Raw genomic sequence first — 57,671 nt, 5'->3', positions numbered from 1 at the left:
AATATCTCTCTTACTTTAAGTGTTCTTGCGCACTAACAACGTCACTGCCTCCACATGACTCGTCTGCGGGAACATATCTACCGGCTGTACCCACTGAACCTCATATCCGCCATCCAGTAGCACCTTACAATCCTTCGCCAGTGTCGATGGATTACACGATACATATACCATACGATCTGGCTTCGTCTTGAGTACGGTATTTAGAAATTCCTGCTCCAAGCCGGTACGCGGCGGATCGGCGATGATCACATCGGGGCTCATGCCTTTTTTCACCCAGCGTGGTAATAATTCCTCTGCCTTCCCTACATGGAATGTCGCATTTGTCCGTCCATTACGTGCTGCATTCCGAGTGGCATCCTCCGCTGCCTCTGCGATCGTCTCGATACCATGTACCTCCTTCGCATACGGCGCGAGCCACAGACCGATCGTACCTGTTCCACAATAAGCATCGATCACCGTTTCTTTACCTGTTAATGCGGCAGCCGCACGAACCGATTCGTATAGCTTGATCGTCTGCTGCGGATTCAGCTGGAAGAACGCTCTTGGGGACAGGGCAAATTCCAGATCACCCAGCGACTCGACCATAGCTTCTTTTCCCCATAGCGTAGTCGTATGCTCGCCGAAAATAAGCGAGGTGCGCTTGGTATTGATATTCATCGCAATGCCGGACAGATCTGGCAGTGCGGCACGCAGACGTTCGATCAATTCTTCCTGACGTGGAAGCTGGCTTGATGTGGTGATCAGCGTGATTTGTAGCTCGTTCGACTGGAAGCCGTAACGTACAACGACCGTTTTCACACCATCGCGAGCTTCTTTATCCGTATAGAGAGGAATGTTCAGCTCTTGAAGCACGGTTTTAACCGTTTCGATGGTGCTATTCACCTGTGGATGCTGGATGGGGCAGCCGCTAATATCGACGATCCGATGGCTGTTCATCTCATACAGTCCAGCGATCACAGCACCGTTTCCTTCACGATCTAGCTGTAACTGGGCTTTATTCCGATATGCCCATGGGTGCTCCATACCGAGCATCGGCTTGATCTTCACCGCATCCAGCTCCGTATAGCGTGCAAAGGCTTCGCGTACGATATCTGTTTTCGCCTGTAGCTGTCCTTCATAGGAAATATGCTGAATCTGACAGCCACCACACACGTCGAATACCGGACAAGGCGGCTCAATACGCTGTGGTGATTTCTTTTCAAGCTCGCGAATTGTGGCTTTGATAAATTTGTGCTGAACCTCAGTTACATTAGCCTTGATCACTTCACCAGGTAATGCACCGTCGATGAAGACGGCTTTGCGGCGATAATAGCCTACACCTTCTCCGTTAATCCCCAGACGCTTGATCGTTACGATAATCGGATCGCCCACTTGCAGTTCTTCCGCATGATCGCGTGCAGGAGCAGACTTTGTGGGACGCTTGGATGGGGAGGATTGACGTGCTTTGTAGTTATTGGGCTTATGGCTTGCCGAATGTCCAGACTTTGGTTGTGACGATTGGAAGTCTGTTTTATGACGTGACGTACTTGCATTGGTAGACTTCTGCTGCGTTGTGCCAGATTGTGTTCGTTTCGCTTCGGCAGAACGGTTAGATGGCGCTCCAGCATGGGATGCACCTTTAGCGTGCTGTTTTTTAGACGTATAGGAATCCGACTTGCTCTGAGAGCCTGCGGAACGATGAGTGGATGAATGTTCTTGGCGTGAGCCGGACTTTGCAGTACGAGGCTTTGCATGTGACGATGTCGCTTGATCGCGCCCTCGCTTACGGCCTGGTTGAGAGCTCCCCGAATTGGAGCTGGATTTATGTGTCATGATATAGTCTCCGTTTTCCTTGATTTGTGGTCGTGTCCCATCTTACCACAAACGGAGGGCAGGGTTAACCGTGTTTTTGTCAGAAGTGTTACGTAGCATAGCGATGTATATCGTTCTTTTAGACGATTGTGTGTCAAATTGTTATTCGTACCAAATAAAAAGCAGCTGTTGCCACAGACGGTCTATGTCTGCGCAACATACTGCTTTTGGTGATATTTTCTAAGTCGGGCTTGATTCGTATTGTCTATCATTCGTACTACTACAGCTTGAATAACGGTTCGTCATACGCTTGATAGGAATAGAATAGTGGTCGAAGCGTATAATTGACAACGAGCTGAACGGCAACAGCAATTAGTACACCGATGGTAGCCAGCGTTCCTCCATTCCACAGGCAGATCGTAAGCACTAGCAACCCTACAGCCAGAGATATACCGGAAACGATAGCACGTGAGCCTCTCGTCGGATACAGCTCTGCATAGCATGCTGGACAAAAGCCATCGTCACGAGCACTTGCTTTGGTGAGCATACGGGCTTCCTGCTTGGTGAATACATGCTGACAGCAAGGACAAACGGGAGCGTATAATGCCATACATTCACCTCCTGCATTACTTTCTAACGTGTTGCTTCTATGATTATTGTGATTGATCGAAGATCATTGTTATTGGTCAAAAATCATTGCGACCGATCAAAAGTAACGATTAATTACTTGTTGTTGGATACGTCGTAATCCATTCTGTTTTCTCAGCAAATGGTGTACGTTTGCTCGTCTGATCGGTACGTTCAGGAACACCTAGATAGATAAAGCCGAGCATTTTGCCTTTTTCGCTAAGACCGAAGGCTTTGTTCATTTCTACATGGTAGCAAGGCTCACCACTTCTCCAGACTGCGCCAAGCCCGAGCTCATGAATCTCTAACAGCATATTTTGAATCGCTGCGAATACAGCACCGTATTCTTCAAGCTCAATCACCTTCGAGTTATCGACAGGCTCGACAGCGACGGCAATAATGACAGGCGCACGCTCCACTTTACTGCGCGCGGAGGCTGCTTTGTCTTCATCTGCGCCTTCGGCACGTGCAACATTAGCCAGTGCATCGCCCAGCTTATAGCGTCCATCGCCTTCCAGCACAAAAAATTTCCACGGCTCTGTCAGGCGATGGTTAGGCGCCCAGATGCCTGCTTCTAGAATTTGTTCGATATGCGTACGAGAAATCGGATCGGGCTTCACTTTACCGATCGAACGGCGATTGCGAATCGTTTCGGATATTGACATAAATAAACCTCCTGATAATCGTTCTCAATGAATCTTACTATGTATTGTACACTACTTGCTAGCAAATCTCTAATACTCCCCAATCTTTCATCCACTTACTCTCTGTCAAACCCCAAACCCGCCCTCATGATCATATGACCAGCACACGGTAGTAAATCGTTATGTGTAAGATGTACATTTGTCACTTTACAAGGCAAAATTGTACATGAGGAATTGAACCTCAGGATGGCCCCTCATCCTTACCGCAAGTCCAACTTAACCAGTTGGCGGTTCGTGCTCGCTTCATGAGATCATTACCTGCTGACAGAGAGTATAGAGTTGCTCGTTCAGTTTTTGGTTTAATGGATCATATGCAATCCGTCTATCTAATCGATCATGATCCTGTAGCTCATGATCATAATCAATCCACTAATTCGGTACTCCAATTCAGCTCCTGCAAACGAATATCCAGTTCACGGTATTCTTTTGCCAGCTGATCCGCTTGGCGCTGGAGTGTGGCGATATCAACAGTAGATACATAACGAAGCTCTGTGCGTGTGAATCGATCCTGACGTACACTTGCGGATTCAATCAGCTCGGTCAGTGCATGGCGATGCTGCGCCAGTATATCTCGATCAGCGAGTGCATCGGCAATCGTACGTTTCTCATCAAATGCCACTGCACAGTTAGTACGATTAATACGGCGTACGAGTGAGCCCTGCTCCTTCAGTAGCTGTTCCAGTTCACGCAGCAGCTCCTCTGGCTTCTCGGGTGGCGTATCGCCCTCCTGCACTTTGGCATTTGCAGTTAATCTTGATTTGACCTGATTGTAACGCTTCTGAACATCTGCACGTAAAATTAATGCTTCTGCTAATCTCATGGGATCACCTCATCTATGTATAGGTTTCAGCGGTTAATAGTATCGGTACGATCTGCAAATCTACGATATGTATAGTATTATAGGAGTAATCACAATAGTATTGCAAATTAGCAAGCAAGCTTGATACTCAATCGTGCTGTCATTCGCTGATATTCTTCCTATTCTAAAATTACAGCAGGAGAGGTGTAACAAGCGACGATTGCTGATTGGCTATATCCCATCATTCAGGAGGCTCCACCATTATGGCTAAAGAAATCGAATGTAAATATCTGCTCTCTCACCTTCCTGACGATCTGGTCATTACTCGCACACAGGAGATTGATCAGACCTATCTCGCCTCTACCGATCATGAATCATTACGTGTACGCCGCTTGCTGAGCAATGGTGAGGAAAGCTTTACAATGACTCACAAGGCTGGAAAAGGAATTTCTCGCGATGAGACTGAATTTCAGATTGGGCGCGAGCTGTACGAGCAATTAACTGAACGTCTGCATGTGATTCCACTGCGCAAAACGCGCCATAAGGTTCAGCTGGATGGTCGTAGCTACGATCTGGACATTTACCATAATACGGTACAGCACGGATTGATCACGATTGAAATTGAGTTTGACAGTGAAGCCGATTACCACGCGTACCAAGCACCTTCATGGTTTGGTGAAGATGTCACAGAACAGGGCACGTATGTGAATAGCCAGCTCTGGCAGGATATTCAGGAGCAGGCAAAGCAAGGATAAGTAGTGTTGATGCGATGGACTATTTACAGGTTCATCACAGTTAACTTATACGTTTAATTTAAGTTTAGTTAAATAGTTACTATGTATTTTATCCAATACGTATATCGCAATACGCCTCTATCGGTCACACGTCTGCTAAAGACATGATCGATAGAGGCATACGTTTATTTTATGTCTATATATCGATCTATGAACTGAAATGTATATTAGAGCTTGTATACGAGGACTACCGATGATTCATTGCTATCAAGCAACTATTAAGCTCTTCCATTAAACTGCTGCAAGCTACGAATCTCTTCCATTACCGATTCGGGATGGGTAAATGGACATTCGCCTGTAAAATACCAGTCTCCTAGTATATGCAGTAGCTCATACACCTCATTATAATATTCATCTGGATACGGATTGGCGCGGCGGAATGCTTCATGAGAAGACCAATTTCGAATAAATTGAATGACAAACCAGATATCGCCAGCTACTTTCCGATGAAGCACCTGTGCGCCAACAGTCGAATGGATATAAGAGTACATTAGCGTGAGCAGAGCTACCGCATGATCTGGCTCCCAGCACAGATCAACTCGTAGCTTGAGTATAAAGGATTCCGCTTCTCCATCCAGCTCACGACGCAATGATTCCGAAGGGTCGGGTGCAATCGATGATTCGTTATCATCCGAGGATGCGTAGTCAGATGGTTCAAATGGTGGTGAAAACATATAATACCCTCCAATCACTCAATTATTTATTGTCGTAACATGTAACGAGCAAGCCAGTCCAACGCAGCAGCAAGCCCTACACCTACGGTATATCGAATTAGATCAACAACTAGAAAGCCATGCCCAAGCACCAGCCCTCCAATCGTTGTATCACGAAGCTGGCGAATCCATTCTGCCTGATACAGCTGACTGAACTCGATTCCATAGCAAAATAGCAATGCAGCAAGTATCGCTATCCCATAACGGCGATATAGTAGCATTCTACATCCCCAGTACACCATCATCGCCCACAGCATATCTCCTGCATGGTCAGCAACGAATGGCGGCAACGCATTTGCATAGCGGCGTGAAGCTAACCCCAGCACAATCGTCACAAGAACAGCAAGCCCATAACCTAATCGTTGCTTGCTAAAAACCGTTTTTCTAAAGGTCGTTTCAGTATACGTTGCAGAAGTACCAGCCCGACTAATAACAACTTCATCTGCTGTAAGCGCAGCAGCATCATACCGCTCCCTCTCCTCCGCATGTACAGCAGAGGCACTTTGCTTACGATGATGCCAACTAAATTTGTCTCCCTGCTTCATAATTTGCCTATTTCTCCTATATCAAAGATAAAATGCAGATGATCACGCTTTCCAAATCCATTCGTGTATTCCCCGTATACCTCTCTAATCGAGCCAAATATTTCATAAAATACGACTCACAAGTCTCTATCACTAATACGCATTAAAAATCTTCATTTCCCACTAAAGCCTACTCACAGATAAGCTCATAAACAAATCTCTCTAACCTGAAATTCAACCTGAAAACGAGCTTCAAATGACTATAACTATACACCTTTTCCATGCGATAATGGTTGATATTCTGTAAACTATGTATATCATAATCCGGTCTTCTACTCTAAATTCATGCTATTATTGCGCACTAATATCATCACTTCTACTATATTTCTAATGTACTCGTTTCACTAACAGCGAATGATCAACATCTAAGCCAAAGCATCCGAGTTCAAGGCAAAGCTTTACATCTAAAAAGTATAAAAATATACTTCACTTGTTACTAGCATCCCATCACTTTTACTCTCCCCTCCAATCACCTCCACTTCTTTGATTGAAATCCTTGTACTGCTTACTTGTAAAAAGCCTCAGAGATGCATTTAAAACCCGTGAGATTAGAGTAAATCCTACCTTCATCGTGCAAGGTTTTACCCTTTTTCCATTATATCAGCTTGATAAACTAGATACGAATATGGAGATTTATAGGCTCTGTAACTAGTAAATTATCTGTATTTCTATTATGAATTTTTCATATAATGAAATAATTATTTCGAGAGGTATAAAGTAGTAAGTATAGGGTTTACGGGGTTTACGGGGTTTACGGGGTTTACGGGGTTTACGGGGTTTACGGGGTTTACGGGGTTTACGGGGTTTACGGGGTTTACGGGGTTTACGGGGTTTACGGGGTTTACGGGGTTTACGAAGTTCAGGAGGTATATGAGGTTCTTGAGGTTCTTGAGGTTCTTGGGATTCATAGGGTCTACGGGATTTGCAGAGCTTATCAAATTCGCAAACCCCCTTATTCTATAGCATCGCTCCACCCTCCTATCTTAAGCTTCAATAAATTCATCGCATAAAATCATACACCTCATAAACCTACAATCCATCATAAATTACCTCCACCACCTATCTTTTCACCTAAATCCAGCCCCATACACTCCCAGCACCTAACGGAAAAAAGCAAATAAGGGCGACGGACGACTTTGGAGTAGGAAATCTACATTTCTTCCACATTCGTAGATTTGCTACTCCACCCGAGTCCGTGCCCTTATTGCTTTTTGGAGTGGATGCCACCAGATACCCCAGATACCACCAGAACACCACAATGTAAACGTTATAACCGTTCAGCTCACCAGCTGTCTATAAAGCTCCCCGTACAGTACATACAAGGAGATTATTTCAACGCAGCCGTGCCACCTTTCGACTCACGCCCAGCCCCTGTAAGCTTCTTGCCAAACTCACGAAACTTCTGCTCCACCTGCTCCAGTGTAAGCCCTCTCGTCTCCGGCAAGAACTTCAGTACAAACACCAGCGCAACCACGCCAAGTGCCACAAATACATAAAAGGTCATCGACAAGCCAATGCTACCTGTCATAATTGGGAACAATAGTCCAACCGAGAAATTGACCATCCAGCTACAAAATACACTGATTCCCATCCCAAATCCACGTAGTCGCAGCGGGAAAATTTCAGATAGCATCAACCACGTTACTGGCGATACGGCCCCCTGCTGGAAGGCAAGGAAGGTAACAGTCAAGCCCAGAATCACATACGGCAATGCCGCTGTCCCAGCTAGCATATTCGAGAAAATAGCAATCAGCAGCAATACTGTTGTCGTTCCTGCCAGCCCTGTAATCAGCATAGGGCGGCGACCAACACGACCGACCAACCACATACCGAAGAATGTCGCTGCCACCGAAATGACACCATTGGCAATATTACCGATCAGTGCCGCATTCGTACCAAAACCGGATTGACGCAAGATTTCTGTACCGTAATACATAATCGAGTTCACACCAGTAATCTGCTGCACAACACCAATTCCGATTCCGATCAAAACGATACGACGAATCCATGGTGTTGCCATATCGCGGAAGCTTGCCTGTTCGACTTCCTCCTCGGTTTCCGTGTTTTCCTTAATTTCCTCCAGCTCGCGCGTAGCCTGCTTTTTACTGCGCATACGTTGCAATACACGAAAAGCACGTTTATTTTCTTGATTCGCTACGAGCCAACGCGGACTTTCCGGTACACGGAACATACCGATAAACAGAAATACTGCCGGGATCGCTGCCATCGCTAACATATAGCGCCAGATATGACCATTATGACCTAGCGTTGTACCCAGAATCGCATTGAATACAAAAGCGAGCAGCTGACCACTTACGATCATAAGCTCATTACGTGTGACGATACCGCCGCGCTTCTGTGCTGGCGCAATCTCTGCGAGATAAGAAGGTACGGTAACCGATGCACCACCTACTGCCAGACCTAGAACAAAGCGACAAGCGACCATAAACGGTACATTAGGCGCGAGCGCCGAACCAATTGTCGCACAAAAGAATAAAATCGATAGGTAGCGAATACTTTGTCTTCGACCGATCCGGTCAGATAGACGTCCACCGAGCACCGCACCAAATGCTGCACCAAGCAGCAGCGAGCTGGTAACCATACCTTCAGTCAACGAATTCAGATTGAGCTGATCTGCTGCCGACATGAATGGCAACGCCCCGTTGATCACTCCGGTATCATAACCGAATAACAAGCCACCCAGCGTCGATATGAGAATGACTTTGCGTAAAAAAGCCCGCCGACTTGCTTCATCATTTTGAATTGTACTCATTGCCTTCACTCCTATCATTAGTCCAAGCCTTCTTGCTTGATTAGGGTAAATCACACGAGCAAATCTGTAACAAGCTGGATCAAATAGTGACCTTCTATTACGAATCGCATCGTCCAGTCTCATTTATTTGCTAGCCGATTCATGTGTATCGATTTACACCTGTGTCTATTTTCATATACCCCGCTTGCTTGCCATCTAATCGCAGTTACCAGTCCGCTCATTATCACCCAAACTGGAGCAGAATGGATCTCAACACAAAAAATCCGCCTGTTATGCGAAGAGCATACAGACGGATTCATGAAGTGATAACCGCTTACAAACTGCCAAGAAAGATTTAAAATCAACACAAAATTATTAACATCCAGCAAAGATTGTCAATCTCATCAACAGATTATTTCGCATTTGAAAGCAATTGTGAACACCTGGCATACAAGCACAATAATACATCCGAGACTGTATCGTTTACTGACATCAAAAGACTGCCCTTATCCAAAATGTACAAATCGCATTCCCATTTATATATCCAAATTTGCAAGATATCTTATCCTAATCTTATCGGCACGGGATCATTCGACTACAGCTCAATTCCCGTACAGGTAGAATCCACAGCCTAATTTTTAATTAGAAATTACAGTTAGAAATTACAGACGGAAGCGTCCCATCACAATCGTATTATAATAATTGCCATCAGCAAGCAGGCGGTCACGCTTGAGCACACCTTCAATCTCAAAGCCTACCTTTTTATACATATCGATCGCTTTGATGTTCGTCTCGATCACCTGGAGCGTCATTTTCTGAATGCCTGTCTCATCTGCCCAGGCAACTGAATGATCTAGCAGCTGACGACCGATGCCATGTCCCCAGTAATCCTTAATAATACCAACGCTGAATTCAACCTTATGCGCCATCCGACTTAGCGGACTGCCCTCGCAGCGTGAATAGCCAACAATGCGATCATTCGCTTCTGCTACGAGAAATAGATTCGTTTCCTTTTCTGTATCCGCTTTAATCAGCGCTTCAAAGCCTTCTGGCTCCAAATATGCCTCTCCACGGCGACGATCCAGATTCTCAGTCTCTCCATCAATTTGCAGGCGTACTTCTGCCAGGCTATGTGCATCTTCTGGTTTGGCACAACGAATTGTATATTCCAGTCCTTTAATATTGTAGCTTCTTTCTTCGATTAGCATGTATGTAGCCTCCTCACTGGTTGGTATGCAAGTATATGATCCATTTTAATGTAAAACATTTCATAGCATGTTTATTATAACGCATAGCAGCTTATTTAATAGTATCGCTTTTTATTGCTTCTGGAAACAACAGGTAAAAGTCGCTTTAATTCATATTATATTATATTCTATAATTTCATATTTATACCAAAAATACTTATTGTATCATTATTTTTGCAATCATTTGCTGATTTCGTTATACTGGAACCCGCGCCTTTAAGCATCGATTCAGCATTATATTTACCTATGAACAGTATACTTGAGAACAGACACTCATCCAACTTTATATGTATCTGTATGACTAACACTAGACCTACATGCAGTTAGCTGTCTGACTATGTACTGCATGACAATCAAGACAAGGAGCTGTTTATAGCCTATGAAGCAAACAACAAGTGTATTTTATGTATCTGCAATTATTTTGCTACTATTTGTTATCGTTGGTGTCGTCGCACCGCAATCTTTTGAGAATGTAACTGCCAATACCGAAGGTTTTATTACGAATACATTTGGCTGGTATTACCTGATTATTGTCACCGCTTTTGTGGCAATCTGTCTGTATCTAATGGTTAGCCCGGTCGGTAAGATCAAGCTGGGCAAACCAGAGGATAAACCGGAGTTTTCTCGCCCAACCTGGGTTGCTATGCTGTTCAGTGCGGGTGTCGGTATTGGTCTGGTCTTCTACGGAACTGCCGAGCCAATCAGCCACTATGCACTACAATCGCCTACTGGTGAAACGGGCACAAGTGCAGCGGTTCGTGACGCGATGCAGTATACCTTTTTCCACTGGGGCATTCATGCATGGGCGGTATATGGTTTAGTGGGATTATCACTCGCCTATTTTATGTTCCGACATGGTAATCCCGGCTTGATCAGCGCTACACTCAAACCTATTTTAGGCAAATATGCTACAGGTAAATTCGGCAAAGCGATTGATATTGTCGCGGTTCTTGCTACTGTTATCGGGGTATCGACCTCACTCGGCTTTGGTGCTGTACAAATTAATGGAGGCTTGTCATTCCTGTATGGTATGCCATCCAGCTTTGTAAGTCAGTTCATTATTATTATTATCGTAACCGTTCTTTTCCTCGGCTCCGCACTCAGTGGTCTGGACAAAGGGATTCGTATTCTCAGTAATGTGAATATGATTCTAGCAGGCGCGTTGCTGTTGCTGGTATTTATTTTAGGGCCTACATTGTTTACACTAAATCTGTTCACGGATACAATCGGTAAATATCTGCAAAACTTCATTAATATGAGCTTCCGTCTAGCTCCACTCAATTCGGAAAATCGTGAATGGATTAATACGTGGACGATCTTTTACTGGGCCTGGTGGATTGCGTGGTCGCCGTTTGTCGGCATCTTTATCGCTCGTGTATCCAAAGGTCGTACCATTCGTGAATTCGTCGCCTATGTACTGCTAGCGCCTTCAATTATTAGCTTTATCTGGTTCGCTGTATTTGGTGGCTCGGCAATTGCCTTGGAGCGTAGCGGCACTAAGCTGATCTCTGCGCTCACAACAGAGCAATCGCTGTTCGGGATGCTATCGACCTTCCCATTTGCTTCTGCCATTTCACTACTGGCAATTGGATTGATTGCTATTTTCTTCATCACCTCAGCCGATTCCGGTACCTTCGTACTTGGTATGATGACGACAAATGGTTCGCAAAATCCAAGTAACCTGCTGAAAGTGATCTGGGGTTTATTGCTAACTGCTATTGCGCTTGTTCTACTCTATTCCGGTGGATTACAGGCTCTACAAAATACGATGATTGTCGCCGCTCTCCCATTCTCATTTGTTATTATCATGATGGCGGTCAGTCTGCTTAAATCACTAAATCAAGAATCGAATCAACTAGCACGACAAAGACGAGCCAATCAACAGCAACAGCCGCCTGTCAACAAAAAGTAACTTAACGCTCTAATCATTCATATCGTTAAGATACAGATGAACCTAATGCTACACATTCTGTTCGCTATTTCTTGATAGGCATATTGATGCAGTGAACATTCATAAATATGGCCTGCAAAAGTCGCCATGCATTATTTCCCTGTCTTTACACGCATGGTAGACGATCCAATCAAATGTAAAAGTAATTCCATCCACTTATATCAAAAAGAGCCTCTCCTTCAAATAGGAGAGGCTCTTTTGTGATGTTATGCCCTTGATTGTAGAATCCAAGGCTTGGGTACCAAGCGATTAGCCCTCGATCAGCAGTGTTTCTGGATCTTCGAGCAATTCTTTTACTTTTACCAGGAAGCTTACCGCTTCGCTGCCATCAATAATACGGTGATCGTAGGACAGTGCAATGTACATCATCGGACGGTTTTCCATACGTACATCGTCGATCGCTACGGGGCGAACCTGGATTTTGTGCATACCCAGGATACCGACCTGTGGTGCGTTCAGGATTGGTGTGGACAGCAGGGAACCAAATACACCACCGTTAGTGATTGTAAATGTACCCCCTTGCAGTTCCGACAGAGCAAGACTGTTGTTGCGAGCTTTAGATGCCAGGCTGGCGATCTCTTTTTCAATACCGGCAAAACCAAGGCGATCTGCATCGCGTACGACTGGTACAACCAGACCTTCCTTCGCAGATACAGCGATACCGATATCATAGTATTTTTTGATGATTACATCATCGCCATCGATTTCAGCGTTGACCATCGGATACGCTTTGAGTGCACCGACAACAGCTTTCGTAAAGAAGGACATAAAGCCGAGACCTACATCATGCTTCTCTTTGAATTTATCCTTACGGCGTTTACGCACGTCGAGGATCGCTGTCATATCCACTTCATTGAATGTAGTCAGCATCGCTGCATTGTGTTGCGCCTCAACGAGACGATTCGCAATCGTACGACGACGACGGGACATCGGTACACGATCAGCCGGCTTCGCAGGGTTGCTATCAGCAGCTGGCGCTTTTGGCGGAGCTGGCTTGCTTGGAGCTGCACCCAGATTAGTTGGCTTATCGTCATGCTTGCGCACATCATCATGCTTCACACGACCGATTGGATCGTTACCCTGTACCGCAGTCAGATCGATACCACGCTCGCGAGCTAGCTTGCGTGCTGCTGGCGTAGCAATCGTGTCACCTGTTTCTGGCTTGCTCACAGCTACTGCTGTAGCCAGATCCGTTTTTGGCTCACGCGCTTGCTCATTAGCAGGTGCTGGAGGAGCTGGCTTATCTTCTTTAGCAGGTGGAGCTGGAGGTGCTTTCGGAGCGCCATTACCTGCGCCGATCACGCCAACGGATTCACCCACCTGTACAGTTTCGCCTTCTTGACGGGTGATCGATTCGATCACACCGTCTTCCTCAGCACTGATTTCCAGGTTGACCTTGTCAGTTTCCAGTTCCAGCAGAACGTCACCCTGACTAACGGTATCTCCTTCTTTAACTACCCATTTTGATACGGTTCCTTCAGTAATCGATTCGCCCATTTCCGGTACTTTGATTTCGCTCACAGCTGCTTACCTCCCCAGGGATATGTTGTTTTTCAACGAATTTGGTTTGAGTGCTGATGTCAGGATACGCTGTTGCTCAATAGCATGAACATGCTGGTAACCACTTGCCGGGCTGGAACGCTCCGGACGGCCGATGTAGCTCACTTCGATTCCGCCTGAGAGTGCACGCAGTCTTGGCTCCGTATATGTCCAGTAGCCCATATTCTGTGGCTCCTCCTGCAACCAGATCACCTGTTGCAGATTTTTGAAGCCAGCTAGAACATTACTGATTTCTTCTTTCGGGAACGGATACAGCTGCTCTACACGAATGATGTGCAGCCATGAGAAATCCGTATCTTTTTCTTTCTCAAGTGCCTCTTCCAGATCGATCGCCACTTTACCTGTGCAAAGGATTACGCGTTCAACCGCATCCTTGTTACCGCCCAGACCAGCTTGCTCCAAAATTGGACGGAAGCTACCTTCACTTAGCTCCGAAGCTGGTGCCGTAACACGTGGATTACGGATCAAGCTCTTCGGCGACATCACTACGAGTGGACGCGCTTCTTCCGTTTCCGTGCTCAGCGCCTGACGACGCAGCAGGTGGAAATATTGAGAAGCAGAGGTCAGGTTAGCGATCGTGAAGTTGTCTTCACCAGCCAGTTGCAGGAAGCGCTCTGGACGTGCACTGGAGTGCTCCGGTCCCATACCTTCATAGCCGTGTGGCAGAAGCATCACGAGACTGGATTTTTGTGTCCATTTGCTACGACCCGCAGAGATGAACTGGTCAATCAGCACCTGTCCAGCATTTACGAAGTCGCCGTACTGTGCTTCCCAGATCACAAGCGTTTCCGGTGCATACACATTGTAGCCATATTCAAAGCCGATAACCGCTGCCTCAGAGAGCGGACTGTTATGGATGGCAAACGATGCTTTGGCTTCTGGCAGTCGATGCAGTGGGCAGAATGCCTCGCCTGTTTTCGCATCATGCAGAACCAGGTTACGGTGTGCAAATGTAGCACGCTCTGCGTCCTGACCTGTGATACGGATTGGTTTGCCTTCTGCAAGAATACTTGCAAATGCAAGCGTCTCCGCATGACCCCAATCCACGCGACCTTCTGGCTCCAGCGCACCACGGCGACGCTCCAGAATACGTTGCAGCTTCGGATATACATTGAAGTTCTCCGGCCATGCCAGCAATCCTTCATTGATCTTGTTCAGCAGGCTTGCCGAAACAGCAGTCTGATTAGAAGCATGTGCTGCTCCTTCACCAGCAGGATTCACTGGACCAAATGTCGATTGCGTCTCATCACGTTTCACTTCGTCATAGGTCGTTTTCATCTGATCCTGTATTTCATTTTTGTATTTCTCATACTGATCCGTAGGAGCGATATTACGCTCTGCCAGACGGTTGCCGTATATAGAAGCAACACGCAGATGATTTTTCACTTTGCCGTACATGAGCGGCTGTGTTGTTTCTGGATCATCGGCTTCGTTGTGACCGTAACGGCGATAACCGATCAGGTCGATCAGGAAGTCTTTTTTGAACAGATTACGATATTGCATTGCCATTTCTGCTGCACGTATACATGCTTCTGGATCATCCGCATTAACGTGGATAACCGGAATCTCATAGCCCTTCGCCAGGTCACTGGCATAATGGGTGGAACGGGAGTCCTTGCTGTCTGTCGTGAAGCCAAGACGGTTGTTAACGATAATATGAATGGTACCGCCGTTTTGGAAGCCCGGCAGCTGGTTAAAGTTCAATGTTTCGGCTACGATACCTTCGCCCGCAAATGCTGCGTCACCGTGCATGATGATCGCTGCTGCCTTGTCCTTATCCTGACGCGGATAACCTTTTTCACTACGATCATCCTGTGCCGCGCGTGTAAAGCCTTCGACAACCGGGTTAACGTATTCAAGGTGACTCGGGTTGTTCGCCAGAGTCAGACGAGTTTCATAGCTTTGTCCTTCATCTGTCAGCGAGTAACGCGCACCTAAGTGGTACTTTACATCGCCTGTCCAACCGAAGTTAATGCCCATAGAGCCTTCAGATGGCATCATGTCCTTGTTCGGAGAATGATGGAATTCAGAGAAGATTTTCGCGTACGGCTTGTTGAGTACATGTGCCAGTACGTTCAGACGACCACGGTGAGCCATGCCCATCAGAACGTGGCGAGCTCCGCCGCGCGCAGCAATACGCACGATCGTGTCCAGCATCGGAACGAGCGCGTCATTTCCTTCAATGGAGAAACGTTTTTGTCCGACAAATGTTTTGTGCAAAAATTCTTCGAATTGCTCTACTTCAACCAGACGGTGTAGCAGATCAAGGCGTTCCTCGTCTGTCAGCGTCTGAGAAGCCGAATTCGTTTCGACCTGGCGGTTCAGCCAGTTGCGCTCCTGCTCGTCATGAACATGAGCAAATTCGTAAGCGAGCGGCCCAGTGTACTTTTTACGTAGAATCTGGATCGCTTCCCAGCCGTCACGTGCTTCATCCGGCGCATTTTCCCAGATCAGAGATGCTGGAAGCTGCGATAGATCGCGCTGACTGAGTCCATACTGTTCAGGGTCAAGCAAACGCACATCAGATGGCGCGCTCAGACCAAGCGGGTCAATATCTGCTGCAAGATGTCCGTATGTACGGATATTCCATACCAGTCGTTCTGCTGCAACCGCTTTCTTCAATAGATTGGTGTCTACTTTCCCCGGAGTGCTAGTCCCATGCTCACTTGCCGTGCCGGAAACAGGCGCAGCCGGAGCTACAGGTTCCCCATTACGTTCAAAGAGTTCACGGTAACCCTCGTCTACCGAGTTCGGGTCTTGTTTGTACTTTTCATACTGCTCCTGTAGGTACCCCAAATTGGGCCCGTAATAGGATTGCCATAGCGATGGTCTGTTCGATTCGTCGATTGTCATCGAGGATTCCCTCCGTCTTGAATTTTTTGTGAATATTTTTGTGACGGAATTGCAACACTTTCAATTATACCTCTATCTGTTTAATCACAAAATAGTCTAAAATAAGACTATGGAAGAGGAAACGGGATGTTGCTTTAAGAAAACGTTTTCTTTGGCCTGCATACAGAATAATTTAGGTTTTTTAGCCCGATTATCACGAAATTTGGGTGATGCACTCAAAAAGCGAGCTCATATCCAGTTTTCGTCATTCACTTGTCCGTAACATTGAGCACATGTGGAAGTCATACCGAGCTGGTCATGCCCCCTTACTTTGTCTGTGATCCGCTTTACATTTTCCATTCTACACCAGCCAGTTACGAATTTCCAATTTTAATTTTTAGCTATTTTGTCCAAATCTCACCAGCCCAATCTGTATGTTTACATTTACAGATGTGACGATATCGAAAACGTTATATTTAACATGGCAAAAAGGTGTCCAGCTGAAATGCGCGGACACCTTTTTTTAATATTTATGCAGCTGTCATTGTTAGCGGTCGTGCCATCAAGATACACCGAGCGGCTCTAAACGTTGGTTCAGCAGCATGTCAACGTGTGGAATGCCATCCTCCAGATAAGATTCGGAGATCGCTTCAAAACCGTATGAGCCGTAAAATGGACACAGATATTCCTGCGCTTGAATCTTGATTTCGGTTTCTCCTAGCTCCTGCTGGATAAAGTTGATTGCACGCGCAAATAGCTCGCCAGCATAACCTTTGCCACGATGTGTCGCAGGCACAATCACTCTACCGATCGATGCCTGTGTGTAGGCGATACCCGCAGGCAGAAGGCGCGCGTATGCTGTGATTTGCTCATTTTCCAACCGATACAGATGATAGCAGTTCAGGTCTTTGCCATCGACTTCAGGGTAGGGACAATTTTGCTCTACGACAAAAATGTTGGTGCGTTCTTGTAAAATGCGGTATAGCTCAATTGTGGTCAATTCGTTAAAGTGCTTAATGTGCCAGGTCATGAATGGTCAGTCTCCTTTGTTATCTAATCCATGGTGATACTGTAGTTGAACGAGCGATATAAGTACGCTATATACTGCGATGGAGCAGACAAATGATCTTCACTCACTCCTTACAACGAGTGCCGATGGATATTTATCTGATCCTTAATCACATTGCATAAACATGAGATTCATTAAATAATTATGAATGATTATACAACTTTATAAATGAATAAACTAGATGCTTATTGGCATTTTGTTAGCAATGCCAAATTTACATAAGCCATGCCGATTAAGTAACAATGTTAGAAAAAATGAATAGAATGAGCTCATCCGTTTTGATCGATTATCGCTCCTGGATAAGGACAACCTGTAGCACATGGGAAAAGTATATGTATGTAGTATGTTGTATGTAGTGCGTTATTGTTCAAGTCGCTATTAGGATTATCAAGCCTTCTACTTTATTTATCAAAATAAAAAAAGAAAAAACCTCTCTATTGGCTACTATGCCAAGCGAACAGAGAGGCTGTATAGTTTATATGCATTTCATCGGATGTTATTATTTTAATCCAGCTGCATCCAATTTTATTAAAAGGTCATTCGCTTTTTCAGCTTTTTCAGCTTTTTCAGCTTTTTTTACTTTTTTCGCTTTTATCGCTTCTTCTATCTTTATCTATCGTTCTCAATAACGATATTATTGTCCCTGCCAGATAATATTCACTTCATTATATCCCTGTCTATCTTCTGTTCCAGGCTGTCCGGTTGCGGTGACAGAGAAGGTTGATCCTGAATCAATGATCGTAAACGCATCCGAGCGAATCTCTTCAGATTGCTTGGTCGCTCCTTTGGAAACAAAGTATTGCTTATAACTATTGCCAAGCTGATCCAGGCTTTGTTTGGTCAAATAGCTAAATACGACGGATTTCACGCCATCCTTAGAGCTTTCAATCACGTCAAATACTTTGGCATCGGCTGGAATTGGGAAATCCGCAGGAATATGCTGTGGACGCTGTACGTTGGAGGAGCTGCTTGCAGTGGAAGGCGGAACACTGCTTGTAGACGATGAGCTGGAGCTTGCACCTGCTGAGCCAATTTTCACCTTACTTGCGGCTGCATCATAGGCAATTGGTGTGTTTAATGCTTCACCGATCGCACGAACGGGAAGGTAGGTCGTACCATTATACGTGATTGGAGCCATTGTTTTACCGTTCGCATCTTTAGCTGTATAGGCCTGTCCATTCACTTCAATACCAATGCCATAGTTCAGCGCTGCCTTGATTTGTTGAAAATTGCTACCTGCATATACGCCTGTAGCTCCAGTAACCGCCATGCCTACGACAACAGCAGCGATCGTTAATTTCTTTTTCATTATAAACCCCTCCTCATTTTTGAATAAACCAGCCTTCTATGTATGTAAGTGTCATGTTATGTAAAGCCAGTACAAGCTATTAACCTGATTAGCTTGGTTTCTAAGCAATACGTTGTTAAATGGAACTCGTCGCAAAAAAAGAGCAAACTTGCTCATTGGGCAAGTTTGCTCTTATAAAAACGATTATAGAAGTTATTTGAAAAGCCATTACTCCCATTTACTTCATACTGCTTGTCATCCTGAAAGTCAACTTTGTTGAATTACAGTCTGTGAAATGCTCTTTCCTATAAAACAAGTAAAGTGAGGTAAGGCAACAGCATTGAAATGATGAAAACCTAGATATAGACATTATAGTCTGATACTGACTGCTGGCTAAACCATCCTTTAACCCATTACAACCTTCACTTCATGCTCTTTACCGTCTTTAAAGTCTGGTAAAATGTTGCCCTCAATCGCTTTGCCATCCACCGTGATGGACTTCACGCCGCGCGATACGCCTGCACTATTGTCCACATGGATCAAATACGTTGCACCACGGAAGTTGCGGCGGTAGCTGAATTCCGGCCATTCGGATGGAATGCTTGGATCGATCAATAGACCTTCGTGTTCTGCACGCACGCCCAGAATCCAGTTGGTTGCCATACGTTGCAGCCATTGGGATGAACCTGTGTACCACGTCCAGCCACCACGTCCATAGTTTGGCGAGATTGGGCCATCAGAGTTACCCGGTGTTACATACGGTTCACCCACATAACTATTCGGCTCATGAGAGCGGTTCGGCGGACAGATTTTGCTGTAGGCTTCGTATGCTTTTTCCGGCTGACCTGCTAGTGTATACGCCCATACTGCCCATGTTGCCGCATGTGTGTACACGCCGCCATTTTCGCGCAGTCCTGGCGCATAGCGAGTGATGTAGCCGATATCGCGGCGTACTTTGGTATAGGCTGGATATAGTAGCAATGATCCATAATCACGCAGCAGATGCTTACTAACGCTCGCCATCGCCTGCTGACCACGTTCTTCATCAGCTACACCTGAGATCACCGCCCAGATCTGCGGATTGAGGAAAATCTGACCTTCTTCATTTTCTTTTGAGCCGACCTTTAGACCATCATCTGTTGTCGCCTGTAAGTACCATTCCCCATCCCAGCCATGCTCATTGAGCGCTTTTTTCAAGCTAGTCTGTACTTCCAGCATTTTCGCAGCAAAGGCTGAATCGCCACGGCGTTCTGCGACGGGTGCGAAGCTACCCAGAATCATATACAGGAATTCGCCTACCCAGAAGCTCTCGCCTTTCCAGTCGTAACCGATCGCACTCAGACCATCATTCCAGTCATGCTCGCCCATCAGTGGCACACCGCGTGGACTAAAGCGCTGGAACGATTTCTCAATCGCACGCTTGCAATGCTCATATACGGTCGCTTCTCCACCATCGAGGAATGGTGTGATCTCATCCAAAATGTCATAGTCCTGTGTCTCTTTCAGGTAGGAATCCATGATGAACGGTAGCCACAGCAGGTCATCGGAGCAGCGAGTACGCGGCCCACCACCACGAATTGTAAACCACCAGTGCAGTACATCGCCTTCCTGGAATTGCTGTGAGGCGTGCATCAGAATCTGCTTACGCATCAGTTCAGGCTTGCTGGTCAGGAAAATTTGCGAATCCTGTAGCTGGTCACGATAACCATAGCCTGCACTCACCTGATAATAAGCGGTTTTGCCCCACAGACGGCAGGAGATCGATTGATATTTTAGCCATACATTGGTCATGATATTCATCGCCGGGTCTGGTGTCTCGATCTGCTCGGTATCGATCAGCTCGCTCCAGAATTCATGCACACGTGCCAGCGTACGATCTGCCGCTTCCACACTTGTATATTCACGAATGAGTTCAGCTGCATCTTCCTTCTCATGCTCAGCAGCACCAATCGTAAATACAACCGTATACGAAGCGCCTGGCTCTAGCTTGAACGCCACGCGCAGTGATCCAGCAGCATCTCCAAAACGACCCGTATGTCCTGCCAGCTCAGGCTGCTCCATTGCCTGTGGACGAGATTCCTCACCATACATTCCCACAAAGGATTCTTTATCTGCATCATAAGAAGACGGCTGCTCACTTGCCGCATGGAATGCAGTATACGGCCAGCTTACATTGTTGCTGCGACCCTTCTCATCCGGGAAGCTCCATAAGTATTTTTCGAGCAGAATCGCGTTTAAGCCCTCGTTGTATTCCGAGTTCATAAAGATTTTGTGGAATTCACGATGCTCATCCGGGGCAAATCCAGGTGCCCATTCAAAATAAGTCGTCGCATCTAATTCACGCGTCTGTTCGCTGTTATTCGTAACTTTAAGTTTGATTAGCTCGAGTGGAGCATCCGGAGCGACGAATACCGTCATCTCACTACGAATGCCATTTACCTGCTGGGTGAATACACTATATCCAATACCATGACGAACTTCATAATGTTCAAATTCCGCCATGACCGGTTTCCATGCTGCCGACCAGTACTGACCAGAGCTACGATCACGCAGGTACACAAATTTGCCCCAAGAATCCTTGATCACATCCTGAAACAATCGTGTGATCCGGTTCTGTCCAGCATTGCCACGCCAGGAAGCACCGCCACCTGCTTGCGATACCATAAACGAATAATCGCCATTACTAATAATATTACTCCACGGACGAGGTGTACGCGGATTCGTAATCACATACTCGCGTCCATCCTTTGTAAAATAACCATACTCATTTTGGAACAAACGATCTTGCTCGGTGCTTTGTGTACTTTGTACAGTAGACATGCAGAATCCCTCCATACGTATCTTTTTATATTTCTAGCTGAGATGTGCATACAAATATTCAAAATATTACAAGTCTGGTTGATGATGCAACAACCACTCCGGTAAGGAATAAGGGGACGTCCTCCGATGGAACATAGGAATCTAAGAATTGGAGTAAAGGTAGATTCCTATGTTCCAAAGTCGTCCTTTCCCCTTATTTCCTTACCATCGTTCCGTGGGTGTCCATCCTACTCAGCTTCAACTGACAACCAAAATTGAATTCTAAAATTCAATTTCTTTTTTAGTACATTGATTAATAAAGTCACCTATACATAGCATATAGCAGAACATATATCTAAATGAATAATATGAACAATATAGACAAATAACATAAATGAATAGATCTTCTCATTAGAGTTCTAAAGAGTAGTACACAAAAATCTCCATACCTCTAATATTCAAGGAACGTTTATATTCAGAAATTCTACGCTTTTAATTGAAGTACCAGTAACATCCTACTGCCCCTACAACCTTTGAGAAAAAGAATGCGCTTCTATCTTGCACAACATGCATGATGCAATATGCAGGGAACGGAGGGAAGGAAATAAGGGGTAAGGACGACTTTGGAGGGGCGGGAATCTTCAAGTATTCCCAATTCCAAAAGATTCCCGCGGCTCCACCCGAGTCCGTCCCCTTATTCCTTCACGGAGTGCTTGATGCATAACGACACCACATCCCGCAACACCACCAGCATCTTTTTCCCCCTCCTACTTCATTCCCGAAATCGTATACCCTTCAATAATATGACGCTGGGCAAAGATAAAGATGATCAGAATCGGGATAACCATAAAGGATGCGCCTGCCATCTGGATGGCAAAGTCGCCGCCGTATTGTCCTTTTAAGAGCTGCAAGCCGACCGAGAGCGTGTACAGGCTCTCATCGTTGGCTACGATCAATGGCCAGAGGAAGCTGTTCCAGCCACCGATAAAGGTCAGAATCCCCTGTACGGCAAAGATCGGTTTAGCGATTGGAATAATAAGCTGGAAGAAGGTGCGAACCTCGCCTGCACCATCCAGTCGTGATGCCTCGATCAGATCATTCGGGATCGTCGTCATAAATTGACGGAACAGGAAGATACCAAATGCATTGACCATACCTGGCAACACAATCCCTGCCATCGTATTGGTAAGGCTCATTTCATTCAAGATCAAGTAAACCGGAATCATCGTTACCTGGGACGGAATCATCATCGTACCAAGTACGAGATAGTAGAGCACATTACGACCAGGGAATTTGAATTTGGCAAAAGCATAGCCTGCTGCCGCATTTAAAAATAAACCGATAAACGAGAAGAATACGATAATAAGTGTATTCCATAAATAGCCACCAAAATTCATTTCCGTGAACAAACGCTCAAAGTTATGCATCGTTGGTTGTTGCGGCCAAAAGCTCGGTGTTAAGGATGTAACCTCACTCTCCGGTTTGAAGGAGGACAAGATCATCCATACAAAAGGTATACACATCGCTACTGCACCGATTAGCAGTACAAGGATCACGATGCCTCGATAAACAGGTTTCACGCGAACATCCATCACGGAACCTCCTTTCACAGTATGCTCCGGCATTAGCTAGTTAGAGCTGCTCGGATATCAATATTCGACATCACTGTCTTTTTTACGTGCTTTGAATTGAACGATAGTTACAAGAATGATGATGGCGAACAAGACGATCGAGCCTGCTGCCGCGTAGCCGAAATCACTGCGCTGGAAACCGGTCTGATAAATGAACAGTGCCATCGAGGTTGTACCATTCAGTGGGTCACCCTTCGTCATAACGAGGGGCTCCTCGAAGAACTGAATCCAACCGATCAATGTTGTAATCGAAACGAAGAAGGTTGCAAATCCAAGCAGTGGCACAGTAATGCGCATCAGTTGCTGCCAGCGGCTTGCACCGTCAATCTGTGCAGCTTCATAATACGTGCGCGGAATACCTTGCAATGCTGCCAGGAAGATAATCATATTTAGACCGATCGCTTTCCATACTGCCATAATGATCAGGGAGAACTTAGCGATCGTTGGATCTTGCAACCAGCGTACTGGCGATATCCCTACAGCTTCCAGCATATGGTTAATCAGACCATACTGAGAGTTGTACAGATAACCCCAGATTACGGCAATCGCAACGATGTTCGTAATCGATGGCATATAGTAGATAACTCGAAACGTTTTGAAAATCCAGCTTGTACCCTGATTAATCAAAATCGCAATCGCCATCGAAACGATGACAACGAGTGGAACGCCGACAACCACGTAAATCAGCGTATTAAACATCGATTTGCGGAATACTGCATCACTGAATAGCTGGACAAAATTGTCCACACCTTTGAATTCAACATTGGACCAGTCTGCCAGCCCTGCCAGATTCATATTCGTGAAGCTAATAAATACAGCAACGAGAATCGGTATAAATGAGAAAACGAAAAGTATAATCAGCGTCGGCGCGATAAACAGATACGGGTATCTGTGTTTGACCAACGACTGCCAGGCCTTTTGCATGTTCTGCTCCCTCCTTTACGGAAGTCTATTCTTCCGGTGAAGCCGCTTCTACTTCCCTACTGTCTGTAGGGGGAAACGCTACACATGTGCTTATGAACAAGCTGACCAGCCAGGCACCGGAGGATGCCCGGCGGTTAGCGCGTTGCATGAATTATTTTTGTAGCAAGGCATCAGCCTGTGTATTCAGATCTTCCATCTGTGTCTGGATATCTGCACCGCCAACAACGATCTGTTGCAGGGCTGCCTTGATCAATTGACCTACAGCTTCCCATTGCGGTACAAATGGAGATGGACGAGAGGTTTTCATTTGCTCACGGAATGTTGCAATTTGTTCGCCATCAAGCGCTTTGTCATCCCATGCTTTCAGTGTGGATGGCAAGTCTTTGGACAGCTTGTAGTATTCAATCTGGTTCGCTGGATCGCTCATAAAGGATACGAATTTTACAGCATCGTCCTTGTTGGCTGCGCTGCTGAATACACTCCAGTTCGAGCCACCCAGTACAGATGCGCTTTTGCCGCCTTCTTCTTTGACAGGAATCGTTGCTGTTGCCCATTTACCATCAATTTGTGGTACGGTTTCATGAATCTGATTGATCGACCATGGACCACTGAAGAACATTGGAATGATACCTTGACCGAATGCTGGCAGAAGCTGCATATCGCTCTGCGATGGCGCACTGCCATCTTTATAGAAGCTTGTCAGGTATTGAACTGCTTCTACATATGGCTTCTGGTTAAATTGAGCTTTGTTGTCGCTGCTGATGACTTCGCTACCATTTTCCCAGGCAAATGGAAGAGTGAATGCGGCATCCTGATTATCAAGCAAAATACCATAGTTGCCGTTACCACGTGCAGCCAGCTTTTTCGCTGCATCTTGTAGCTCAGCCCATGTTTTTGGTGCCTGATCGTAGCCAACTTCCTTCAGCAGATCGGTACGATAGTACAGTACACGTGTCTCCATATACCATGGAATCGCGATCAGCTTGTCATTATATTTCATCGTTTCACGTGCACCCTCGAAGAAGTTCTCTGGCTTCAGGTTTGGATATTTATCTGTGTACGAGGACAGATCAAGCAATGCACCCGCATTCGCAAACTCTGGAATCCATGTCATCCCCATCTGGATAACGTCCGGGCCGTTTTTGGAAGCTACCGCAGTCAACAGCTTGTCGTGCGCGCTATCCCATGGAATCTGCTGTACCTGTACATCGATATCTGGATTAGCCTTTTCAAACGCTTCAACCATATTCGGTAACGAACCGCCTTCGCCGCCCATCCCCCATACTTTAAGAATCCGCTTTCCATCCGCTGTTGTTGTTTTGTCTTTACCGCCACATCCAGCGAGTATCAGTGAAAATACCAGCATACATGCAACTGTAGTTTTCCATAATTTAGCCATGCTCGGGCCACCTCTTTATTGGTATTTGGATGAAAATAGCAGTAAAGACGCTGTTCGGATCACGTATGAGTATCAGCACGGACATTCGCCAGAGTCTTCACTGTTGGTGGCAGTGTCATTATTTATTGGTACACTGCCGGCTTTGTTGCTGGAGGATCGCCTGTCGTGCAAGCGCATCCCTGACCTCCCCTTTTACTGCCCCTGTAACCTGTTGCTTCATTCGTACTCACACCGCTACACCATGCTCATACCTTATAGCGATGCTGCTGGCTATCTTCGTACTGAACAGGATTACTACTTAATTCCCGCTCTGCAACGTCGAATTCGCCTGCTCGTTTAACTGGTTTAGCTGTGTCTGAATGTCTGCACCACCGACGACAATCTGATCAAACGCATCGCTGATCTGCTTGCCAATCGTTTCCCATTCTTTGACGGATGGCGTAGAGCGTGCCGTATCCATCTGTGTACGGAATGTACTGATATTCGGACTGTTGTCAAATGCTTTGTCCTCCCACGCTTTGGTCGTGGATGGCAAATCCTGTGTCAACTCATACCATTTGACCTGTACCTGCGGATCGTTCAAATAACTGATGAACTGCACCGCTGCCTCTGTATTTTGCGAGGTGCTGAACACGGATAGATTGGAGCCGCCAAGTACAGAGACGCTTTCACCACCAGCCGTTTTCGGTGGGATGACTGCGGTTCCCCATTGATCTGGCTTCAGCTCCGGTAGCTCCGTCTTGACCTGGTTTACCGACCACGGTCCACTGATGAACATCGGCAGAATGCCTTCACCAAACGAAGGGATCAGCTGCATGTCACTCTGAGTCGGGGCGATACCCTCTTTGAAAAAGCTACTTAAATATTGAATCGTCTCCACATAGGGAGGCTGGTTCAACTGTGCCTGTTTGTTGCTGTTAATCACTTCACTACCGTTTTCCCAGGCGAATGGAATCGTAAACAGTGGGTCTTTGCTATCCAGCAAAATCCCGTAATTGCCATTGCCGCGTGCAGCCAGCTTTTTCGCTGCGTCCTTCAGTTCATCCCAGGTTTTGGGAGGCTCATTATAGCCAACCTGCTTCAGCAGATCCTTGCGATAAAAGAGCACCCGGGTATCGATATACCAAGGAACACCTACGGTCTTGCCCTCATAGGTCATCTTCGTACGTGCACCCTCGAAATAGTTATCCGCTTTCAAATTCGGATATTTATCCATATAAGGCGTCAAATCCTGTAGCGCGCCTGCACCAGCAAACTCGGGTATCCAGCCCATGCCCATCTGTACAACATCTGGGCCACTGCGGGATGCCACTGCGGTGAGTAGCTTATCGTGCGCGTTATCCCACGGAATCGCCTGCACATCCACTTTAATATCAGGATGCTTGGCTTCAAAATCGGGAACAAGCTTGCTTAGCGCTGTACCTTCCGCACCCATCCCCCATACTTTTAATACACGCTTACCATCAGAGGTCGTGCCCTTCTCGTTGCCGCCAGAACAACCTGCCAGCAGCAAGGAGAAGATCAGCAGACCGGATATCGCTGGTTTCCACCATGTTTTCATTACGTACACCTCAATTTTGAATGGAACGAACCGTGCCGCGAATAACAAGTTCTGTGTCCAATGTATAGTGTTGTGCCACCGACTCTCCTTTTAAAATTTGGAAAATCAAATGTACAGCTAGTGCGCCAACCTCATAATCTGGCTGTCGTACCGTGGTTAGACCCGGGTTCAAAAAGCGAGCTTGCACGATATCATCAAAGCCGATGACCGATATGTCCTCTGGTACGCGAATGCCTGCTTCCTGAAGCGCCGTGATCCCACCGAGTGCCATCTCATCATTAGCGAAAAATACCGCTTCCGGTAAATCCCCCTGTGCAATCATGAGCTTCACTGCACGATAGCCACCTTCCTCGGTAAAATTACCGATCAGATTCCAGCGCGGCTCAATCGTAAGTCCATGATCATTCATCGCTCGTGTAAAGCCGTTATAGCGATCCTTATTATGCTTACTGCTTGCCGGGCCGGAAACAAAGGCAATACGACGATGACCATTTTCGATCAAATAATTCGTTGCCAGTAGGCCACCCTTCTCATGATCGGCTTCAACGTAGCATACGCTCTCATGCTCCAATCGGCGATCCAGCATCACGATCGGAAAGCCCTCACGCGCCGACTCCATAATCGTTCGGTCGGGAATGTTGTGTGCGAGAATGATCGCTCCATCGACACGCTTTTCTTTAATGAACTTCACAGCAGTTGAGGAATCTCCACCGATCGAGCTACAGGCGATTAGATCATAGCCATTGTTCAGACTAACCTCCTGTACGCCCTTGATCAGGCTGGAATAGTAAGGCCCCGACAGATCGCTCAGCAGCAATGCGATTGTATTTGTGCGTGAACGCTTCAGATCGGATGCGATACCATTCTTCTGATAATTGAGCTGGCGTGCTGCATCCAGCACCTTATCCCTTGTTTTCGTACTCACTCTGCCGATGCCATTGAGCGCATAGGAGGCGGTTGACACCGCCACCCCGGCAAGAGCAGCCACATCCTTAATAGTTGCCCCCATCTGCTCACCTCTGTTCTTCAATCAGGTTATAGTGCTGTTGTTACTTTAGCATGATCCTGATCGTGGAGTGAAGCGGCGTTTCGACTCATCGTTCAGCATGATTTCACCAAAAAAGTCTTATCGAAACGTTTCGATTTCATCCAAAAGGATATTTTGTATTTTTATGGAAAATACAGTTTTTCATGACTGAAAGTAACGTTCCACTTGTGATTTTTAGATCATAATCACATTTTTACCCATATCGACACTAGAAAAATATTCCTCAAGCTTACATTCACTTGCAGAATTTTCTGTGTTTTTGTCGAAACGTTTCTACAACGCTATTATATCTCGGCTTGTAACCGATTTCAACCGCTTTTAAATTTTTTTTATTTTTTTTCTATTTCGACAGCTTTATTCACCTCTATTGGAGCTATGTATGTAGTTGCCATGCTGACTGGTGCTGATAAAGCTGGCACTTCGGCTAATGCCTCATATGCATAATCGATTCCTAAAGAGGTCGATACAGCCGGACCCGAACATGCCAGCCCGGAAGATCGCACATTATGAAGATGACGAATCGAGACGAAAACGGTCGATATGCGTCTGTAAGCCCTCCACTTGTAAAATGCGCACCTGTTCTGCTCCAAGCAGATCAAAATGAGGATATCGATCTCGCAAATGTATATAACGCGGATTCAAGCCATACGATCTGCACCAGTGTCGTAGCTTATCGATATCTGCACATCCCACCTTTGTCACCGTCCGACTATCGGGAAAGCGATCATCGATCCAATAATGAGTCAAAAATGCAATTTCCCCTGCTTCAACTTTACGCTTCCATGTTTGAAGCTCTTCTCGCTTAATTCCAAATGCCATCGCGTTCATTCACCTTTCCATCTATACGAATCCAGAAAAGGAACAGCGCCTGCCGCTACAGCGGAGCTGTCCCTTGCCACTCTTCCATTATATCCAATTAACGCACGATATCCGAATCATCCTTGGACTTACCCTCCGGGTAAGCATTTTGACTGGATGAAGAGCGCTTCGTATGCTCGCCGTCCTTTTCTTCCCGTTGCTCCAGCTTCATATCCTCTACAGGCAAGGCATCTACCGTCTGCTCCGATTCAAAACGGTCAAACAAGCTTTCTTTATCGGTAGGATACTGCTCGGCATGATCGCGCTTGCCATCCTGATGATCAATCTTGTTGTTTTCACGCGGTTCTGTCATCGTATGCATCTCCTTTTCCCAATTCGATTCGTAGCTGCTCTTATAAATGGGGTTATGTATTTTTACCTCTCTATCATAAATTGAAACAATTCGATGTTAGCTTTTTGCAATGCAGTGCCGATCTATTCTGGAAAGCCTTCCCTATATTATACGATTGTAAGCAGGATGTCGTTAACCATCTTTCCCACATAAAAAAACGACCGACAGCGTGATAACTGTCGGTCGTTAGTAAATCGTTCGTAATTAGAGACTTCACTATTAGTTTACGATACCTATATTCTTATACGATACCGTTGCCGTATCGCATCATAGCAGCCATAAAGCCTGGAAAAGCCAGCACTTTATAAAAGTATAATCTTAGAAGCGTGCGCCCCATACACAAACAGGCTTCGATACTTCTACGCTTTTACCTGTGTAAGTCAGCTTGCCGCTATCCGCATCAATGCTGAATACGACGATGTTATTACCATCGCGATTCGCTACCAGTGCGTATTGACCGCCTGGCAACAGGGAGAAGTGACGTGGATGTCCACCCTCTGTCGATACATGCTGTACCAGTGTCAGCTCGCCAGTCTCTGCATTGACCGCATATTGCACGATGCTATCATGTCCACGGTTCGAACCATACAGATAACGACCGTCTTCTGAAATGGCAATCTCAGCACAACCGTTAGCACCGTCATAGTCCGCAGGCAATGTAGGGATCGTCTGTACCTCAGTCAATGTGCCTGTCGCTGCTTCATATTGATAAGCAGTCACAGTCGAATTAAGCTCATTAATAATAAAGGCAAATTTGCCGTTTGGATGGAATACAAGGTGACGTGGGCCTGCACCTGGAGTGCTGATCGCATCGGATACGAATTTTAGCTCATTTGATTCTGGCAGCAGCTCATAGGTGCGTACACGGTCAAGACCGAGATCCTGTACGATTGCATATTTGCCAGCTGGATCGAAGAATGTGGAGTGTGGATGCGGGCGATCCTGATTTTGTGGATCTACGCTATGTCCTTCATGCTGATGCACATCCAGCAGCTCGCCTACGCTGCCGTCTTCTTTGATGGAGATCAGGCCAACCATACCACCATGGTAACTAACCATGGTCAGATAGCGGCTATCTGCGGAGCGCCCAATATGACATGGAGGGCCGTCGATCGTTCTTGCACGATTGAGCAGCTCCAGCTTGCCTTGCTCTGGATCAATCACAAATGCTGCTGCTTCGCCGCCTTTGCCCTTTGGCCCTGTCTCGGATACCGTTTCACCGAGTGCGTACAGGCGACGAGCGTTGGCATCCACATTCAGGAAGGTTGGGTTTTGCAAGCCAGTGAACGCATCCGTCTGTACAAGCTCCCCTGTGGCTTCATTGAATTCATACACATATACACCGGTATGATCAGACTCTGCGTACGAGCCTACAAATACAAGTAATCGTTCAGATGGTTTAGTCATAGTGATTCTCCTCCAATATGGTATGATCTCATTCTCTTCAATGTTCACGGCAATCATGTAAACTGCAACATGGTTAATCGCCGAACACCCTACTATATAACTTATACCCTTGTGCCATAAAAATCAAAAAAATCGTCTTCTTCTCTTCTATATACATATATTGGCATCTACTTTACACTGGATACTAATGAAAGCCGATCATACCAATTAAGCTATGCTTTACAGCACTACAAAACAGAAATGGACGACTACTCAAGGAGATGATCCACATGAATCATGACCATCATCAAAGCTCTTCTATCGCTCCATCCCTACAGCCGACCACACCGCTCACCTATGCTACAGCGATTCCATTACTCGTCAAGGAACTGGGACTTCATATAAAGAACCTTCGCTTCGTTAAAGCACCTCAGGCTAGCGATTATTTTACAACGATTGATAATCAAGCTCCATATAGCGAAGATATGCTAATTGCCAGCTTAAATGGATTGCCACTATCGCCTGAGCTTGATCCCGCAGCGCCTATGCAGCGTGTCGACTTTGCTATTTTGCTCTGGCATGTGCTAGAACAGGACAACTCACAGGAAGCACAGGCATTTCAGATTGTAAATGATGCTGAACAGGAGGAGTCTATATCTATCGATGAGAAAATGAATCCAAATGATACGAATACAACAACATCTTCCTCGTCTATTTCTACAGCGAACGAGCAGCATACAGCATCTGTGGAGCATGTGCAATGCTCCGTTAATCTGGAGCAGACAGAGCATTCTGATGCAGATCGATTCCAGCATATGATGGATCGCGGTATAGTCTCAACACAAGAATCGAGCGATATTCGTCCTTATGAGCCAATCACGTACGCTGAAGCTATCGCAATGCTAGCTCATACCCGATCGCTATTCCATGCCAACCGTTCTATGTAGCTTGATCGTGCTATGAATATCGTATCTAGCTCTGATCCGATAAGGTCTACGCCCATTCTTCAGCTGTGATCGCATATAGAATATGATCTTCCCATTTGCCATTAATGTATAAATAGCGTTCAGCCAGCCCCTCCTTGCGGAAGCGGGCTTTTTCCAATACGCGCTGTGAAGGCTGATTCCATGGCATAACGCCAGCTTGAATACGATGCAATCCTGCTTCCTGAAACGCATAATCCATAACCCAGCGCAATGCGGAAGTAGCATATCCTCGTCCATGATGCTGTTGATCAACAAAATAACCGACCGATGCATTTTGGAAAGGTCCTCTTGCTACACCGCTTAGCTCTATACGTCCAACCAGCTGTCCTGTATCCAGTGTAAACATACCAAACACATAGCCCGTACATGCTTGAAAGCTTTGTTCCCCCTGCTCTAGCATCTCGCGCTGTGTGTCCAGCGTCCAATAATGATCCGGTCGAATCGGTTCATAGATTTGCATATAGTCTCTGTTATCGAGTCGCAATTGTAAGAGCGCCTCGGCATGCTCCGCGCGCAATGGACGCATTTCGATACCTTCATGTTCTAACTGCATTGGTTAATCCCCCTCTTTAGGTTTACTGTGTTCTTTCTTCTTGCATTTCTTTACACTGAAAATACCAAGGATAGCATTATACTCCCATAAGGCTAGTCAAAACGGTTGCCTGCTCATTGAAGCGCTCTATTATAGCATATTTTAGCATTCCAGATGAAGTCATTCATGTTCTAGCCAATAATCAGCTATACAAGTGACTATGCAAATAAGCTTCAGCATCCGCAGATACTGAAGCACTTTTCAATGGTCATTCAAAGCATCGTAGGTTATCCAAAACATCCTATTAGCGTAAGCAATGGATAAGGATTACATGATATGAATGTTTTCTACATCATTGTACTGGATGCCCTCGCGATCTTTGTTCTTCACTGGGGCGTGATCGGTGTAGCTACAGCGACAGTTGTAGCGAATCTTATCGCAAGTGCCTTTTACACGTATCATCTAGGCTTTAAAAGCACCTTTCTGAGTGTGTCGTTGAAATGGTTTAAAGCGAGCCAAGAGATTATGAGCAATGTGTTCAAAATCGGTGTGCCTGTGTTTGTGATGAGTGTCTTTCTTGGTGCGATGTCGCTGATTCTGAACTATTTTCTGATTCAATACGGCGATGCTTCCGTTGCTGCATACGGCATCTCGTCGAGATTGCTGCAATTTCCAGAGTTTGTAATGATGGGATTGTGTGAAGGGGTCGTGCCGCTGATCGCCTTTTCGTTTACGGCAAATAAACTGCGGATGAAGCAAACGATTCGATTCACGGTCAAAGCGATTGTGCTGATGGCGGTTGTATTCGGGGTAGTAATCTATCTGGTGGCAGATCACCTGATCGGCTGGCTTACGAATGATCCGCAGCTGATTGTTATGGGCAGTTATATTTTGCACGTTACTTTCTTGTCGCTGTTTATTACTAGGATAACGACGCTGTTTACAGGTGGTTTCCAAGCAACGGGTCAAGGTACGGCGGCGTTTATTATGTCGGTCATTCAAGGTATGACGCTGATTCCGGTGTTGTTTATTGCGAATGCGATGAGCGGGTTTCATGGGGTGGTGTGGTCGTTGGTGATTGCGGCATAAGCTGCAAACGGATATGTCACAGGAGTTAGATACGGCTCTTTGATCCAGTCAATAGCTTGTAAGCATTTAGTCTTTCAATTTTAAAAGACTGAATGCTGTACATAAAACTAATTTTATATTTTACTTTTCAAAGTTTAATTATTTTAATAATAATCTTTCTTTCTATACTAAGACTAAAGTAACGAAAATTAAATCTTGTATACTAATTAATTAGTTTTCACTTTAATTATAATAAAGGATAAAAGTCTCAATTTAACTAAAAAAAAAATTTTTTTGTCGAAAAGCTTTATCGATTACGTCCTTTTGTTAGACTAAAAGTGTACTGAAAATATAAATTAAGGAGGCTTAATGGTAGTTTTATTAGTAATTTATAGCTAGTAAATAAACATACTTAGGAGGAAATATGAAAAGAATTGTTAGCTTTTTGTTAGCTTTAATACTCTTTATCGTAACTTGTCCTCAGACCTTCGCCAGCGATATGAAAGATAAAGAATTTACAAAACAAGATGTATTAGCTTTGGAACCTTACGTATCTGTAAATGATAACGGGCTTTTTGAACTAGATTATTCCAAAGCACAAGAAAATGGAGTAGATATAGAGTTGCTAGATGGACAGAAAAACTATTTTAATACATTAAATAAACAAATTGAATCGGGCGAGTTGGAAGCACATTCTGATTTAAGTATAACTCCTAAAAATTCAGCGCCTCTTACTTCCAATCTTAATAAATCGGTCACAGCAACTTGCGCTGGAAAAAGTACCGCTGTCCAACAATACTGGTGGGGTTATAGTCGTTATATGAATAGTTGCGAAGCCAATAAGTTTTCTGCTGATCTTACTGGTGTATCGGCAACTAGTGGGGGCATTGCTGTAATTGCTGCTTACTTTGGAGCTCTTCCTGCCGTTCCTCCAGGAATCACAGCAGCTTACTTTGGGCTACTGGCTTCACGTGTCTCTGCTAACAATGCAAATAGTACAGGTATTTATTTAGAAATGACTTGGGCATTGGCTTTCAATATTACTCCTCAATAATTTTTTTGTGAGTAGGGGGTGAACTTATGTGGACTTATAATAACTTTGTTATATATGTTCTTCCTGTTTTAGTATTTGCGCTTCTTATAGTAATCATTGCGAGAGCGGTAGGAGAGTATAAACAAAGTGATGCTGTTCAGAAGAAAAAAAGTTCCCAGAAAATTATTATTTCTTCACTTTTGACTCTAATTCTTATTTCTGGTTTTGTTTATTATCTTGTAGCAACAGTTTAAAATGGTAAGAAAAGACTGCAGTTTAAAACTGCAGTCTTTTTGCGTTTTAATAATTGTTATAAAAATTTCCTTTATTGATCATACCTTGCACGAATCGCTTCTTCAGTCTGTAGAATCAGAAAATTCACCATCATCGCCGCCTGTGCCTGCACGTCTTCGATAAACGGACGGAAGCTCTCATCATATGCCTGAAAAGCAAGCGTCACATCCCCATCACTCTTCTCCAAAGCATCTGCCAGAGCCGCTGCTCCGCCGATTGCCAGCGAGCCGCCCATACCCGCAGCCGGAGAAGCGCAATAGCCTGCATCGTCGACTAACGCCACTCTGCCCTTCGTCCATGACGGCATTTTCATCTGGCAGAGTTTATCAAAGTAAAAGGATGACGTTTGCTTCACCTCTTCCAAGAGTTCCGGCACGCGCCAGCCCATGCTATTCACATGCTGGATCGTGATTGCCCGCTGCTGCTCGTTTCGACAATCATATGGAATCTCTTGGTCCGCAGAAAAGCAGAAGACAATATCGGTTTTGCCATTATACGCGTTCAGCATGACCATCTTGCCCGGTTCATTATAGATCTGGGTCGTATGTTCACGAATCAACAGCCCATCAACGCAAACGCCGAATCCAGAATGTGAAAATATCACTACGCACATAATCGAGTGAATAGAGCACACGACGGTTCATTTCATCATAATGCGTCTGCTTCATAAGCAGCACGGTTGCCTCAGGATGCACAGCAAGCTTACGGCAATGCGGATCTCCCGGTGCGGGTACGATAATTTGGGAATCTGCACTCACGATTCGAATTCCTGATTCACGCTCCAGATGCTGAAAGAGTGAGCCTTTAAAATGCTGTTCATCCAGCGTATCTCCTGCAAAGCTCGCCGGAATGTAGTTAATAGAATGAGCAACAGGCTCTCCATTCGCCATTCGGCTACGCTCCATCATAATGACGGAATCCTGCTTATCCAGCTCTAGATGAAAAGCGACCTCTGCGGGTGCTTCAAGCTTACGGATATATTCCAGTCGCTGCTCCTCAACCAGACCAGCGGATACGATCATATCACCGATGCTATACAACCGATCGAGCGAGCTTGGGATCGTTTGCATCGTGCGTGTGATATAAGTACCACTTCCATGCTTAACGAACAGCTTGCCTTCATTTTTTAACAATCGAATCGCTCCACGTACGGTTGTGCGACATACGTTGAATTGACCTGCTAGCTCCGATTCAGAAGGAAGACGGTCGCCTGCGTCCATTTCCTCTTGCTGAATCCAGCGCTCAATCTCTGCTTTGATATATTGTTGTTTAACCGACATGAACTCGACGTCATCCTTTCCTACACGTAGTCATCTATTGCTACAAATATCGCTCAATCCGCATGAAGCGGAGACTGAACTCGTGAACATTTATTCCGTATTCATTCCATCGATATAGATCGCATTCGTAAATGCCAGCATGCCACATACTTCGTGAAAATAACCATACAGCTCGGCACGAAGCCATTTTGTAGGTGCTGGAACTGCTATTATCCATTCCTGCCACGGTTCCTCCGAATCAAGCTTCGTCTCTGCCAGAATGCCTTGATCGCTCATCATCACCAGACGCAGCTTTTGCGAGGGCAGCTCATAATGCGAATGTCGTATCTTCCGATCAAGCTGAATATGAAGCTGGAGCTGCTGATGTCCAGTATGGATAACGTCTCCAATTTGGTAGATGGAACATGCGCTATGATCAGATTCCGGTAGCAATGAGTGGGAATAGATACCTTCGGTGACCTCATGCTTGTTTGTCGCCTCATAGTGATGAACAACAGCGTACAGATCAAGTAAAGGCCCCATCGTGACGCTCAGTCTTCCACTTCGTATTGCTTCAATATACGAATGGTCATCCGAACGATGAATGGAAGCATGTTGTTCAGCCTGATCGTGAGCCGCTACCCATTCTGAAGGATCTATTGAAGAAGGAGTATTCGTCTGTGGCTGCTCATGCATCCTTTGCTCGGTAGCAGCATTTTGATCTCGATCCAGCTTCTGCTCTACTTCTTCCAACTTCTGCTCCCCTATAGGATTCAATCCAATATACGTGATCGCTGCGGGTGCATCATCTGGTAATGTACGATGCCAATCTCGACCACTGGTCGCTGCCAGACGATGTCCTTCATTCAACAATTCTGTCCATAGTGCAAAGGCACGCTGACTATCCTGCTTCATAAATGGCATCAGCGTTGACCATACCTCGATATAGTCTACCTGACTCCAATCGTGAATCGGGTACTCCCAGTAACAGCCTGTACAAATCGGGCTACCAATGCGGAACGGATGCGCAATCCCAGCAATACCGCCTGCTTCATGCACCAGATGGATTCCTTTTTCGATATCGCCTTGCCCCACCTGTCTCCAGTCCACATATTGCTGTAAACCGATCGTCACCATATGTCCGTAAAAGGTCGTCCATTCCATTCCTGCAATAATACGAAGCCCTGTGCTAGCTTCGATCCCATCGCGATCCATAAGTCCGGATTGCGTATTATGGTCCGTTAAAGCGATAACATCAATGCCCGCCTGTTTTGCTGCCTGTGCTAGCTCTTGCAGGGATTGTGAACCATCGCTATGGAAGGTATGGGTATGTAATTCGGCAGGTGTCCATCGCAGCATTATAACGAGCCCCCTTCCGTAATTCGTAGCTTATAATGACACTGCTCGGTAACGACCGCATGCAGACTGATCGTGACTGTCCATAATCCAGCAGGATTGCTACCAGGCCAGAAACCAGGCGATGCTTCATGCTCGGTTAACCGATGCTGCTGCACCCGATCCATACGATGTGCCTGTCCCCGATGACGATACGGATCATCAAGCGAAAGGGTCAATAGATTTTGCAGCGGCGCATATTTACGCCAGTCTTCTGCTCTTTGCTGCTCATAGCCATACTGCTTCATTGCCCGGGTAATAAGCTGCTCAGTTAGCTGTTCATCCTCTAGTAGCTTTGGCTCATAGCTAAATTCAATATTCAGGCTTTGCACGGGCTCATGCAGCATAAAGCGGTAAGCAATATGGCTTTGCGTACTCTTGGGATTAACCGTTCCGGAAGCTTCATATAATACATTCATCTCCGCTCTAGCTCCTTTCCTTACTTACCTATCCGATTCCCCACATGTCCATATCAGCGCTTCCGGTGTATCCTTTGTTAAACGAACAAACGATTCAGCACGAATGCCAGCAACTGGACGATACTGTTCATCTAGCGTATAGGCATACATATGACCAAGCTCGACCTCATCCAGTCCGCCAGGCAATAATACAGCCCGAATGGCAGCGATATCGTCTAAAGTTAACTGTTGATCTGTTTTGATCGTTGTGGCAAAGCCCGGATAAGGCCCTTCATACGCCGCACGAAATGCTCCAATTCGCATATCACAATAACTGGACGAAAGCCATTCCTGCTCCCCTTTTAAACGAAGCTGGTAATCGATTGGTGTCTGACGGAGTAAGGACATATTCTCACCAGTCACTTCATCGATAGGGGTGTCCTGCGACTGGCTACGAAGGGACTCAGGCCACTGCTTCAGCCCATGGATGAATAGATAATGCCGCTGATCGGCAAGCTTCCAGGAATGACGATCGACGGGCTGCTCTAGCTCATACTGACGATTCATTTCCCAATTGCTCACCTGATGGATGAATGGATATAATGCCATCACACGCTCACGCGGCTCGCAGGTACGATCCCATTGCAGCAGTGGCGGCAGCATGTAACGATAATCCGAAAGCGGCTGATCGGTAAAATTGCCATTTGCCGTAGCCGCCTGAAGCACCGGATGACCACCGCAATCAGTCAAGCCAGCAAATGCCGTTTCCACATGATGCGGCCCTTGATACGTATGACGTAAAACCTTGCCATCGCGATCTAGTTCTACCCGATGCATCCATTCGATATCTGTCGTACGCCCCCATTTACTCATAAGCAGACCGGATGGCGTTCCTTCATCCTCATGGCTAAACACCATATGATATTCAATCGTCATGCGATCCTCTTGCTGTTCGATCGAATACATGAGTAGCAAGGGCGTATCGGTAAATGTACTCTCATACGGATGAGTCAGCTGACGTCCATAAATGACAGGAGTATGCCGATACGCTATCGCTAGCGGCTCCTCCTTGCCAATATGGTATACACCTGCTCTTCGTACAACAGCGCGTGTAGCTCCAGTCGGTGTCATATCACGCTGTAGCTCTAGTGTGACGGTATGGGCTCCAGCAGGCAAGCAGCCGAGTAGCCTGCTATAATCCAGCGTCTGCTCGCCATAAAATAAAATGACATCCTGCTGGTATTCACCATTTAGATATAACCGCAGCACGACGGATTCCCGTCCCTTCTCCTGCCAGTTACTATCTCCTGCGGCTTCCAGTCCAAGCACCGCATACCCTGGCTGCTCCAGTTGAAAATGGATACTCATCGACTGTTCACTGTCCACTATCGCATCCGTCATGCTCCGTCCATGCTGCATTGTATCTGCTGCATCGGTAACCGACTGCACATTCAGCTCATAATGCTGCTCATCATGTCCTGCCTTCTCCATTGCAGATGCCGCCTCGTTAGCTTGATCCATCGTCCATTCACTCCTTGTCCTGATACGAGCAGCCTACCGCGATATCACTTAGGACTGCTTATCCAGATCCTGTCCCATCGTACGAATGTAAAAGTATCCCATCACCGAGCATAGCAAAAACATAAATACAGCCATTGCGCTTGCTGTATGCGTCTCCTGATAATTCGAAAATACCTGCTGCATCGCTACTCCAAGCACCTGCGGCGAATTCGCTCCGATTAAAAACGGCGCCGTAAAGCTACCGATAATGCCCATAAAAATAAAGGTGAGCGCCACCCACATCGTCTTGTAGGATAGCGGCAAAATAAAGCGAAAAAATAATTGCAAGCTACTCGCTCCTGCATCGCGCGCACTTTCGACTACGGAGTTTGGCACAGCAGCCAGCGCTGAGCTGAGCAGCATCGTAGCGAACGGAATATTAAACCACAGATTGGCTAGCAATAGACCGCTGTAGCTATAAATAATCTTCGGAAAAGTATCGATCCCGATCAGCAGCAGCAATCTAGCCATCCAGCCATGATTGCTATAGAGCGTGATCAGCCCATATGTAGCAATAACACCCGGCACAAACATCGGTATAAAATACAAACGATTAATCCAGCGCGCCATCCAGCCTTTGCCAAATCGCAAATAAACAGCAAGCGCATAGCTAACGAGTAGAGCAATCACTGTCGAGACCAGTGTCACATTTAACGTGTATATAATATTGGTGCGCATCGCTGGCTCTGTAAACATACGAATATAGTTACCGAGTCCGAACTCACCACTATTTTGATCAATCAGACTTTCCTGTACAGCATACAGAATCGGCAAAATGACGACAACGAACAAAATGAGAAAGGAGGGGATGACCAGGGCAAGCCCCAGCATCCCTCTCTTTACCGAATGACTCATCCGTTATTGCCCCGCTACTTCGCTCTGCCAGCGTTGATTGATTTCTTTTTGCAGATCGCCGCTGTTAAATTGACGATATCCGCTGGACACACTGGCAAACTGATTTTGCAGCTCTTTTGGCATCAAATCCCATTTGATCCCTGGATAGCCATACATTTTGTTGACGATGATCGTCTGCGCTTCTGGGGTCAATACATAGTTCAGCAGCTTCTCGGCAGCTTCCTTTTTCGTCGACATTTCTGGCATCAGCAGATACGAAGGGCCACCTGTAAATGGAGGATCGATCTGCGCCAGCTTCACGGTTGATGGCAACAGCTGCTTATTCAATTGCTCCAGCGCCATATCCGACCATGCTGGAATCATATCCACCTCGCCGCTTGCCAGCAGATCGAGTGTACCCTGATTTTTCTTAGGATATACGCCTTTTTGATACATGTACGGGCCGAGCTCTTTGAGCAGATTGAAGCCTTTATCCCATTTTTGCGCCATCGATGGATCACTGCTGTTCATCGCATCTGCTGGCAGGAAATTATAGATCGCCGTGTTCACAAATGAGCTACCGGAGCCACCTGTCGCTGGATCATTATAAGCAAAGCGACCTGGGTGCTGACGAATCCAATCGTACAGCTCATCCGCTGTTTTTGGCGGCGTGCTGACACGTGAGCTATCATAAGCAAGAACGACTGAAGAAGCACGATAGGGAACAGCCATATCATTCGCTTGCTTGAGTGCATTGCTGTCTACATTGGACAGATTCGGAATGGCCGAGCTATCCAGCTTCGCCCAGATCCCCTGACTGTTGCCGCGTGTCATATCATCCAGACTGCCTTCATACAGATCCACATCTACACTTTGCTGTCCGCTCTGCTTTGCTGCCAGCAGACGATCTACCGCAGACTGACCGCCTGTACCGGATGGCAGGTACACCAGCTTCACCTTGATCGTCGGGTTCGCTTTTTCAAATTCAGGAATGAGCGTTTCCCATAGCTCCTTGACGTTCAGTGAGCCACCGGTATACAGCGAAATCTCGGTTGTGCCTGTACTGCTGGCACTTGCTGCCTCTGAGCCTGATTTGCCGCTACAGCCTGCCAGCAGGGCGATACTGATTACAATCATGAACAGTGAACTCCATTTTGCTTTTGTGAACACGTTGGTTCCTCCTCGAATATGGGAAATGACGATAGGAAATGAAGATTAACTTTTTTAATGTAGACGAATGATAACGACCTTGCCCTCAAAAAAGACCATTCTGTTCTATTCCGACATCCTATTATGCTCGTGCAACGTATCCAGCACATCGCCTTTCTAATACCGGGTCGCGCTGAACCGTTGTTATTATCACCTCAGCTTTCTGGTATGATCCATGTATAGCCGTTATAGGATCGGCATACTCATACAGTTGCTGCTGCTTGAGATGCTGCTGTATGACTAACCGTTATGCCTGCTGTCTGTTCGGGAAAGGCTGTAAATTTACGCAGTCCGATCCGAATCGCTTGCCCGTTTAGCAAATGAACTGCCTGCTCGCGTGGCACGAACATTTTAATGATCTGCTCATCGCAGACGACTGATACTTCTGCATAATGACCGAGCACCATCACCTGCCGAATCGTGCCTGCCAGACTATGCTGCTCATCTGTTAGATACACATCCTCCGGTCGAACAGCAATCGTGCATGCTCCAGGCAAGAGCGCCTGTCCGGGTTGCGGCTCTAATTCCAGCGACTGTAGACGAATACGTGTACCATCACTAACTGCTGGTAGCAGGTTGATTCGACCGATAAAGCTCGCGACAAATAAAGAGCTTGGACGATCATAAATATCCTGCGGTGTAGATAGCTGCTCGATCTGTCCAGCGTGCATCACGACAATCCGATCGGAGATCGATAAGGCTTCCTCCTGATCATGGGTTACGAACACCATCGTCATGCCTGTACGCATCTGAATATCTCGCAGTTCTTCACGCATCTCCATCCGTAGCTTGGCATCCAGTGCAGAGAACGGCTCATCCAGAAGCAATACATCGGGCTCAAGTAGTAAGGCACGCGCTAGAGCCACACGCTGCTGCTGTCCACCGGATAGCTCGGATGGGTACTTGCGTGCTGCGGGCGCTAGCTGTACGAGCTCCAATGCATCTGTAACCGCACGCTGAATATGTGCTTTTTTATGCTTGCGAATATGTAGCCCGAATGCAAGATTGTCATACACCGTCATATGCGGCCATAGGTTATAGCTCTGGAACACCATCGCGGTCGGTCTTTTCTCCGGTGGTAGCTTTAATACGCTCTGACCGCGAATCAGAATATCCCCGCTATCCGGTTCCAAAAAGCCACCGATCGAGCGCAGCACCGTCGTCTTTCCACAGCCAGATGGTCCCAGCAGCGTGACCATTTCGCCAGGCTGCACATCCAGTGTAATATCACTAACACCATCGCCTGTTTTGAATCGTTTACTCAATTGTCGAATCGATAGCTGAGGTTCTGTCATCGAATATCCTCCTGCTTTTCTATAAAGTCTTACTCCATCTGTATCAGGAAATGAAGATAAAGTGATTAGTACATACAGGTGAAGCAATTAGCCAATAAATATCAAGCGCGTACTACATACAAGCTGCGAATGGAATAAAGACTATTCTTCATCCGCACCGTTATTTCACTTGAAAGCCTCCTGCTAGCACATCCGCACTAACAAATCGACGTGCAGCAAGCAGCAGAATAATGGTAGGCAATGTTAAAATGACAGAAAATACAGCGCCTGTCGTGCTCGGATAATCGGCGATAATCGAATACATAATGATTGGCATCGTTTTAAAATCAGGGATACTTACCAGCAGTGTTCCCTGCGCCTCGTCCAGCGAAGCAAGAAATGTGAAGATCGATGCAACCATAATGCCGGGGAATGCCATCGGTAGTGTAATTTTCCAAAATACACGTAGTGGCCCTGCACCTGCATCACGCGCTGACTCCTCCTGTGCCCGATGTACACTCCGAAAAGCAGAGGATGGAATCCAGGTCATATACATCAATGTATTGACCATGTGAATGAGCACGATGCCCACAAAGGTATTCATCAAGCCAAACTTATAAAACAAGACGGCAATCGATACATACAAGCCCATCTTCGGAAAGGCATGAGTGAGCAAGAAGGAAAACAAAAACCAGCGACTAAACGGAAATGCAATCCGTGCAAAAGCATATGCAGCTGGAATACAGACGATAATCGAGCAGATCGTGACTACAGCAGCAATCAGAAACGAAAGCGAGATTGACTCCAGTACATCATCCTGTGTTAAAACAAATTGCCACCATTCCAGCGACCAGCTCTGTGGTAATGCCGCTGGATATTGCCATTTGCCTGATACCGCGAGCAGTAACAAATTCAACAATGGCCCCAGAAAAAAGATAACGAACACAACCAGCACAACAAATTCCATAACCTTCCTCGCACCGAGCGAGCGTACATACCAGCCCATGACTCCATCCTTCCTACCTGAATTCCTCGTCACCTGTTCCGTGAAGTTGTCTAGACGTCTCAATTGTTTGCAACTCCGAGTATATAGATCGTTTATTAGCTCCACATGCGCCCCAGTTTATTTTTGTGTAAAGGAAATTTCTGTCTCTACTCACAGTGGAGATCAGCAAATGTTATACACATAGATCACTTGTATAACGCTTCCATTGCATTAGATACCCTATATCATGAACAGATATAGCCCGATAAAGACAGCTTCATAAACTGCCAAAATCGGGCTAGACATCTCATTTATTCGTCTATCAGGTACTGGCAATCATTTACGCCGAATTTACAATTGCATAGAGAGCTATACGTAAAAATAAAAAAGGACGGAGTTCCCAGCCATGCCAGGAATTCAGTCCTTTTTTCATCTGATCGCTATGATGTTGCATACTTGTCATATACACCTTTTAATGAGACCCTTTTCTAGGTTTGTTTTTATTAAAACAGACTAGTCATTTTATAAAAAAGAAGAGCCTTCACATGATGACAAGTGAACACTCTTCCAGCTTTTACTTATTCATATCCCAAATCGCTTCCAGCTCATCCAGATCATCAATCGTACGCCACGGCTTCATTCCTAACTCATCATCCCATGCAAAGCTGCGGCGCAGAAAAATACCACGCATACCCGATTGAGCGGCACCCCAGATATCGTTTACCGGATGATCACCGACGAATACCGTTTCAGCTCCGCTTGTGCCCAGTCGCTCTAATATCATCTCATAGATGCGCGCATCAGGCTTCTTGATCCCCGCTTCTCCCGAGGTCAGAATAACGTCAAAATCCCCTTCAAGCTCCAGATGACGTACCTTGCCGTACTGAATATCATATGTCCCATTTGTTAATATTCCCAGACGAAATCCCTGTTCTCTGCAAGCAGCAATCGCTTCACGTGCATGCTTCATCAGACGCGCTTCCAGCATATAATGCTCATTGTCATAAGCAAATAGCTCATCCACTTCAGGCTTCTCTGCCCATGGTAAGCGCTCTGTCAATTCTTCAAAAAAGCCCCGTTTATCCCGATAGCCATCTGCATCTGTAATACGAAGGTAGCCGATAATATCTCGCGCCAGTGTTTCATCCACATGTCCAAGATAATCCCGAACGAGTCGCTCTGAAAAAGCGCGAAACGCATGATCCCGATCCATCAGTGTATTGTCCAGATCGAAAATGACCGCCTTAATCGGTGTATCATTTGCTGCAACCTCCGTCGTCCTTCCCTGCTGGAGATTCTCTGCCGTCTTTTCCAGTGCTTCAACCGGTAACTGTTCTGTCATCTCATCGTTCTCCCCTGTCTATCCTTGATCTATCGTTATTACTGTCCTACTACGTCCCGTTTATTCTACAAAAGGGCAAGCCAGATGGCAATCGCCTGCTGTATACATCCTATACGGTATGCAGGAGCCTACTACACGCACAAACAGCACAAAAAAGCCTGCACCGATGAGAATACACCGCTACAGACCCTGATCACTTCAACTATACAATACATTTCCAAACCTATTCTCATTCACGACCACACGTTAGCTAGCACCCATCATGAAGCTCAGCATCTGATCTTACTCGGTATCATGGTCATGCCAACCTACTCGATACCATTCTATTCTCTATAAAAATATATTACATTCATACGTTGCTAAGCCAAGCCAATTCAGCCTACAACAGCACATATGAGCGATCCTGTTCTTCCTTCTGCTTCGGTAAAATAGCAGGCTCACGGTGAGTAACCATCATCTCCTGATCGGTCACATATACGGGAAAGTCAGGAATCTCATGTAGATAGCGCTGCTGATACAGCTTGCGGCAATCGACCTCCAAATAAGGCGAATCGCTTAACACTGGCAAATGTCCGTTTTCATTCACATAATCATCGACCGCCCACTGCACACGATCCAGATGATACGGAATATGACGCTCGCTTTCGTCAAACAGCTCAAATGTTTCGCGGGACAGGTAAAACTTCTGATCAGACGAGCCTCCCAGATAACGACTCAAACGACCCAGATCTATACTTCCATCCTCCTGCATCAGTACAGTGCGGTTAATCCCATTGCTCATATCACGTTCAAAGCGCAGTACGGCGCTCCGTAATTCATCCAGTGTTACGTGAACAGACGGCAAGCGGTTAAGAGCCTTTTTACCTTTGCTTTTGAATCGTTCCAGAATAGACATAATTGTCTCTCCTCTCTAGCACATCGTTTCATAAATAACGAGTGCAGAAAACGGTTACAAACCCATCCGACGAAAGCGACTAACTTTTGTTTATGCTTACTATTATTATACCGCCTTTTACAAAGATTGATGCATATTTTTACAAATTTATGCGATTTCACGCCAATTTGATTCATTTTAGCTAGCTGCAACAACATACTTAGGTATATGCTCCGATTCGATCCGGGCAACCTCCCCTTCTCTCTTCCTGGTTCGATGTACTTACATCCATGCGCTGTAGCTATATATTATGCTCTATCCTACATAATCGCGGTTATGCCGTTGTATACGAAGCTTATCTGACTTCATAATGTATGAAGTGTATCGTGAGATGGCTGTCAGCGTACACAGATGGGTATAACGACTGCGGTTTTTTGGTAAATATGGTATGATGGAGAGCAGCGAGTTTATAGAAATGATATACGGATACGGAAAGGAGATTTACCCTGTATGCAAGATGTTATTATTGTCGGTGCCGGACCTTGTGGCTTGTCTGCCGCGATTGAATGTGAGCGTCTGGGCCTGAATACTCTTTTGATTGAAAAATATAATGTGGTGCACTCGATTTATCTGTACCCGACGAATATGCAATTTTTTAGCACAGCCGAGCTACTGGAAATTGGTGATCTGCCTTTTCCAACGCCCAATGAAAAGCCTTTTCGTCATGAGGCGTTAGCCTATTATCGCCGTGCTGCACAGCATTATGAACTAAATGTGCAGCCGTATACTGAAGCAACCGGTATTGAAAAGCACGACGATGGCAGCTTCTCCCTGCACACGGTAAATCGTCAGCGCGAGCAGCATACGTATCAAGCACGCCGCGTGATCATTGCGACGGGATATTTTGACCATCCGAACTATCTGGGAATTCCGGGTGAGGATCTGGATAAAGTGACGCATTATTTCCGTGAGGCACATCCCTATACAGGTATGCGTGTAGCTATCATCGGCGGTAGTAACTCAGCGGTAGATGCCGCACTGGAAATTGTACGTGTAGGCGCGAAGGTCGATATGGTCTATCGCGGTAGTGATCTGTCTGCCAATATCAAATCATGGGTACGTCCGATCTTTGAAGGTCTGGTCATGAAGGGCAAAATCGCGCTGCATCTGAATTCGCGCGTGACCCATATTACCGAATCTGAGGTACACGTTACTCGCAATACCGATGGCTCGATCGACAGGCTGGATAATGACTTCGTACTGGCGATGACTGGCTTCCGACCGGATCGCAAGCTGATCACATCGATGGGTGTGACGATGAGCGATGATATGGACAAGCCGCGCTTTGACCCGGATACGATGGAAACGAATATCGCTGGTCTGTATGTCGCTGGTGTTATTGCTTCCGGTCGCAATGCAAACGAAGTATTTATTGAAACAGGACGTCGTCATGGCGCCTTGATCGCTCGTCATATTGTAGATAGTTTATCACCGAAAACATTGGCTGAATAAGGTTCAGAATACAGGACGAGCTTGAGAAACGGAGGCTATTTTTGATCCCTTTCGTTTCTATCCTTTTCGTCCGGTTTGCTATTACTATTATGTCTAGAGCTTCGGCTTATACGTATGTGTGTGAGTGTGTGGGTCTTCGGTTTATACGTATGTACAGCTAGCTGTAGCTACTTTTATATAGCTGTAGCTGCCTGTGTGTGTATAACTGTAGCTACTTGTGTATGTATAGCTGTATCAGCTTATATGTATAGTTGTAGTTCCTTATGTGCATGAGTTACTCTCTAAACAACATTACTTCTTATTACTGTTTCTATCTCAACATACGTCCGCTGGATTCCGGCGGACATTTTCAATTTGTCATACGATTCTTTATGGATATACTCGTTCACTTCTATGCACGATCATGTTGCTTGGTTTTTGGCCATACTTAAAACAAGAACCCTATGCTAATGATTGTAGCTTGCATCCAATCCCAGCAAAATAATCTCAGAACAAAGGAGTAATGAATACATGGCTGCCATTGATATGCCTTCGCTGATCCTGCTTGTAATGGCAGGACTCGGTATCGTAGGTAAAAATACAACGGTCACAATTGCGATGCTCGTGCTGCTGCTTATGCGTGCGCTTGGCTGGCATCAGGCTTTCCCGTGGCTGGAAAAGTATGGCTTAACGATTGGTATTGTAATTTTGACAATTGGTGTGATGACGCCGCTGGCTAGTGGTAAAATTTCCATCGATACGATCCTTTCCTCCTTTCTTAGCTGGAAATCGCTCATCGCTGTAGGCATTGGTTTATTTGTCGCTTATCTGGGTGGACGCGGTACGATTTTGATGACGAATCAGCCGACGCTGGTAGCAGGATTACTGATCGGAACGCTGATTGGTGTCGCCTTTTTCAAAGGAGTTCCAGTTGGGCCATTGATCGCGGCTGGACTGCTATCTCTGTTCATCGGTAAATCTTAATTCCGTGTATACTAGCGAGGTGTTCAGATGAAGTAAGTCAACTGGCGTTATACGCATGATCAGGCTGTAGCTCTCCTTGTACTTCCTGCTCGCTACAGCCGTACTTCGATTTTTTAAAAGTTTGCATTTATTGCGACGGATCGAATATGGTATACTGCCAGTACAGCTTTGACCGTTTTTCTAAATGATCAGGCTAACAACGATGTGTACACGTATGCATTTCCAGGAGGATTTGTCCATGTCCCAGACATTTGTCATTGAAGCGGTCATGATCGCAATTTATGGGCAGCTTCTAAACCCGGATAAACCGGTCAATTATATCGTTCCATATACAACGATTATGGAGTTATATGAATTTGCGGAAAGTGATGAACCCCTCATGAATAGTCCACTTGAGGATCGTGAGGTACGCAACCGGGTTCAAGAGCTGATCCGTTACTTAGAAGAGCCGCTCAATAAAAAGAAAATTCAGCGTTGTCTACAGATGCCATGGGCGCAAAGCTCTGGTATTGTATTTAGCGACAACGTGCAAATATCCGTCGTCAATGCGCTGGATAATGCGTATTACGGCGAGTCATTTGACCCGATCGAAACCGAATTGATTCTATCTTCACTGAAAAAGGAAGCGCCAATGCTAACCGATCAGTTCGAGTTAATTCAGCGTATGATCGAAGCGAAGGTGCCTGTGCAGGTATTCGATATCGAAGATTTCTCCTATGCCTTAGAAGGTACTTCGCCTGTATAATCGCCGGACAGTATAACCGAAAAAAGCTTCCAAAAGCGTGCCTGATGTACACGGCATCGTCCTTTTGGAGGCTTTTTTTGTTGTACAGATTACACATAATATATACTGTGCTATTCTCATCTTCTGCCATCCTTCTACATGAAGCATCCGATTACATATTCCCACTAATTCCGTACATGCTCAGCATCGAGGCACCTAACATGAAGAAGCTTGTCGATAGCCAGAGCACTGCGTACCGTCCTCTTAGCACATGCTGACGGGTAAAATAAATAGCCGCTGTTGCAAACACCACACTGACCAGTAGCCATAAAAAGACAATCATTCCTGTTAATGTACTCATCTGTCTCTCATTCCTTCCCTGTATAACCTATATTGCCTTACTACTTCATCTACTGGAGCAGCTAAGCATGACGTCATCTTACCCATGCTGTATGAACGCTATGTAACGATAAGCTTAATGCTAGATAAATTCACGTATGGCTACGACAGGTATACTACTTTTTGCTGGGTTCTGATCGGTAGACGCCGGTCCATCACCCCTGTTCTGATCGCTATATACCAATCAATAATCAGCGTCTGCGCTTATGCTATTGATATATTTTATAAGCAAATCGATCTTATCTATTAGTAAACGCATTGACGCTACTGCATGTACATCATACATTTAATGGCATAATTCATATTTATTCGATAGGAATTAAATGAATAATTCAGATCTGAGGGGAAGCTTATGCTAGATCATTTATCGTTTGCGACACATGCATGGACGGATACGCTGGAAAGTGATCTGTCGCGCATTCGTCGTCACCTGCATCGTTATCCGGAATTGATGTTTGACGTTGATCAAACGATGAGTTTAATTGCTGGCTTATTACGCAAATGGGATATCGAATTGCATGAGCAGGTAGGACGTCATTTTCATAAAGGGGTGATCGGTATTTTACGCGGATCACAGCCAGGGCCTGTTGTTCTGCTGCGTGCCGATGTGGATGCACTGCCTATTCATGAGCAAAATACAGCCGCTTATGCATCGACTCGCGAAGGAATCATGCATGCCTGTGGTCATGATGCGCATACAGCGATGCTGCTTGGCGCCGCCAGGGTACTGGCAGCGGAACGCGAGCAGCTTTATGGAACGATCATTTTTGCTTTTCAACCAGCAGAAGAAGGCGCGCAGCCTTCACCACTCGATGGACGATTGATTAGCGGTGGTCGCGATCTGATCGAGGACGGCCTATTAGAGCATGTTGATCAGGTGTTTGCACTGCATGTATGGCCGCAATTGGAAACCGGACAGCTCGGTATTCATAACGATGTGGCGATGGCAGCGTCGAGTCATTTTACCATTACCTTTCATGGTACACCCGGTCATCATAGCACGCCCCATCTGGCTTCAGACAGTATTATGATGGCGGCACGCTTTATTAACGATATCAAGCTGTTTATGGCAACTCAGATTGATCCGCTGGAAGCAAACGTACTGTCATTTGGCACATTGCACGCTGGCACTGTAAAAAATGCTATTGCTGGCAAAAGTGAGCTGACCGGCACCTTCCGCTCCTTGCATCCACAAACGGTAGAACGTATCACATCCGCTATCCAGCTTTATGCGGAACAGATTGCCGCGCAGCATGGTGGAACCGCCGAGATTGTACAGCGCACAGGCACCGTGCTGCGTAATGACCCGATTGTCGTAGAGCAAGTGAAGGCAGCGGCAGCAGAAGTATTCGGTTTAAGCGGTATTCAGCCATTAGAGCCCGTGCTGGCAGGTGAAGACTTTGCTCTGTATACGCAGCAGCGCCCCGGAGCCTTTGCTTTTATTGGCTGTCGTGCACCGGAGCAACAGGAGGTTTATCCACTTCATCATCCACGCTTTGATATTGATGAAAATGTATTGCTGCTGGGCACACGCCTGCATGTGCAGTTTGCCCGAAGAGCGTTATCCTCTATCTCTGGTCAACGAAAGGATGAATCCGATGCGTCATTCCGTGCCTAAAAGAGTTCCATATTATACCCGCAGCAGCCTGTGGATCAGCTTGCTTGCAATTGTATTGATTTTATCCGGTTGTGGCTCCAGTGCAGGCACTGGTACCGAATCTGTACAGGCTGCGAATGGTGGAACCGGCGGTACGCTCACCTATGCGCTGGCGACCACGCCAGATACGCTTGATCCCCAGCGCAGTGGCTGGGCTGTATCAGTACGTGTATTTGGCAATATTTATGACAATCTGGTTGTCCAGGATCAAGACGGCAAAATCAAGCCCTGGCTGGCAAAAAGCTGGACAACCTCCACAGATGGATTGAGCTATACATTCAAGCTGCGCAAAGACGTCACCTTCCATGATGGCACCCCATTCAATGCAGAAGCTGTCAAATTCAATCTGGATCGCATTATCAATCCAGCAACCAAGGCAGCGAATGCACTCGCGCTCATACAACCCTATCAATCATCCAATGTGATTGACGAATATACGATCAAAGTTAATCTGTCGCGTCCATCGGAGGCATTCCTTGCCAATCTAAGCCAGTCGATGCTGGGCATCATCTCTCCTACCGCAGCCAAAAAATACGGCGAGCAGTTTGGACAGCATCCTGTCGGCACAGGCCCATTTGAATTTGTGAGCTGGGAAGACAATGCCAGTATCAAGCTGAAGCGTAATGATCACTATGCATGGGGACCCGAAACAGTGGACAATACGAAGGCACCTCAACTGGATGGAATTACATTTTCCATTATTCCAGAGGAAGCTACGCGTGTTGGCAGTGTACAGAGTAAACAGGTGCTAGCCGCTGAAACCGTCCCTCCGCAAAATATACTCGGACTGCAAAACAGTCCAGACCAGCAATTGCTGCAAACCGATACACCGGGCTTACCTTATACGCTTTTTATTAATCAACGCAATGCTCCGTGGAACGAGTTAAAAGCACGGCAGGCACTGCAATCCGCTATCGATGTCGGCGCCATTGTCAAAACGCTGTATCTCGGAACCTACAAACAAGCCTGGTCTGCCCTCACTCCGAGTATTCTAGGCTATGATGCATCACTGGAAAATAAAATCCAGCCCAATGTAGAGCGAGCCAATCAGCTACTGGATGAATTGGGCTGGACACGCGGTGCAGATGGCATTCGGGTGAAGGATGGCAAACGGCTAGTACTACGATATGTTGATAGCTCACCTAATCGTGAAAAGCGCAATGATATTGCCGCTATGGTACAGCAGCAATTAAAAGCTGTCGGTATCGAGGTACAGGTGAATATTACGAAAGATATCGCTACCGTCGTCTTTCAAAATAAGGCATATGATCTGTATGGAAATAGTCAGGTGAATGCCGATCCCAATGCATTATCTTCCTTCTATCACACGCCGGCTGCTGGTGCACGCGAAACGCTGACAGGCTACTCTGATCCGCAGCTTGATACATGGCTGGAGGAAGGCGCTGTGACCAAAGATTCTAGCAAACGCGAACAGATCTATCGTCAAATTCAGGAGCGGATTAGCGACCAAGCGCTCATTATTCCGGTGTATATTTTCCCGTATACCGTGGTCGCTTCCAAAAGTGTGCACGGTCTACACTTTAACTATCTGGGATATCCGGTCTTCAATGATGTGACATTAACAGGAACAGGAGGATGACTATGCTTCGTCTGGCAGGAATCCGTATCATCTCGTCCTTACTGGTCGTGCTGGGATCATTGATACTCGTATTTGCTATCTTTTATCTACTGCCGGGCGATCCGGTGTTGTCCATGATTGATCCAACGTATGCTACCGCGGAAATGATTCAAAATTTGCGGGTACAGCTAGGGCTGGATCAACCCTTTTACATTCAATTCTGGCACTATCTGAGTGGTATATTACGTGGCGATTTTGGCGTATCGATGCTGAATTCAGAGCCTGTATTGCCTAAAATTCTAGCTCATTTTCCCGCAACACTCATGCTTACGCTAACGAGCACGCTGATCGCCGCAGTTATTGGAGTTATACTCGGTGTGCTGTCCGCTGTACATCGTAATGGGTGGATTGACGTTCTGGCTCGCATCATCGGATTGTTCGGTATTTCGATGCCAACCTTCTGGTCAGGCATTCTGTTGATCCTCATCTTCTCTATTCAGCTCGGCTGGTTTCCAGCAATGGGCTCAGATGGCTGGCAGACACTCGTACTTCCCTCCATTGCACTCGGTATCGTGGGTGCTGGCTTTATTATTCGGATGGTGCGAACGAGCATGCTGGAAGTGATTCATGAACCATTTATTACAACCCTTCGTGCTAAAGGCATTAGTGAACGGGTGATCATGTATCGCCATGCGTTACGCAACGCATTAATTCCAGTCGTTACAGTTGTCGGGATGCAGCTTGGTGAAATGCTGGCAGGTACAGTCGTTATTGAGACGGTCTTTTCCAGACAGGGCATCGGGCGTATTCTTGCCGATGCGATTATGGGACGGGATATTCCAGTTGTGCAGGGTGTCGTCTTTTTCACAGCGATTGTATATGTGTTGATTAATCTGATTGTGGATCTATCGTATGCCTATATCGATCCGCGCATCCGCCGCTCTACTTGAATGATATAGCGAATGTCTTATTAGCAGCATAAGTTCAACTATAGACCGATATACGACCAATCGTATCCACAATAGGAGGATTGCAGATGAAAGCTCTATTCGGTATAGCTACCGTGAATCGGCGAGATGCTGCAAATCATGCTCTACAAGCCGAAAGTCAGGGCTGGAAAAAGCAAAAGCGACAGCAATGGTTCAGCCTGCTGTTGGCTGGACTTGCCTCGGCACTCGTTGCGTTACTGATCGTATTTGCGTTAGTTCCACAATGGATTGCGCCCTATTCGCCTACCGCCATGATGACAGATCGTATTTTGCAGCCGCCTGGAACTGCCAACTGGCTCGGAACGGACTATTTTGGTCGCGATATATTAAGTCTGGTTATCTATGGTACAAGAGTCTCACTATTAATCGGCTTCAGCTCTGTTCTTGCTGGCGTACTTGCTGGTGGTATACTGGGCGCACTGGCAGGCTATGCAGGGGGTTGGACAGATACGATTATTATGCGCATGATGGATATTTTGATGACGATTCCGGGTGTATTGCTCGCACTTGCTATTGCCGCAGCATTAGGCCCTGGTCTGCCTAATATTGTGCTAGCGATTGCAGCTGCTTCCATCCCTGGCTATGCACGAGTCATGCGTGGTGGGATTGTTGGGCTTCGCACACGAGGTTATATTGAGTCAGCACGTGCGCTTGGTGCTTCTAACTGGCATGTCATTCGTCGCCATATTTTACCGAATGCCGTATCTCCTGTGCTAGTAATGGCAACGATCGGTCTGGGTAGTTCCATTTTGACCGGAGCCGGGCTGAGCTTTCTTGGTCTGGGAACGGTGAGTGAGATTCCTGATTGGGGAGCCCTGCTATCACAGGGACGTGGCTACTTGACGGTTGCATGGTGGATATGTACATTTCCAGGGTTAGCCATTACTAGCTTTGTCCTCGCCGTTAATCTGATTGGGGATGAGCTACGCGATCGATTAGATCCACGTGTCGGAGCCTAATAGCGACTTTTTATGAGAAACGATGGTCGATGCCCATATCCTCGCCGCATCTGTATGCCTATATTAAAATCACAAAACAAAAGCGGTATGCACCTCATGTGCACACCGCTCTTCATCGTTTAGCTACCTGCTTATCGTTCATACTAGCTTATCTTTCATGCTCGCTTACGTTCGATCGCTTATGATTCTGGAATGTAGGCGTAACGGATGTCATCCTCATGATCCATATACTCTACATTCAATCGATAGCCGTTCAAATACCACATATCCTGAGATTCCATATAGAACTGGATCCCTTCTGCCTGCTGCTGAAGTGCCGGACTGATTGGCTGCTCTACCGAAATACCGAGCGAAAAGCCCGGATGAATATCGCTATTACTACTGTAGCGGGCGTAAAAGCGAATCGCATCGCCCTCCTTCAGATCAAGCTCCTTTTTATACCAGCGTGCCGCTTCATCGGAAACTGCAATGGACATCATTGATCCCGCCTTTCTTTAAGTTTAATTCATTTCATGCATAGAACTGTAATACAATAGGTTGTGAAATGTACCCATGTAAAGGTCTTGGTATCCTATACCCTTAACATGCAATTATTATATCATGCTTGCAAGATATTCGTCACAGCTTCATGCAAGCTTAATTGTTGCAACATGACATGTCAGTGTATATTCAGCCTGAAAGTGACTACGTTTCGTTATCCGCAGTTTCACTTGACATAACTACAGTATATGAAGTTCGTTATGTAAACTTTTTTAACTCCATACGGAAAAATAGAATTCATGATATCTAAAATTTGTTACAAAATCGACAAGTTTTTGATTGACAACGTAAAAAACGCAGTGCTACAATCAGACACAGGCAAGTGATAATTTTCAAATTATTGCCATCTGCCACTATTCCAAGAAGAAAGGGTGAACTCCATGCGTCCACTGATGATCGTACATAACCTTGATATGACTTTCGATATGAATTTTGATTCGATGGGACAACTTAACAATGGAGCAACCCGGCAGATGGATATCCTTCTTCAAGGTGATTGGTACGCCTGACTACACCTTACAAGTATCCACTGGAGATTATTCGCGCGGTTGCCCACAACCGTGCGCTCATATGACGTCCAAGTATTAGGACACGTCGTCTGCTTATGCACACGACGTGTCTTTTTTTGGTTGCTGCATGTGGAAGGATGCCAGAATAGCAAGTTTGGAACAGCATGTCGAAGCAATGAGAGGTAACATGGTGCAGATGACATTTGCACCGGAAAGGTAGTGATACTATGTTCGCTGTTTTAAAAAATCTCGGCTGGTTTTTTCGCCGGGAACGAAAGAGGTATTTGATCGGGATTATTATGCTGGCGGTGGTTGGCGTGATCGAACTCGTTCCGCCCAAGCTGCTTGGAGAAGCGATTGACCAGATTTCTGGAGGCACGATTACGTACCAATCGCTGTTTTATTACTCTGGAACGATCGTATTGACGGTGGTACTCATCTATGCGATCACCTATGTCTGGATGCATAGCCTGTTTGGTGGCTCCAATCTGGTCGAACGACTGCTACGTACACGTTTTATGGCGCATCTGCTACGCATGACACCGCCATTTTTCGAGCGTAGTCGTACAGGGGATCTGATGGCAAGAGCGACTAACGATCTTCGCTCTGTTGCACAGACGGTTGGATTCGGAATGCTGACCTTGACCGACTCCACAGTTTATCTGCTGACCGTCCTGATGGCGATGGGCTTTCTGATTAGCTGGAAGCTGACGCTGGCTGCTATTTTACCATTGCCCTTTATCGCCCTGTCGATGGCAATTTACGGTAAAGTCATTCACTCGCGCTATACACTGGCACAGGATGCTTTCGGTGATATGAATGACCAGGTGCTGGAATCGATCGCTGGTGTGCGTGTTATTCGCGCTTATGTACAGGAGCGTCAGGATGAGAAACGATTCGAGCATATTACGAATGATGTATATCGTAAAAATCTGGCGGTAGCTATGGTGGATGGATTGTTCGAGCCAACAATTCGATTGTTCGTTGGACTGAGCTACATTATCGGTCTCGGCTACGGAATCTATCTCGTATTTAATAATGAACTGACACTCGGTAATCTGGTGTCCTTTAACATCTATCTGGGCATGATGATCTGGCCAATGTTCGCTATTGGCGAATTGATCAATATTATGCAGCGTGGTAATGCATCGCTGGATCGTGTTAATGAAACACTCGCGGTGAAGCCGGATGTGGAAGATATCGATGAGCCATTCCCGGTGAAGCGCCCGGATCGCATTGAATTTAAAGATGTGGTGTTCCGGTATCCAACTTCTACAGTGGATAATTTACAGCAGGTTTCACTTCGCATCAAAGCAGGCGAAACGCTGGGTGTTGTCGGTCGAACCGGTAGTGGTAAGTCCACGCTGCTCAAGCAATTACTCCATGAGTACCCAGCAGGCAGTGGCACACTGAGCATCAATAGCGTACCGATCCAGCATATTGCAAAGGATCAGCTACATAGCTGGCTTGGATATGTACCCCAGGAGCAAATATTGTTCTCGCGTAGTGTACGGAACAATATTCGCTTTGGTAAATCGGATGCTACGGATGAAGAGGTGATGACAGCAATTCGTACCGCTGCCTTCGATAATGATCTGCATACCTTCCCCGAAGGTCTGGACACGGTCGTGGGTGAGCGCGGGGTTGCTCTCTCCGGTGGACAAAAGCAGCGTGTTTCTCTAGCACGCGCCTTTATCTCTAACCCGGAAATTCTGATTCTGGATGATGCATTATCCGCAGTCGATGCTAGAACAGAAGCACGTATTATTGAAAATATCCGCAGCGAGCGTTCAGGTAAAACGACGCTGATCGCGACTCACCGCTTATCTGCGGTTGAGCATGCTGACCATATCGTCGTACTGGACAAAGGACGAATTATAGAAGAGGGAACACATGCCGAGCTGCTACAAGCCGACGGCTGGTACCGCGAGCAATATGAGCGGCAGCAGGTTTCGGATTCTCTTGATGAGGAGGTGTCTTAATCGTGGAGACACAGGATTTGAATGAACAGCCGATGACACGGCTGGATAATAAGACGATTACGAAGCGATTGTATCAATACGCTTTACGCGCCAAAAAGACATTTATCGTTGCGCTGATCATGCTCGTCATTGGCGTCGGCGCCGAG

General features: G+C 46.1%; 50 protein-coding genes and 1 pseudogene (1 of these 51 running past the window's edge). 15 read left to right on the top strand and 36 right to left on the bottom strand.

Translation table 11 applies throughout. From position 1 onward, the window contains the following. Window positions 1-15: 15 nt before the first annotated feature. From rlmD to IEX62_RS17285, 4 genes are all read right to left on the bottom strand, one after another. A complete protein-coding gene (gene rlmD / locus IEX62_RS17300) occupies window positions 16-1,812 on the bottom strand; it encodes a 23S rRNA (uracil(1939)-C(5))-methyltransferase RlmD (RefSeq protein WP_188776780.1) in 1,797 nt (598 codons plus the stop codon). Window positions 1,813-2,071: 259 nt separating this feature from the next. After that, complete coding sequence (locus IEX62_RS17295) at window positions 2,072-2,401, bottom strand: GtrA domain-containing protein (protein ID WP_188776779.1); 330 nt, start codon at window positions 2,399-2,401, stop codon at window positions 2,072-2,074. 109 nt (window positions 2,402-2,510) lie between these two features. Then, window positions 2,511-3,083, bottom strand: coding sequence for a nitroreductase family protein (locus IEX62_RS17290; RefSeq protein WP_188776778.1), 573 nt, complete (start codon window positions 3,081-3,083; stop codon window positions 2,511-2,513). A 400-nt stretch (window positions 3,084-3,483) separates the two neighbouring features. Then, a complete protein-coding gene (locus tag IEX62_RS17285; protein ID WP_188776777.1) occupies window positions 3,484-3,942 on the bottom strand; it encodes a DIP1984 family protein in 459 nt (152 codons plus the stop codon). Window positions 3,943-4,184: 242 nt separating this feature from the next. Between IEX62_RS17285 and IEX62_RS17280 the strand changes: the two genes are divergently transcribed. Beyond that, complete coding sequence (locus tag IEX62_RS17280) at window positions 4,185-4,676, top strand: CYTH domain-containing protein (RefSeq protein WP_188776776.1); 492 nt, start codon at window positions 4,185-4,187, stop codon at window positions 4,674-4,676. A gap of 257 nt (window positions 4,677-4,933) precedes the next feature. On the opposite strand, the gene IEX62_RS17275 is transcribed toward IEX62_RS17280, so the two are convergent. The 5 genes from IEX62_RS17275 to IEX62_RS17255 all read right to left on the bottom strand — a co-directional run bounded on the left by IEX62_RS17275 (window position 4,934) and on the right by IEX62_RS17255 (window position 9,972). Next, the gene (locus tag IEX62_RS17275) at window positions 4,934-5,389 is read right to left on the bottom strand and encodes a hypothetical protein (RefSeq protein ID WP_188776775.1); all 456 of its coding nucleotides are present in this window, start codon (window positions 5,387-5,389) and stop codon (window positions 4,934-4,936) included. 26 nt (window positions 5,390-5,415) lie between these two features. Beyond that, window positions 5,416-5,973 (bottom strand): ribosomal maturation YjgA family protein, encoded by a 558-nt coding sequence (locus tag IEX62_RS24050; RefSeq protein WP_188776774.1) that lies wholly within the window; start codon window positions 5,971-5,973, stop codon window positions 5,416-5,418. 737 nt (window positions 5,974-6,710) lie between these two features. After that, window positions 6,711-6,950 (bottom strand): hypothetical protein, encoded by a 240-nt coding sequence (locus IEX62_RS23850; RefSeq protein WP_229685875.1) that lies wholly within the window; start codon window positions 6,948-6,950, stop codon window positions 6,711-6,713. A 389-nt stretch (window positions 6,951-7,339) separates the two neighbouring features. Beyond that, complete coding sequence (locus IEX62_RS17260; protein ID WP_188776773.1) at window positions 7,340-8,785, bottom strand: sugar porter family MFS transporter; 1,446 nt, start codon at window positions 8,783-8,785, stop codon at window positions 7,340-7,342. Between the two features lie 641 nt (window positions 8,786-9,426). Next, window positions 9,427-9,972: a GNAT family N-acetyltransferase gene (locus IEX62_RS17255; RefSeq protein ID WP_188776772.1), complete on the bottom strand. Its 546-nt coding sequence runs from the start codon at window positions 9,970-9,972 to the stop codon at window positions 9,427-9,429. A 418-nt stretch (window positions 9,973-10,390) separates the two neighbouring features. On the opposite strand from IEX62_RS17255, the gene IEX62_RS17250 reads away from it, so the two are divergent. Next, window positions 10,391-11,923 (top strand): glycine betaine uptake BCCT transporter, encoded by a 1,533-nt coding sequence (locus IEX62_RS17250; RefSeq protein ID WP_188776771.1) that lies wholly within the window; start codon window positions 10,391-10,393, stop codon window positions 11,921-11,923. 288 nt (window positions 11,924-12,211) lie between these two features. Here IEX62_RS17250 and odhB read toward each other — a convergent pair whose 3' ends face one another. The 13 genes from odhB to IEX62_RS17185 all read right to left on the bottom strand — a co-directional run bounded on the left by odhB (window position 12,212) and on the right by IEX62_RS17185 (window position 30,690). Further along, window positions 12,212-13,483: a 2-oxoglutarate dehydrogenase complex dihydrolipoyllysine-residue succinyltransferase gene (gene odhB, locus IEX62_RS17245; protein WP_188776770.1), complete on the bottom strand. Its 1,272-nt coding sequence runs from the start codon at window positions 13,481-13,483 to the stop codon at window positions 12,212-12,214. Window positions 13,484-13,489: 6 nt separating this feature from the next. Beyond that, window positions 13,490-16,375 (bottom strand): 2-oxoglutarate dehydrogenase E1 component, encoded by a 2,886-nt coding sequence (locus IEX62_RS17240; RefSeq protein WP_188776769.1) that lies wholly within the window; start codon window positions 16,373-16,375, stop codon window positions 13,490-13,492. 541 nt (window positions 16,376-16,916) lie between these two features. Beyond that, on the bottom strand, window positions 16,917-17,384 hold the full coding sequence (locus IEX62_RS17235; protein WP_188776768.1) for a GNAT family N-acetyltransferase: 468 nt from the start codon (window positions 17,382-17,384) through the stop codon (window positions 16,917-16,919). A gap of 673 nt (window positions 17,385-18,057) precedes the next feature. Next, window positions 18,058-18,732 (bottom strand): stalk domain-containing protein, encoded by a 675-nt coding sequence (locus IEX62_RS17230; RefSeq protein ID WP_188776767.1) that lies wholly within the window; start codon window positions 18,730-18,732, stop codon window positions 18,058-18,060. Window positions 18,733-19,116: 384 nt separating this feature from the next. Further along, complete coding sequence (locus IEX62_RS17225) at window positions 19,117-21,531, bottom strand: glycoside hydrolase family 94 protein (protein WP_188776766.1); 2,415 nt, start codon at window positions 21,529-21,531, stop codon at window positions 19,117-19,119. A 746-nt stretch (window positions 21,532-22,277) separates the two neighbouring features. Beyond that, window positions 22,278-23,102: a carbohydrate ABC transporter permease gene (locus IEX62_RS17220; protein WP_188776765.1), complete on the bottom strand. Its 825-nt coding sequence runs from the start codon at window positions 23,100-23,102 to the stop codon at window positions 22,278-22,280. Window positions 23,103-23,159: 57 nt separating this feature from the next. Then, entirely contained in the window at window positions 23,160-24,065 is a 906-nt protein-coding gene (locus IEX62_RS17215; protein WP_188776764.1) for a carbohydrate ABC transporter permease, read from the bottom strand. 151 nt (window positions 24,066-24,216) lie between these two features. Further along, the gene (locus tag IEX62_RS17210; RefSeq protein WP_188776763.1) at window positions 24,217-25,464 is read right to left on the bottom strand and encodes a sugar ABC transporter substrate-binding protein; all 1,248 of its coding nucleotides are present in this window, start codon (window positions 25,462-25,464) and stop codon (window positions 24,217-24,219) included. Between the two features lie 298 nt (window positions 25,465-25,762). Continuing rightward, complete coding sequence (locus tag IEX62_RS17205; RefSeq protein ID WP_188776762.1) at window positions 25,763-27,025, bottom strand: sugar ABC transporter substrate-binding protein; 1,263 nt, start codon at window positions 27,023-27,025, stop codon at window positions 25,763-25,765. 10 nt (window positions 27,026-27,035) lie between these two features. Then, the gene (locus IEX62_RS17200) at window positions 27,036-28,034 is read right to left on the bottom strand and encodes a LacI family DNA-binding transcriptional regulator (RefSeq protein WP_188776761.1); all 999 of its coding nucleotides are present in this window, start codon (window positions 28,032-28,034) and stop codon (window positions 27,036-27,038) included. A gap of 543 nt (window positions 28,035-28,577) precedes the next feature. After that, window positions 28,578-28,892 carry a hypothetical protein gene (locus IEX62_RS17195; protein ID WP_188776760.1) on the bottom strand — a complete coding sequence of 105 codons (315 nt, stop codon included), beginning with the start codon at window positions 28,890-28,892 and terminating at the stop codon, window positions 28,578-28,580. Window positions 28,893-28,989: 97 nt separating this feature from the next. Then, entirely contained in the window at window positions 28,990-29,244 is a 255-nt protein-coding gene (locus IEX62_RS17190) for a YczO family protein (RefSeq protein ID WP_188776759.1), read from the bottom strand. Between the two features lie 357 nt (window positions 29,245-29,601). After that, window positions 29,602-30,690: a lactonase family protein gene (locus IEX62_RS17185; RefSeq protein WP_188776758.1), complete on the bottom strand. Its 1,089-nt coding sequence runs from the start codon at window positions 30,688-30,690 to the stop codon at window positions 29,602-29,604. 269 nt (window positions 30,691-30,959) lie between these two features. Between IEX62_RS17185 and IEX62_RS17180 the strand changes: the two genes are divergently transcribed. Next, on the top strand, window positions 30,960-31,616 hold the full coding sequence (locus IEX62_RS17180; RefSeq protein WP_188776757.1) for a hypothetical protein: 657 nt from the start codon (window positions 30,960-30,962) through the stop codon (window positions 31,614-31,616). A gap of 46 nt (window positions 31,617-31,662) precedes the next feature. On the opposite strand, the gene IEX62_RS17175 is transcribed toward IEX62_RS17180, so the two are convergent. Beyond that, window positions 31,663-32,208: a GNAT family N-acetyltransferase gene (locus IEX62_RS17175; protein ID WP_188776756.1), complete on the bottom strand. Its 546-nt coding sequence runs from the start codon at window positions 32,206-32,208 to the stop codon at window positions 31,663-31,665. A gap of 330 nt (window positions 32,209-32,538) precedes the next feature. On the opposite strand from IEX62_RS17175, the pseudogene IEX62_RS17170 reads away from it, so the two are divergent. The 3 genes and pseudogenes from IEX62_RS17170 to IEX62_RS17160 all read left to right on the top strand — a co-directional run. Further along, window positions 32,539-33,270, top strand: a pseudogene (locus tag IEX62_RS17170) (MATE family efflux transporter); the annotation flags it as partial. 409 nt (window positions 33,271-33,679) lie between these two features. Next, entirely contained in the window at window positions 33,680-34,309 is a 630-nt protein-coding gene (locus IEX62_RS17165; RefSeq protein WP_188776754.1) for a hypothetical protein, read from the top strand. Between the two features lie 26 nt (window positions 34,310-34,335). Further along, window positions 34,336-34,542, top strand: coding sequence for a hypothetical protein (locus IEX62_RS17160; RefSeq protein ID WP_188776753.1), 207 nt, complete (start codon window positions 34,336-34,338; stop codon window positions 34,540-34,542). A 71-nt stretch (window positions 34,543-34,613) separates the two neighbouring features. Here IEX62_RS17160 and IEX62_RS17155 read toward each other — a convergent pair whose 3' ends face one another. The 11 genes from IEX62_RS17155 to IEX62_RS17105 all read right to left on the bottom strand — a co-directional run bounded on the left by IEX62_RS17155 (window position 34,614) and on the right by IEX62_RS17105 (window position 45,733). Continuing rightward, window positions 34,614-35,141 (bottom strand): FAD-dependent monooxygenase, encoded by a 528-nt coding sequence (locus IEX62_RS17155; protein ID WP_229685873.1) that lies wholly within the window; start codon window positions 35,139-35,141, stop codon window positions 34,614-34,616. Between the two features lie 7 nt (window positions 35,142-35,148). Further along, window positions 35,149-35,862, bottom strand: coding sequence for a GntR family transcriptional regulator (locus IEX62_RS17150; protein ID WP_188776751.1), 714 nt, complete (start codon window positions 35,860-35,862; stop codon window positions 35,149-35,151). A 90-nt stretch (window positions 35,863-35,952) separates the two neighbouring features. Then, on the bottom strand, window positions 35,953-37,200 hold the full coding sequence (locus tag IEX62_RS17145; RefSeq protein WP_188776750.1) for a CehA/McbA family metallohydrolase: 1,248 nt from the start codon (window positions 37,198-37,200) through the stop codon (window positions 35,953-35,955). Next, a complete protein-coding gene (locus tag IEX62_RS17140; protein ID WP_188776749.1) occupies window positions 37,200-37,655 on the bottom strand; it encodes a hypothetical protein in 456 nt (151 codons plus the stop codon). Before IEX62_RS17140 ends, IEX62_RS17145 begins: the two co-directional genes overlap by 1 nt. Before the next feature lie 24 nt (window positions 37,656-37,679). Beyond that, entirely contained in the window at window positions 37,680-39,155 is a 1,476-nt protein-coding gene (locus IEX62_RS17135; protein WP_188776748.1) for a hypothetical protein, read from the bottom strand. A 48-nt stretch (window positions 39,156-39,203) separates the two neighbouring features. Next, window positions 39,204-40,049, bottom strand: a complete 846-nt coding sequence (locus IEX62_RS17130) for an ABC transporter permease (RefSeq protein WP_188776747.1) — start codon at window positions 40,047-40,049, stop codon at window positions 39,204-39,206. A 3-nt stretch (window positions 40,050-40,052) separates the two neighbouring features. Beyond that, window positions 40,053-41,198 (bottom strand): extracellular solute-binding protein, encoded by a 1,146-nt coding sequence (locus IEX62_RS17125; RefSeq protein WP_373289151.1) that lies wholly within the window; start codon window positions 41,196-41,198, stop codon window positions 40,053-40,055. Between the two features lie 242 nt (window positions 41,199-41,440). Further along, a complete protein-coding gene (locus tag IEX62_RS17120; RefSeq protein WP_188776746.1) occupies window positions 41,441-42,532 on the bottom strand; it encodes an ABC transporter ATP-binding protein in 1,092 nt (363 codons plus the stop codon). A gap of 160 nt (window positions 42,533-42,692) precedes the next feature. Further along, window positions 42,693-43,517: an ABC transporter permease gene (locus IEX62_RS17115; protein WP_188776745.1), complete on the bottom strand. Its 825-nt coding sequence runs from the start codon at window positions 43,515-43,517 to the stop codon at window positions 42,693-42,695. Between the two features lie 553 nt (window positions 43,518-44,070). Then, window positions 44,071-44,838 carry an HAD family hydrolase gene (locus tag IEX62_RS17110; RefSeq protein ID WP_188776744.1) on the bottom strand — a complete coding sequence of 256 codons (768 nt, stop codon included), beginning with the start codon at window positions 44,836-44,838 and terminating at the stop codon, window positions 44,071-44,073. 379 nt (window positions 44,839-45,217) lie between these two features. Next, window positions 45,218-45,733, bottom strand: a complete 516-nt coding sequence (locus IEX62_RS17105) for a DUF3939 domain-containing protein (RefSeq protein WP_188776743.1) — start codon at window positions 45,731-45,733, stop codon at window positions 45,218-45,220. Between the two features lie 489 nt (window positions 45,734-46,222). Between IEX62_RS17105 and IEX62_RS17100 the strand changes: the two genes are divergently transcribed. From IEX62_RS17100 to IEX62_RS17090, 3 genes are all read left to right on the top strand, one after another. Then, window positions 46,223-47,224: a YpdA family putative bacillithiol disulfide reductase gene (locus IEX62_RS17100; protein WP_188776742.1), complete on the top strand. Its 1,002-nt coding sequence runs from the start codon at window positions 46,223-46,225 to the stop codon at window positions 47,222-47,224. Between the two features lie 519 nt (window positions 47,225-47,743). Next, the gene (locus tag IEX62_RS17095) at window positions 47,744-48,187 is read left to right on the top strand and encodes a DUF441 domain-containing protein (protein WP_188776821.1); all 444 of its coding nucleotides are present in this window, start codon (window positions 47,744-47,746) and stop codon (window positions 48,185-48,187) included. Between the two features lie 238 nt (window positions 48,188-48,425). Next, window positions 48,426-48,932, top strand: coding sequence for an ADP-heptose synthase (locus IEX62_RS17090; protein WP_188776741.1), 507 nt, complete (start codon window positions 48,426-48,428; stop codon window positions 48,930-48,932). Between the two features lie 151 nt (window positions 48,933-49,083). Here IEX62_RS17090 and IEX62_RS17085 read toward each other — a convergent pair whose 3' ends face one another. Continuing rightward, window positions 49,084-49,272, bottom strand: coding sequence for a hypothetical protein (locus tag IEX62_RS17085; protein WP_188776740.1), 189 nt, complete (start codon window positions 49,270-49,272; stop codon window positions 49,084-49,086). Between the two features lie 390 nt (window positions 49,273-49,662). Between IEX62_RS17085 and IEX62_RS17080 the strand changes: the two genes are divergently transcribed. From IEX62_RS17080 to IEX62_RS17065, 4 genes are all read left to right on the top strand, one after another. Next, a complete protein-coding gene (locus tag IEX62_RS17080; RefSeq protein ID WP_188776739.1) occupies window positions 49,663-50,928 on the top strand; it encodes a M20 metallopeptidase family protein in 1,266 nt (421 codons plus the stop codon). Further along, window positions 50,909-52,567 carry an ABC transporter substrate-binding protein gene (locus IEX62_RS17075; RefSeq protein ID WP_188776738.1) on the top strand — a complete coding sequence of 553 codons (1,659 nt, stop codon included), beginning with the start codon at window positions 50,909-50,911 and terminating at the stop codon, window positions 52,565-52,567. The genes IEX62_RS17080 and IEX62_RS17075 overlap by 20 nt, the downstream gene beginning before the upstream one ends. 2 nt (window positions 52,568-52,569) lie before the next feature. Next, a complete protein-coding gene (locus IEX62_RS17070) occupies window positions 52,570-53,496 on the top strand; it encodes an ABC transporter permease (RefSeq protein ID WP_188776737.1) in 927 nt (308 codons plus the stop codon). A gap of 86 nt (window positions 53,497-53,582) precedes the next feature. Then, window positions 53,583-54,494 (top strand): ABC transporter permease, encoded by a 912-nt coding sequence (locus IEX62_RS17065; RefSeq protein WP_188776736.1) that lies wholly within the window; start codon window positions 53,583-53,585, stop codon window positions 54,492-54,494. A gap of 179 nt (window positions 54,495-54,673) precedes the next feature. On the opposite strand, the gene IEX62_RS17060 is transcribed toward IEX62_RS17065, so the two are convergent. Then, window positions 54,674-54,970, bottom strand: a complete 297-nt coding sequence (locus IEX62_RS17060; protein ID WP_188776820.1) for a HesB/YadR/YfhF family protein — start codon at window positions 54,968-54,970, stop codon at window positions 54,674-54,676. A gap of 800 nt (window positions 54,971-55,770) precedes the next feature. Between IEX62_RS17060 and IEX62_RS17055 the strand changes: the two genes are divergently transcribed. Continuing rightward, on the top strand, window positions 55,771-57,525 hold the full coding sequence (locus IEX62_RS17055) for an ABC transporter ATP-binding protein (protein WP_188776735.1): 1,755 nt from the start codon (window positions 55,771-55,773) through the stop codon (window positions 57,523-57,525). A 32-nt stretch (window positions 57,526-57,557) separates the two neighbouring features. Beyond that, a protein-coding gene (locus IEX62_RS17050) for an ABC transporter ATP-binding protein (protein WP_188776819.1) crosses the window boundary here: on the top strand, window positions 57,558-57,671 show its 5' portion. It continues 1,998 nt past the right edge of the window; 114 of the gene's 2,112 nt are visible here — the first part of the coding sequence; its start codon is at window positions 57,558-57,560; its stop codon lies off the right edge, out of view.

It is taken from the genome of Paenibacillus hunanensis, from assembly GCF_014645615.1.
GTDB lineage: Bacteria > Bacillota > Bacilli > Paenibacillales > Paenibacillaceae > Saccharibacillus > Saccharibacillus hunanensis.
This window is presented reverse-complemented; position numbering and strand designations above follow the sequence as displayed.

What these genes read in the sequence shown, in the direction of transcription:
- IEX62_RS17080 (WP_188776739.1), top strand. Translation starts at nt 49,663, where the DNA reads ATGCTAGATCATTTATCGTTTGCGACACATGCATGGACGGATACGCTG.
- IEX62_RS17225 (WP_188776766.1), bottom strand. Translation starts at nt 21,531, where the DNA reads ATGTCTACTGTACAAAGTACACAAAGCACCGAGCAAGATCGTTTGTTC.
- IEX62_RS17200 (WP_188776761.1), bottom strand. Translation starts at nt 28,034, where the DNA reads ATGGGGGCAACTATTAAGGATGTGGCTGCTCTTGCCGGGGTGGCGGTG.
- IEX62_RS17195 (WP_188776760.1), bottom strand. Translation starts at nt 28,892, where the DNA reads ATGGCATTTGGAATTAAGCGAGAAGAGCTTCAAACATGGAAGCGTAAA.
- IEX62_RS17215 (WP_188776764.1), bottom strand. Translation starts at nt 24,065, where the DNA reads ATGCAAAAGGCCTGGCAGTCGTTGGTCAAACACAGATACCCGTATCTG.
- IEX62_RS17250 (WP_188776771.1), top strand. Translation starts at nt 10,391, where the DNA reads ATGAAGCAAACAACAAGTGTATTTTATGTATCTGCAATTATTTTGCTA.
- IEX62_RS17130 (WP_188776747.1), bottom strand. Translation starts at nt 40,049, where the DNA reads ATGAGTCATTCGGTAAAGAGAGGGATGCTGGGGCTTGCCCTGGTCATC.
- IEX62_RS17070 (WP_188776737.1), top strand. Translation starts at nt 52,570, where the DNA reads ATGCTTCGTCTGGCAGGAATCCGTATCATCTCGTCCTTACTGGTCGTG.
- IEX62_RS17190 (WP_188776759.1), bottom strand. Translation starts at nt 29,244, where the DNA reads ATGACAGAACCGCGTGAAAACAACAAGATTGATCATCAGGATGGCAAG.
- IEX62_RS17110 (WP_188776744.1), bottom strand. Translation starts at nt 44,838, where the DNA reads ATGACAGAACAGTTACCGGTTGAAGCACTGGAAAAGACGGCAGAGAAT.
- IEX62_RS17100 (WP_188776742.1), top strand. Translation starts at nt 46,223, where the DNA reads ATGCAAGATGTTATTATTGTCGGTGCCGGACCTTGTGGCTTGTCTGCC.
- rlmD (WP_188776780.1), bottom strand. Translation starts at nt 1,812, where the DNA reads ATGACACATAAATCCAGCTCCAATTCGGGGAGCTCTCAACCAGGCCGT.
- IEX62_RS17175 (WP_188776756.1), bottom strand. Translation starts at nt 32,208, where the DNA reads ATGCAGTTAGAACATGAAGGTATCGAAATGCGTCCATTGCGCGCGGAG.
- IEX62_RS17210 (WP_188776763.1), bottom strand. Translation starts at nt 25,464, where the DNA reads ATGGCTAAATTATGGAAAACTACAGTTGCATGTATGCTGGTATTTTCA.
- IEX62_RS17160 (WP_188776753.1), top strand. Translation starts at nt 34,336, where the DNA reads ATGTGGACTTATAATAACTTTGTTATATATGTTCTTCCTGTTTTAGTA.
- IEX62_RS17150 (WP_188776751.1), bottom strand. Translation starts at nt 35,862, where the DNA reads ATGTCGGTTAAACAACAATATATCAAAGCAGAGATTGAGCGCTGGATT.
- IEX62_RS17140 (WP_188776749.1), bottom strand. Translation starts at nt 37,655, where the DNA reads ATGAATGTATTATATGAAGCTTCCGGAACGGTTAATCCCAAGAGTACG.
- IEX62_RS24050 (WP_188776774.1), bottom strand. Translation starts at nt 5,973, where the DNA reads ATGAAGCAGGGAGACAAATTTAGTTGGCATCATCGTAAGCAAAGTGCC.
- IEX62_RS17240 (WP_188776769.1), bottom strand. Translation starts at nt 16,375, where the DNA reads ATGACAATCGACGAATCGAACAGACCATCGCTATGGCAATCCTATTAC.
- IEX62_RS17220 (WP_188776765.1), bottom strand. Translation starts at nt 23,102, where the DNA reads ATGGATGTTCGCGTGAAACCTGTTTATCGAGGCATCGTGATCCTTGTA.
- IEX62_RS17180 (WP_188776757.1), top strand. Translation starts at nt 30,960, where the DNA reads ATGAATCATGACCATCATCAAAGCTCTTCTATCGCTCCATCCCTACAG.
- IEX62_RS17075 (WP_188776738.1), top strand. Translation starts at nt 50,909, where the DNA reads ATGCGTCATTCCGTGCCTAAAAGAGTTCCATATTATACCCGCAGCAGC.
- IEX62_RS17120 (WP_188776746.1), bottom strand. Translation starts at nt 42,532, where the DNA reads ATGACAGAACCTCAGCTATCGATTCGACAATTGAGTAAACGATTCAAA.
- IEX62_RS17285 (WP_188776777.1), bottom strand. Translation starts at nt 3,942, where the DNA reads ATGAGATTAGCAGAAGCATTAATTTTACGTGCAGATGTTCAGAAGCGT.
- IEX62_RS17290 (WP_188776778.1), bottom strand. Translation starts at nt 3,083, where the DNA reads ATGTCAATATCCGAAACGATTCGCAATCGCCGTTCGATCGGTAAAGTG.
- IEX62_RS17260 (WP_188776773.1), bottom strand. Translation starts at nt 8,785, where the DNA reads ATGAGTACAATTCAAAATGATGAAGCAAGTCGGCGGGCTTTTTTACGC.
- IEX62_RS17145 (WP_188776750.1), bottom strand. Translation starts at nt 37,200, where the DNA reads ATGCTGCGATGGACACCTGCCGAATTACATACCCATACCTTCCATAGC.
- IEX62_RS17115 (WP_188776745.1), bottom strand. Translation starts at nt 43,517, where the DNA reads ATGGGCTGGTATGTACGCTCGCTCGGTGCGAGGAAGGTTATGGAATTT.
- IEX62_RS17205 (WP_188776762.1), bottom strand. Translation starts at nt 27,025, where the DNA reads ATGAAAACATGGTGGAAACCAGCGATATCCGGTCTGCTGATCTTCTCC.
- IEX62_RS17255 (WP_188776772.1), bottom strand. Translation starts at nt 9,972, where the DNA reads ATGCTAATCGAAGAAAGAAGCTACAATATTAAAGGACTGGAATATACA.
- IEX62_RS17230 (WP_188776767.1), bottom strand. Translation starts at nt 18,732, where the DNA reads ATGAAAAAGAAATTAACGATCGCTGCTGTTGTCGTAGGCATGGCGGTT.
- IEX62_RS17085 (WP_188776740.1), bottom strand. Translation starts at nt 49,272, where the DNA reads ATGAGTACATTAACAGGAATGATTGTCTTTTTATGGCTACTGGTCAGT.
- IEX62_RS17065 (WP_188776736.1), top strand. Translation starts at nt 53,583, where the DNA reads ATGAAAGCTCTATTCGGTATAGCTACCGTGAATCGGCGAGATGCTGCA.
- IEX62_RS17105 (WP_188776743.1), bottom strand. Translation starts at nt 45,733, where the DNA reads ATGTCTATTCTGGAACGATTCAAAAGCAAAGGTAAAAAGGCTCTTAAC.
- IEX62_RS17135 (WP_188776748.1), bottom strand. Translation starts at nt 39,155, where the DNA reads ATGGATCAAGCTAACGAGGCGGCATCTGCAATGGAGAAGGCAGGACAT.
- IEX62_RS17090 (WP_188776741.1), top strand. Translation starts at nt 48,426, where the DNA reads ATGTCCCAGACATTTGTCATTGAAGCGGTCATGATCGCAATTTATGGG.
- IEX62_RS17185 (WP_188776758.1), bottom strand. Translation starts at nt 30,690, where the DNA reads ATGACTAAACCATCTGAACGATTACTTGTATTTGTAGGCTCGTACGCA.
- IEX62_RS17165 (WP_188776754.1), top strand. Translation starts at nt 33,680, where the DNA reads ATGAAAAGAATTGTTAGCTTTTTGTTAGCTTTAATACTCTTTATCGTA.
- IEX62_RS17280 (WP_188776776.1), top strand. Translation starts at nt 4,185, where the DNA reads ATGGCTAAAGAAATCGAATGTAAATATCTGCTCTCTCACCTTCCTGAC.
- IEX62_RS17295 (WP_188776779.1), bottom strand. Translation starts at nt 2,401, where the DNA reads ATGGCATTATACGCTCCCGTTTGTCCTTGCTGTCAGCATGTATTCACC.
- IEX62_RS17055 (WP_188776735.1), top strand. Translation starts at nt 55,771, where the DNA reads ATGTTCGCTGTTTTAAAAAATCTCGGCTGGTTTTTTCGCCGGGAACGA.
- IEX62_RS17275 (WP_188776775.1), bottom strand. Translation starts at nt 5,389, where the DNA reads ATGTTTTCACCACCATTTGAACCATCTGACTACGCATCCTCGGATGAT.
- IEX62_RS17235 (WP_188776768.1), bottom strand. Translation starts at nt 17,384, where the DNA reads ATGACCTGGCACATTAAGCACTTTAACGAATTGACCACAATTGAGCTA.
- IEX62_RS17060 (WP_188776820.1), bottom strand. Translation starts at nt 54,970, where the DNA reads ATGTCCATTGCAGTTTCCGATGAAGCGGCACGCTGGTATAAAAAGGAG.